61 protein-coding genes (2 of these 61 cut by a window edge) are annotated in these 57,671 nt (G+C 49.9%); 15 read left to right on the top strand and 46 right to left on the bottom strand.

Annotation, left to right across the window (positions count from 1 at the left end):
* Together BMW55_RS13870 and BMW55_RS13860 are read right to left on the bottom strand one after the other, a co-directional pair.
* Positions 1-973: the 5' portion of a protein-L-isoaspartate O-methyltransferase family protein gene (locus tag BMW55_RS13870; protein ID WP_170839941.1), read on the bottom strand. Its footprint begins 26 nt before the window's first position; 973 of the gene's 999 nt are visible here — the first part of the coding sequence; the start codon lies at positions 971-973; its stop codon lies off the left edge, out of view.
* A 483-nt stretch (positions 974-1,456) separates the two neighbouring features.
* Positions 1,457-1,693, bottom strand: coding sequence for a hypothetical protein (locus BMW55_RS13860; RefSeq protein ID WP_089970434.1), 237 nt, complete (start codon positions 1,691-1,693; stop codon positions 1,457-1,459).
* 411 nt (positions 1,694-2,104) lie between these two features.
* Between BMW55_RS13860 and BMW55_RS13850 the strand changes: the two genes are divergently transcribed.
* The 3 genes from BMW55_RS13850 (at position 2,105) to clpP (ending at position 4,406) form a co-directional block, all read left to right on the top strand.
* Complete coding sequence (locus tag BMW55_RS13850; protein ID WP_170839940.1) at positions 2,105-2,575, top strand: NUDIX domain-containing protein; 471 nt, start codon at positions 2,105-2,107, stop codon at positions 2,573-2,575.
* A 42-nt stretch (positions 2,576-2,617) separates the two neighbouring features.
* A complete protein-coding gene (locus BMW55_RS13845; RefSeq protein WP_089970423.1) occupies positions 2,618-3,430 on the top strand; it encodes a GntR family transcriptional regulator in 813 nt (270 codons plus the stop codon).
* 391 nt (positions 3,431-3,821) lie between these two features.
* The gene (clpP, locus tag BMW55_RS13840) at positions 3,822-4,406 is read left to right on the top strand and encodes an ATP-dependent Clp endopeptidase proteolytic subunit ClpP (RefSeq protein ID WP_089970419.1); all 585 of its coding nucleotides are present in this window, start codon (positions 3,822-3,824) and stop codon (positions 4,404-4,406) included.
* A 44-nt stretch (positions 4,407-4,450) separates the two neighbouring features.
* On the opposite strand, the gene BMW55_RS13835 is transcribed toward clpP, so the two are convergent.
* From BMW55_RS13835 to BMW55_RS13795, 9 genes are all read right to left on the bottom strand, one after another.
* On the bottom strand, positions 4,451-4,807 hold the full coding sequence (locus BMW55_RS13835) for a hypothetical protein (protein WP_089970416.1): 357 nt from the start codon (positions 4,805-4,807) through the stop codon (positions 4,451-4,453).
* A gap of 105 nt (positions 4,808-4,912) precedes the next feature.
* Entirely contained in the window at positions 4,913-5,593 is a 681-nt protein-coding gene (locus BMW55_RS13830; RefSeq protein ID WP_089970411.1) for a hypothetical protein, read from the bottom strand.
* A gap of 179 nt (positions 5,594-5,772) precedes the next feature.
* Positions 5,773-6,030 carry an HPr family phosphocarrier protein gene (locus BMW55_RS13825; RefSeq protein ID WP_089970408.1) on the bottom strand — a complete coding sequence of 86 codons (258 nt, stop codon included), beginning with the start codon at positions 6,028-6,030 and terminating at the stop codon, positions 5,773-5,775.
* A 73-nt stretch (positions 6,031-6,103) separates the two neighbouring features.
* Positions 6,104-7,042 (bottom strand): DNA-binding protein WhiA, encoded by a 939-nt coding sequence (gene whiA, locus BMW55_RS13820; protein ID WP_089970406.1) that lies wholly within the window; start codon positions 7,040-7,042, stop codon positions 6,104-6,106.
* A 14-nt stretch (positions 7,043-7,056) separates the two neighbouring features.
* Positions 7,057-8,061, bottom strand: a complete 1,005-nt coding sequence (locus tag BMW55_RS13815) for a gluconeogenesis factor YvcK family protein (RefSeq protein ID WP_280139784.1) — start codon at positions 8,059-8,061, stop codon at positions 7,057-7,059.
* 6 nt (positions 8,062-8,067) lie between these two features.
* On the bottom strand, positions 8,068-8,949 hold the full coding sequence (rapZ, locus tag BMW55_RS13810) for an RNase adapter RapZ (protein WP_089970403.1): 882 nt from the start codon (positions 8,947-8,949) through the stop codon (positions 8,068-8,070).
* Between the two features lie 30 nt (positions 8,950-8,979).
* The gene (locus BMW55_RS13805; RefSeq protein WP_089970401.1) at positions 8,980-9,936 is read right to left on the bottom strand and encodes an ROK family glucokinase; all 957 of its coding nucleotides are present in this window, start codon (positions 9,934-9,936) and stop codon (positions 8,980-8,982) included.
* Positions 9,937-10,202: 266 nt separating this feature from the next.
* A complete protein-coding gene (locus BMW55_RS13800) occupies positions 10,203-10,529 on the bottom strand; it encodes a thioredoxin family protein (RefSeq protein ID WP_089970398.1) in 327 nt (108 codons plus the stop codon).
* Positions 10,530-10,554: 25 nt separating this feature from the next.
* Positions 10,555-12,264 (bottom strand): tetratricopeptide repeat protein, encoded by a 1,710-nt coding sequence (locus BMW55_RS13795; protein ID WP_089970395.1) that lies wholly within the window; start codon positions 12,262-12,264, stop codon positions 10,555-10,557.
* A 551-nt stretch (positions 12,265-12,815) separates the two neighbouring features.
* Between BMW55_RS13795 and csaA the strand changes: the two genes are divergently transcribed.
* A complete protein-coding gene (gene csaA / locus BMW55_RS13790; protein WP_089970392.1) occupies positions 12,816-13,145 on the top strand; it encodes a chaperone CsaA in 330 nt (109 codons plus the stop codon).
* Between the two features lie 39 nt (positions 13,146-13,184).
* Here the strand turns inward: csaA and BMW55_RS13785 are convergent, their stop codons facing one another.
* The 15 genes from BMW55_RS13785 to BMW55_RS13705 form a co-directional block, all read right to left on the bottom strand.
* Positions 13,185-13,907, bottom strand: a complete 723-nt coding sequence (locus tag BMW55_RS13785; protein WP_089970389.1) for an amino acid ABC transporter ATP-binding protein — start codon at positions 13,905-13,907, stop codon at positions 13,185-13,187.
* Positions 13,904-14,569 carry an amino acid ABC transporter permease gene (locus tag BMW55_RS13780; protein WP_089970387.1) on the bottom strand — a complete coding sequence of 222 codons (666 nt, stop codon included), beginning with the start codon at positions 14,567-14,569 and terminating at the stop codon, positions 13,904-13,906. The genes BMW55_RS13785 and BMW55_RS13780 overlap by 4 nt, the downstream gene beginning before the upstream one ends.
* 50 nt (positions 14,570-14,619) lie before the next feature.
* On the bottom strand, positions 14,620-15,396 hold the full coding sequence (locus tag BMW55_RS13775; protein WP_425283866.1) for an ABC transporter substrate-binding protein: 777 nt from the start codon (positions 15,394-15,396) through the stop codon (positions 14,620-14,622).
* 183 nt (positions 15,397-15,579) lie between these two features.
* Positions 15,580-15,834: a cell wall-binding repeat-containing protein gene (locus BMW55_RS13770; RefSeq protein WP_089970381.1), complete on the bottom strand. Its 255-nt coding sequence runs from the start codon at positions 15,832-15,834 to the stop codon at positions 15,580-15,582.
* Between the two features lie 85 nt (positions 15,835-15,919).
* Complete coding sequence (locus BMW55_RS13765; RefSeq protein WP_089970378.1) at positions 15,920-16,111, bottom strand: ATP-binding protein; 192 nt, start codon at positions 16,109-16,111, stop codon at positions 15,920-15,922.
* Positions 16,086-16,391 (bottom strand): hypothetical protein, encoded by a 306-nt coding sequence (locus tag BMW55_RS13760; RefSeq protein ID WP_089970375.1) that lies wholly within the window; start codon positions 16,389-16,391, stop codon positions 16,086-16,088. The genes BMW55_RS13765 and BMW55_RS13760 overlap by 26 nt, the downstream gene beginning before the upstream one ends.
* Positions 16,392-16,781: 390 nt before the next feature.
* On the bottom strand, positions 16,782-17,405 hold the full coding sequence (gene hisIE / locus BMW55_RS13750) for a bifunctional phosphoribosyl-AMP cyclohydrolase/phosphoribosyl-ATP diphosphatase HisIE (RefSeq protein WP_244527565.1): 624 nt from the start codon (positions 17,403-17,405) through the stop codon (positions 16,782-16,784).
* On the bottom strand, positions 17,402-18,160 hold the full coding sequence (gene hisF / locus BMW55_RS13745) for an imidazole glycerol phosphate synthase subunit HisF (protein ID WP_089970369.1): 759 nt from the start codon (positions 18,158-18,160) through the stop codon (positions 17,402-17,404). The genes hisIE and hisF overlap by 4 nt, the downstream gene beginning before the upstream one ends.
* Positions 18,157-18,900, bottom strand: coding sequence for a 1-(5-phosphoribosyl)-5-[(5-phosphoribosylamino)methylideneamino]imidazole-4-carboxamide isomerase (hisA, locus tag BMW55_RS13740; RefSeq protein ID WP_089970366.1), 744 nt, complete (start codon positions 18,898-18,900; stop codon positions 18,157-18,159). The genes hisF and hisA overlap by 4 nt, the downstream gene beginning before the upstream one ends.
* 618 nt (positions 18,901-19,518) lie before the next feature.
* Positions 19,519-20,148 (bottom strand): imidazole glycerol phosphate synthase subunit HisH, encoded by a 630-nt coding sequence (gene hisH / locus BMW55_RS13730; protein WP_089970359.1) that lies wholly within the window; start codon positions 20,146-20,148, stop codon positions 19,519-19,521.
* On the bottom strand, positions 20,148-20,726 hold the full coding sequence (hisB, locus tag BMW55_RS13725) for an imidazoleglycerol-phosphate dehydratase HisB (protein ID WP_425283865.1): 579 nt from the start codon (positions 20,724-20,726) through the stop codon (positions 20,148-20,150). Before hisB ends, hisH begins: the two co-directional genes overlap by 1 nt.
* A 10-nt stretch (positions 20,727-20,736) precedes the next feature.
* Complete coding sequence (gene hisD / locus BMW55_RS13720; protein WP_170839939.1) at positions 20,737-22,029, bottom strand: histidinol dehydrogenase; 1,293 nt, start codon at positions 22,027-22,029, stop codon at positions 20,737-20,739.
* Positions 22,026-22,664 carry an ATP phosphoribosyltransferase gene (gene hisG, locus BMW55_RS13715; RefSeq protein WP_089970352.1) on the bottom strand — a complete coding sequence of 213 codons (639 nt, stop codon included), beginning with the start codon at positions 22,662-22,664 and terminating at the stop codon, positions 22,026-22,028. The genes hisD and hisG overlap by 4 nt, the downstream gene beginning before the upstream one ends.
* Complete coding sequence (gene hisZ / locus BMW55_RS13710) at positions 22,657-23,835, bottom strand: ATP phosphoribosyltransferase regulatory subunit (protein WP_089970349.1); 1,179 nt, start codon at positions 23,833-23,835, stop codon at positions 22,657-22,659. Before hisZ ends, hisG begins: the two co-directional genes overlap by 8 nt.
* A 78-nt stretch (positions 23,836-23,913) precedes the next feature.
* Entirely contained in the window at positions 23,914-24,492 is a 579-nt protein-coding gene (locus BMW55_RS13705; RefSeq protein ID WP_170839938.1) for a non-canonical purine NTP pyrophosphatase, read from the bottom strand.
* A 161-nt stretch (positions 24,493-24,653) separates the two neighbouring features.
* Between BMW55_RS13705 and BMW55_RS13700 the strand changes: the two genes are divergently transcribed.
* The 5 genes from BMW55_RS13700 to BMW55_RS13685 all read left to right on the top strand — a co-directional run bounded on the left by BMW55_RS13700 (position 24,654) and on the right by BMW55_RS13685 (position 28,176).
* Positions 24,654-25,139, top strand: a complete 486-nt coding sequence (locus BMW55_RS13700) for a tetratricopeptide repeat protein (RefSeq protein WP_089970342.1) — start codon at positions 24,654-24,656, stop codon at positions 25,137-25,139.
* 97 nt (positions 25,140-25,236) lie between these two features.
* Positions 25,237-25,383, top strand: a complete 147-nt coding sequence (locus tag BMW55_RS19475) for a hypothetical protein (protein ID WP_170839937.1) — start codon at positions 25,237-25,239, stop codon at positions 25,381-25,383.
* A gap of 180 nt (positions 25,384-25,563) precedes the next feature.
* The gene (locus BMW55_RS13695) at positions 25,564-26,649 is read left to right on the top strand and encodes a quinone-dependent dihydroorotate dehydrogenase (protein WP_089970508.1); all 1,086 of its coding nucleotides are present in this window, start codon (positions 25,564-25,566) and stop codon (positions 26,647-26,649) included.
* A 410-nt stretch (positions 26,650-27,059) separates the two neighbouring features.
* A complete protein-coding gene (locus BMW55_RS13690) occupies positions 27,060-27,467 on the top strand; it encodes a DoxX family protein (RefSeq protein WP_089970338.1) in 408 nt (135 codons plus the stop codon).
* A 376-nt stretch (positions 27,468-27,843) separates the two neighbouring features.
* Positions 27,844-28,176 (top strand): YolD-like family protein, encoded by a 333-nt coding sequence (locus BMW55_RS13685; protein WP_170839936.1) that lies wholly within the window; start codon positions 27,844-27,846, stop codon positions 28,174-28,176.
* A gap of 265 nt (positions 28,177-28,441) precedes the next feature.
* On the opposite strand, the gene BMW55_RS13680 is transcribed toward BMW55_RS13685, so the two are convergent.
* Positions 28,442-28,741 (bottom strand): hypothetical protein, encoded by a 300-nt coding sequence (locus BMW55_RS13680; protein WP_089970332.1) that lies wholly within the window; start codon positions 28,739-28,741, stop codon positions 28,442-28,444.
* 672 nt (positions 28,742-29,413) lie between these two features.
* Between BMW55_RS13680 and BMW55_RS13675 the strand changes: the two genes are divergently transcribed.
* Positions 29,414-29,872 (top strand): hypothetical protein, encoded by a 459-nt coding sequence (locus BMW55_RS13675; protein WP_089970328.1) that lies wholly within the window; start codon positions 29,414-29,416, stop codon positions 29,870-29,872.
* A 548-nt stretch (positions 29,873-30,420) separates the two neighbouring features.
* Here BMW55_RS13675 and BMW55_RS13665 read toward each other — a convergent pair.
* The 4 genes from BMW55_RS13665 to lgt all read right to left on the bottom strand — a co-directional run bounded on the left by BMW55_RS13665 (position 30,421) and on the right by lgt (position 36,662).
* Positions 30,421-33,939: an efflux RND transporter permease subunit gene (locus BMW55_RS13665; RefSeq protein ID WP_170839935.1), complete on the bottom strand. Its 3,519-nt coding sequence runs from the start codon at positions 33,937-33,939 to the stop codon at positions 30,421-30,423.
* Positions 33,940-34,561: 622 nt separating this feature from the next.
* Positions 34,562-35,050 carry an acyltransferase gene (locus BMW55_RS13660; protein WP_089970315.1) on the bottom strand — a complete coding sequence of 163 codons (489 nt, stop codon included), beginning with the start codon at positions 35,048-35,050 and terminating at the stop codon, positions 34,562-34,564.
* Complete coding sequence (ppaX, locus tag BMW55_RS13655) at positions 35,047-35,718, bottom strand: pyrophosphatase PpaX (protein ID WP_089970311.1); 672 nt, start codon at positions 35,716-35,718, stop codon at positions 35,047-35,049. The genes BMW55_RS13660 and ppaX overlap by 4 nt, the downstream gene beginning before the upstream one ends.
* Positions 35,719-35,729: 11 nt before the next feature.
* The gene (lgt, locus tag BMW55_RS13650) at positions 35,730-36,662 is read right to left on the bottom strand and encodes a prolipoprotein diacylglyceryl transferase (RefSeq protein ID WP_089970308.1); all 933 of its coding nucleotides are present in this window, start codon (positions 36,660-36,662) and stop codon (positions 35,730-35,732) included.
* Between the two features lie 216 nt (positions 36,663-36,878).
* Here lgt and BMW55_RS13645 point away from each other — a divergent pair, with 216 nt between their 5' ends.
* The gene (locus BMW55_RS13645) at positions 36,879-37,094 is read left to right on the top strand and encodes a hypothetical protein (RefSeq protein ID WP_089970305.1); all 216 of its coding nucleotides are present in this window, start codon (positions 36,879-36,881) and stop codon (positions 37,092-37,094) included.
* 40 nt (positions 37,095-37,134) lie between these two features.
* Here BMW55_RS13645 and hprK read toward each other — a convergent pair whose 3' ends face one another.
* The 3 genes from hprK to BMW55_RS13630 all read right to left on the bottom strand — a co-directional run bounded on the left by hprK (position 37,135) and on the right by BMW55_RS13630 (position 40,382).
* The gene (gene hprK, locus BMW55_RS13640) at positions 37,135-38,070 is read right to left on the bottom strand and encodes an HPr(Ser) kinase/phosphatase (RefSeq protein ID WP_089970301.1); all 936 of its coding nucleotides are present in this window, start codon (positions 38,068-38,070) and stop codon (positions 37,135-37,137) included.
* Between the two features lie 77 nt (positions 38,071-38,147).
* Positions 38,148-39,260, bottom strand: coding sequence for an ABC transporter ATP-binding protein (locus BMW55_RS13635; protein ID WP_089970298.1), 1,113 nt, complete (start codon positions 39,258-39,260; stop codon positions 38,148-38,150).
* A gap of 150 nt (positions 39,261-39,410) precedes the next feature.
* Entirely contained in the window at positions 39,411-40,382 is a 972-nt protein-coding gene (locus BMW55_RS13630; protein WP_089970296.1) for a PucR family transcriptional regulator, read from the bottom strand.
* 284 nt (positions 40,383-40,666) lie between these two features.
* Here BMW55_RS13630 and BMW55_RS13625 point away from each other — a divergent pair, with 284 nt between their 5' ends.
* Positions 40,667-41,287: a class D sortase gene (locus BMW55_RS13625; RefSeq protein ID WP_089970293.1), complete on the top strand. Its 621-nt coding sequence runs from the start codon at positions 40,667-40,669 to the stop codon at positions 41,285-41,287.
* A gap of 44 nt (positions 41,288-41,331) precedes the next feature.
* Here BMW55_RS13625 and BMW55_RS13620 read toward each other — a convergent pair whose 3' ends face one another.
* Positions 41,332-41,667 carry a phage holin family protein gene (locus tag BMW55_RS13620; protein WP_089970290.1) on the bottom strand — a complete coding sequence of 112 codons (336 nt, stop codon included), beginning with the start codon at positions 41,665-41,667 and terminating at the stop codon, positions 41,332-41,334.
* Between the two features lie 260 nt (positions 41,668-41,927).
* Here BMW55_RS13620 and gnd point away from each other — a divergent pair, with 260 nt between their 5' ends.
* Positions 41,928-42,824, top strand: coding sequence for a phosphogluconate dehydrogenase (NAD(+)-dependent, decarboxylating) (gnd, locus tag BMW55_RS13615; protein WP_089970286.1), 897 nt, complete (start codon positions 41,928-41,930; stop codon positions 42,822-42,824).
* A 193-nt stretch (positions 42,825-43,017) separates the two neighbouring features.
* On the opposite strand, the gene BMW55_RS13610 is transcribed toward gnd, so the two are convergent.
* From BMW55_RS13610 to BMW55_RS13560, 9 genes are all read right to left on the bottom strand, one after another.
* Positions 43,018-43,857 carry a TIGR03943 family putative permease subunit gene (locus tag BMW55_RS13610; protein WP_089970283.1) on the bottom strand — a complete coding sequence of 280 codons (840 nt, stop codon included), beginning with the start codon at positions 43,855-43,857 and terminating at the stop codon, positions 43,018-43,020.
* 17 nt (positions 43,858-43,874) lie between these two features.
* Positions 43,875-44,960: a permease gene (locus BMW55_RS13605; RefSeq protein WP_089970280.1), complete on the bottom strand. Its 1,086-nt coding sequence runs from the start codon at positions 44,958-44,960 to the stop codon at positions 43,875-43,877.
* Positions 44,961-46,297: 1,337 nt separating this feature from the next.
* On the bottom strand, positions 46,298-46,702 hold the full coding sequence (locus tag BMW55_RS13590; RefSeq protein WP_089970271.1) for a DUF302 domain-containing protein: 405 nt from the start codon (positions 46,700-46,702) through the stop codon (positions 46,298-46,300).
* 13 nt (positions 46,703-46,715) lie between these two features.
* On the bottom strand, positions 46,716-47,711 hold the full coding sequence (locus tag BMW55_RS13585; RefSeq protein WP_089970505.1) for an ABC transporter ATP-binding protein: 996 nt from the start codon (positions 47,709-47,711) through the stop codon (positions 46,716-46,718).
* An 11-nt stretch (positions 47,712-47,722) separates the two neighbouring features.
* A complete protein-coding gene (locus tag BMW55_RS13580; RefSeq protein WP_089970268.1) occupies positions 47,723-48,508 on the bottom strand; it encodes an ABC transporter permease in 786 nt (261 codons plus the stop codon).
* Between the two features lie 7 nt (positions 48,509-48,515).
* Positions 48,516-49,304, bottom strand: a complete 789-nt coding sequence (locus BMW55_RS13575; protein ID WP_089970265.1) for an ABC transporter permease — start codon at positions 49,302-49,304, stop codon at positions 48,516-48,518.
* A 240-nt stretch (positions 49,305-49,544) separates the two neighbouring features.
* The gene (locus BMW55_RS13570) at positions 49,545-50,384 is read right to left on the bottom strand and encodes a carbohydrate ABC transporter permease (protein ID WP_089970261.1); all 840 of its coding nucleotides are present in this window, start codon (positions 50,382-50,384) and stop codon (positions 49,545-49,547) included.
* 19 nt (positions 50,385-50,403) lie between these two features.
* Positions 50,404-51,327 carry a carbohydrate ABC transporter permease gene (locus BMW55_RS13565; RefSeq protein ID WP_089970258.1) on the bottom strand — a complete coding sequence of 308 codons (924 nt, stop codon included), beginning with the start codon at positions 51,325-51,327 and terminating at the stop codon, positions 50,404-50,406.
* Positions 51,328-51,394: 67 nt separating this feature from the next.
* Positions 51,395-52,768 (bottom strand): extracellular solute-binding protein, encoded by a 1,374-nt coding sequence (locus BMW55_RS13560; RefSeq protein WP_089970255.1) that lies wholly within the window; start codon positions 52,766-52,768, stop codon positions 51,395-51,397.
* Positions 52,769-52,998: 230 nt separating this feature from the next.
* Here BMW55_RS13560 and BMW55_RS13555 point away from each other — a divergent pair, with 230 nt between their 5' ends.
* The gene (locus tag BMW55_RS13555) at positions 52,999-54,093 is read left to right on the top strand and encodes an ankyrin repeat domain-containing protein (protein WP_170839933.1); all 1,095 of its coding nucleotides are present in this window, start codon (positions 52,999-53,001) and stop codon (positions 54,091-54,093) included.
* A 155-nt stretch (positions 54,094-54,248) separates the two neighbouring features.
* Positions 54,249-55,031, top strand: coding sequence for a multinuclear nonheme iron-dependent oxidase (locus BMW55_RS13550; RefSeq protein WP_089970249.1), 783 nt, complete (start codon positions 54,249-54,251; stop codon positions 55,029-55,031).
* A 160-nt stretch (positions 55,032-55,191) separates the two neighbouring features.
* On the opposite strand, the gene BMW55_RS13545 is transcribed toward BMW55_RS13550, so the two are convergent.
* Positions 55,192-55,380, bottom strand: coding sequence for an alpha/beta-type small acid-soluble spore protein (locus tag BMW55_RS13545; protein WP_089970246.1), 189 nt, complete (start codon positions 55,378-55,380; stop codon positions 55,192-55,194).
* Between the two features lie 124 nt (positions 55,381-55,504).
* On the bottom strand, positions 55,505-57,671 hold the 3' portion of the coding sequence (gene uvrA / locus BMW55_RS13540) for an excinuclease ABC subunit UvrA (protein WP_089970243.1). Its footprint extends 713 nt past the window's final position; the window shows 2,167 of its 2,880 coding nt (coding positions 714-2,880); its start codon lies beyond the right edge, outside the window; it ends in the stop codon at positions 55,505-55,507.

Here is a 57,671-nt window from a genome sequence, read left to right as displayed (position 1 = left end):
TGATTTGATTCCCTGCCATATAAGGCTGTAATTGCTCATAACTTGGCTTTCCAAGCCGTTTCCAGTCATCCCACCAATCACAAAGAACATCTTTATGTATCTTGTCAGTTACCACCCATTGCTTTGGTTGCCGTTCGGAAACTAAGGCAAATCCATCAGGACTGCTGTAGCCAACCCAATATCCGGAATCGGGATGAAATGCATAAGTAAAACCTTCCGGATTTTTGCCAAGAAGATAAGCACGTATCTCTTCTCCTTTTTCCTGAAAAGGAGATGTTTCACTCTGCATTGCATCAAACCTTTCCAACCATTCTTTGCCCTGGAATTGTTTCATCCAGATTGAACTCGCCCAAACAGGATCTTCCCCTTTGCCGATTAAATCCGCGTGTATTTGATACCCTGCAAATTTTTCTATGTCTTGTATCGGCTCCGATGACATCATGATATAACCTTCCCCTGACACCGATTCTCCTTTTAAAACACCATCAACTTTTCTCAGACTTACCGTAACAGTACATCGAGCGATTGGTAGAACTCGAAACGGAGTGACTAGAATCCCCCCATTACTCACTTGATCTTTCCAGGCATCAGGGATATGTTCAGGGGTCGCCCAAGCAATAATACGGTCATATGGTGCTTCAGACTCAAAGCCTTCCCGACCATCTTTTGTTTCAAAGCGAACATTCGTAATGTTTTTTTGCTTAAATAGCTCCCTTGCTCGCCTTGTCAGTTCAGGTTCAATGTCAAGCGATACAACAGTACCGCTTGAACCTGCTAAATACGAGAGAAGCGCCCCACTAAATCCTGAACCTGTACCAATCTCCAATACTCGACTCCCCTCTTTTACGTCCAACATTTCCAAACCACTTTTGATTGCATTGCTTGCTGTACTTTGAATGACAATACTGCCATCTTCCCTCAACACAAACTCATCACGATTTACATTTTGAAAAGCTTCATCAACTCGACTCATTCTCATACCCCCTACTCAATAGATGGAATTAATTCCTTACTATTAAATACATTCCTCTATTCGGACAGCTTGTAGAATAACATTTTAAAAAATCAGTCATTTTCAATAAATTGAGTATCAATCAACATTCGGTGGACCAACTCTTTTCCATCCCCCATCTTTCCAAATAGCTCCGATGGAATAGATATAAAGAAAGATATCCTTTTCAGAAGATTACGACCCCTTTTTCAATCAGTCTGCATATTAGCCCAGAGGCTCAAACCTTATCCATCAACAGAAGGATTCTCCATTTCTCAAAAAAACCCAACTGATCTAAATCCACTTCATGAACCCTTTTGCACTGCTCAAGAGTAAGGTTGTAGGTCTGAAGAAACTCGGTCAATCGTTTGGATGAGGATATTTCCGCTCTTCTCTGATGAAAAGTATCCAGAAGAATCAGTTTCCTTTTAGAAGAGTCATACCAAAATACAACAGGTCTCACGTTCATCTAACTCCTTCCCGATTGCTGATCGTTGGGAGCAAGTGCTTTCGATCTTCTCTTCCACCTTTCAAACCAGCATTAGAGGTGAATACATCGCACTTCAGTTCGAAAGTGTTAATGAGCTCTTTGACTATCTCTACGATCTTTTCGCGGGGATAACCGAGCTTAGCCAGCGTATAAACGACATAACTAACCGCTTGTCCCCCTGTTATGTATCTTCCTGTCTTTTCCTGCGACACATTACTCCCCCTTTCTCTTCTTTGTTAATCGAAACTTTTTCCGATGACGATCGTCTTCTGCCTCGTTCTTACGACTTGTACATCTGCCAGGCGGAATATAATTTGGTCTCCATTGACGGCCTTTAAAAATATAAATGAGTCGTTTGCAGTGTTTAAATTCGGTCCCCTTTTCTTGTTCTGTAGAGTGAAAGGTACAACCTCACAATAATCCTTTAATTTTTTTCGGGTTGACAACAGGTTCGTGACCTTCTCCGATCCACCCAATTCATTCACATCTTTCTGCTAATTTGTTGTTTTTGGTATATTCAATTTATCATTTGGTAGGTACCAATGTCAATACCAATGAAATAACCATCTGACTTATGGTAATATTGTGATAGATGACTGGTCACCACCAAAGGAGGTATGCTCTTGGCTAGAACAGATTATTACCATCAACCCGGTGCGCCTAAGCCGAATTCATTAGTTCCTGCCGCTTCCGCTGTCGTCACTGATTCGGAGGGCAGAATCCTATTGCATAAACGAAGCGATAATCATCTGTGGTCGCTGCCGGGTGGGGCCATGGAGTTGGGAGAGTCGATCGAAGAAACGATTATCCGGGAAGTTAAAGAAGAGACGGGATTTGATGTAGAAGTAATAAAATGTATCGGAATTTACACTGACCCTAATCATGTGATTGCATATTCGGACGGGGAAGTCCGGCAGCAATTCTCCATTTGCTTTTCATGCCGAATCGTGAGCGGAGAAATCGCAGTCAGTTCGGAATCGGTTCAAGTAAAGTTTTTCACGAAAGAAGAGTTGGAACAGTTGGATATGCATCCAGCCCAATGGATTCGAATCCAAGACTTCTATGCCAATAAGGAACGAGCGTTTATCCGATAGATTTTAAATGTATGGTGTTCCGTAAAAATGGGGTGGGAATGAATGACTTACAATTCCAAGATTGATCAAGTTGTGCAAATCATTCGGGAACAAATCGAACAAGGAATCTACAGCGTTGGACAACGCCTCCCCTCTGAACGGGATTTAGCGGAGGAACTTCAAATCAGTCGTTCTACGATTCGTGCTGCTCTACTCCGTCTTCAAGCAGAAAATTTAATCGATATTGTACCTCGTGGAGGTGCCTTTGTCCGTTCTTCCGCTCCGAAGATCGTCATGGGTGAATATCCAAATCTGCCGAAAAATAAAGGGCCCGAGCTGAAACAAGTGGGTTCTTTCATTCACATGATGCGTGAGCAAGGCAGAGAAGTATTGGTCCGATATCTCGAACCATCGAGTATCATACCCGCCGGGGAAGAAGTAGGGCGAAACCTAGGAGTTGACGCCAAGGAAAAAGTACTTCGACGGTTTCGTGTACAATTGGTGGATCGAGTTCCTTATCGGATTCTCGACACATATTTACTCGCCTCCTTGATGGGAGAACTCGTGGGACAAGAAGATCATAAAGTTCCACTCTTTAAATGGCTTTGGGAAAACAAAAAAATAAGAGCTTCCCGGGTTTTGGAACGCCTGAATTGCCGCATGCCAACTGCTGACGAAGCTGCGGTACTTCATATTGCAAGAAATCAGCCTGTAATGGAAATGCACCGTTGGATTTGGGGGCAATCGAAGAAAGAAGAGATTCTGTTTGAGTACAGCCGGATTGTCTGTAACGCTTCTTTACATGAGCTTCAGTACACATATAACATTGAAGAGGAAATCAGCAAATGGTTCGAGGGAGAGCAAAGTCGGAGGTGATCCGACTCCGATTTTCATGCCTGCCTTTTCAGATGGAATGTATCGATTTCTGCATCCCTTTGAAATCGTAAAACAGGTGTCGGTTATTCCGTTTTGGAGCCGTTATTTTTGCAGATCAACGGGAATAATTATGTTGATGGGTTCCAAACCGGCGATCTGATGAGGGACCACCGATGAGAGCCATACATATTCATGATCTCTTCCAGCCGTCAATGAACGGAGCGGCGAGGGAGGCTGTTTCTTTCACTCTGATCATTTGACCTTTTTTGACCTTTGTTGTATGATTACAATAAGTCAAGAGCCTGATCAGAAAGAATCGTTTGACACACAACACGAAAGAATGGACATAGAGAAAGGGGGAAGGGTGCGATCGCCCGTTGCACCCGCAAAGATGAACCTTGTACCAATTGTCGTCGAACAGACAAATCGCGGAGAACGTTCCTATGACATCTACTCCCGGTTGTTGAAGGACCGCATTATTCTCTTGGGAAGCCCGATTACCGATGAAGTTGCCAACCTGGTGGTGGCGCAGCTTCTCTTCCTGACGGCAGAAGATCCGGAAAAGGATATTCATCTGTATATCAACTCTCCGGGGGGTTCCATTACAGCCGGAATGGCCATCTTCGATACCATGCAGTTTGTGAAGCCTGATGTATCGACCATCTGTGTCGGTATGGCCGCCTCTATGGGCGCTTTCCTGCTTGCCGCCGGAGCAAAGGGAAAACGGTTCGCTCTGCCAAACAGCGAAGTGATGATTCACCAGCCGTTGGGTGGTGCACAAGGGCAGGCCAGCGACATTGAAATCCGGGCCAAACGCATTTTGCGCATGCGTGACCGCATCAACCGCATGCTCTCCGAATTTACCGGCCAACCCCTGGAAAAAATCGAACGGGATACCGACCGCGATCACTTTATGACCGCAGAAGATGCGCTCAAATACGGGCTGATTGATAAAATCATGGATCCCCGGAAATAAAAGCAAAAACCATCTGATCTCTGTTTGAGACCAGATGGTTTTGTTTATTCCAAAATGGTATCTTCCGGTTTGAGGACGCGGACTTGAAAGGGATTGACAGGAGCTTCCCGGCTCACCGCTTTTCGAACCTGTTCAGCGATGTGCGGATAATCCCTGGGATCGATTTGCCTTTTTGGAATCACGTACACCATGATATTCCGCCCGTTATATTTGATGACTACACTTTTGACGCCTGCGACATTCATGGCGGCGATTTTCATTTTGCTTTCCGGATAACCGACATAGCTGTAAGAATGGCTGTCATTGTCCAGCCCGGTTCTCGCTTCCGGTTTTTCAAAGCGCTGACAGGCGACTAGCTGGATGATTGCCAAGCCTAACACGACGAAAAGTTTCCAGTTCATCGCAACCCACCTCCGTGCCGTTAGTTTTAAACACGGACACGGATTTATGCATCTGAGAGGCTGGTAGATCCAGGCTTCTCCTTTTTCCCGGAAGCTCGCCGTCAGCTATTGGTTCAAAGGTTCGGTCGGGTGAAAATCCTCATGCTTCAGCTTCTGCTCTGTCACCACCAGGCTCCACATCAAAATCAGTTCAAAGGCGGAACCCAGACTCATGCTTTCAGAAGCCAAGGTCAGGACGCCCCCGGCCAGAGCCATCAGGACCCCAAAGATTAATATGGGCCATCTTAACCTTTTCCAAACAACGATCCCTGAAATCAACAGCGGAATCAATGTTAAAAAAGTGGAATATGAAAAATGGATGTTGGAATCAGCGGGGATATAGGCAAGAACCCCGTTTATTTCCGTCGGCTCCAGGTTAATCCACAGAATTTCGGAATAGACACCGACAACGGTCAGGGAAAAGGTATATAGATTATATACGATGCGAGTGCTTAAATACTCCGACCATTCCACATGGATGCGGCGCAAGATATCCAGAGCGACAAATACCAGTGTCGGGGTCAGCAAAACATGCAGCAGATAACGGAACATGCTCAGCACTTCCAGCACATCCCCAACCCCGATCCATCTTCCGACGGACAAGATCAAATTGTTGTAAATCAGACCCACGATGATGAACAATACCCACAACGATCCCCAGAATGAAGATTCATGAAAAAACCGTAAACTCCAGATAAAAAGAATCAGATATAAACAAGTAATAACGGGATACAGAAACGCGTCCATCTTATCCTCCACATCGGATTACCATTGTTTATAGCGTTCTTCCTTCATCTTATATAAAAATAAGGGCTTATGAACGGGCAAAATGTTACATGATTTGTACGTTTTCATGAGGATTGAGCGGGAACATGCACGGCAAAAAAAAGAGCCGATCAGATCAGGCTCTTCATCCAGTCATGTGATTATTCGGATTTGGTAACGATTTCTGCCAGTGCATGGACGGCTTCTTCCGCATCCGGGCCATCCGCCTGAAGCGTAATTTCGGTCCCTTTGGAAACAGCGAGACTCATAATTCCCATAATGCTTTTTGCGTTCACTTTCTTGTTATCTTTGAGAACGAAGATTTCAGAGGCAAATTTATTGGCTACTTGCACAAACAAGGCAGCCGGACGGGCATGCAAGCCGGTTTCCAGGCTGACAATCACTTTCTTTTCAATCATCGATATTCCCCCTTGATGGATGAAGATGGTTTTGTATGGAAACCCGGGTGATCCGGGGACCATTTTACGTTTTTTATTTTGCGGTACGCAGTTGTTTGGCTAATTCATCCAGCTTGCGCAAGCGGTGATTGATGGCGGATTTGCTTACTTTGCCGCTGGGGAGCAGCTGTCCCAGCTCCGCCAGGTTGACGTCCGGATATTTCAGTCTGGCTTCGGCCACTTCCCGCAAGCGGTCGGGTAATTGATTGAGCCCGATCTCCTGGTCAATCAGCCGGATATTTTCAATTTGCCGCATGGCTGCCTGAATGGTCTTATTCAGATTGGCTGTTTCGCAATTGACCAAACGATTGACCGAATTGCGCATATCCTTCATAATGCGGACATCCTCAAACCTGAGCAGGGATGGATGGGCTCCGATGATATTGAGAAATTCCCCGATTTTGTCTCCTTCTTTAATATAGACGACATATCCTTTTTTACGCTCAATCATCTTGGCATGCAAGTGAAACTCGTTCATCAACCGGCAAAGCGCCTCACTGTGATCGTGGTAAGTGGAAACAATTTCCAAATGATAAGAAGCGCTGTCCGGATTATTTACCGAACCGCCTGCCAAAAAAGCGCCCCGCAAATAAGCCCGCTTGCAACAGCTCTTTTTCAGAAGCCGAGGAGAAATGCCCATGACCCGCTCCCAAGTGCCCCGCTTGAGAATACATAAATCGTGAAGCACTTCTTCTGCCCGCGAGGCCAATCGAATCAGGTACACATTGTTCTTTTTCAGGCGCACCTTTTTGCGCACAAGTACCTCCGGCTGCGCCTGATACAGTTGTTTCAGCAGCGAAAACATGTATCGGGCAGTCGATGGATTTTCGGTCGTGATATCCAGCACAAATTGCTGCTGCCTGAGCTGTACGGTTCCATTCATCCGAACCAGGGCAGACAGCTCCGCCCGTTTGCAACAGGCTTCCGACTCCAACAGAGTCAATTCTTTTTTTGTCACAGAGGTAAAGGACATTCAGCATCCCTTCTTTATCCGCTCTGCCGCTGTTTCATCCGCTCACGGATCAGCCGGAGGATGTGCCGGCTGATTCTGTCCGCATTGTGTCTCAGCACCGACTGGTACAATAATAAATTATCCGCAAGCACCTGGCAGCCCAACTTATGGATCTTCTCGATATCCGGGACGACCATCCGCTGGTTTTTGACTGCGTACTGCTTTTGTATGGACAGCGGAGGAACTTCATTGTTGATGATGGCCACCTCAAACAGGCGTTCCCCCACATGATCGTAAATCGCTCGGATATGGTCGCTCGCGGTGAAGTTGTCTGTCTCACCGGGTTGGGTCATCACATTGCAGACGTAGACTTTACAAGCGCGGGAGGTACGAATCGATTCACTCATATCTTTCACTAACAGGTTAGGGAGAATACTTGTATAAAGGCTTCCCGGTCCGATAATAATTCCGTCCGCCTCTTCGATGGCACGGATCGCTTCGTCCAGCGGCTTGGGTTCGGGCGGATTCAGAAAGACACGGCGAATCCGCTTTCCGGTTTTGGGGATTTGCGATTCTCCTTTGACAATCGTTCCGTCCGACATCTCCGCCAGCAGATCGACATCCTGCTCACTCGCGGGCAATACTCTCCCTCGAACGGCCAGAACGCGGCTCATCTCTTTAATCGCCTGCGTAAAATCCCCCGTAATTTCCTTCATTGCGGCAATCATCAGGTTCCCCAGCGTATGGCCCGCCAGGCCCTCACCATTTTCAAAACGGTATTGCAACACGCTTTCAAGGAGCGGCTCTGTATCCGCAAGTGCAATCAAGACATTCCGGATGTCTCCCGGCGGCGGCATTTGCAGGTCATTGCGCAGCCGACCCGAACTCCCGCCGTCATCGGCAACCGTCACAATTGCCGTAATATCCACCGGCTGTTTTTTCAATCCCCGCAAAATCACAGACAGCCCCGTTCCTCCGCCTATACATACGATATTCGGACGCCCTGTTCCGCCCGGCTTATGATCGCGCTTGATCGACACCTTTGATTATCCGCCTTTCTCGATGTCTCTGTGCGTTACCCTGCAACGCTCTTGATCTTTAAATTTATGATACAGATATTCAGCAATGGCCACAGAACGGTGTTTCCCGCCTGTACAGCCGATGCCGACGACCAACTGCGTTTTTCCCTCTTTGCTGTATTGCGGAAATAAAAAGGAAAACAAATCGATCAGCTTATCCAAAAACTGCTTCGTCTCTGTCCACTTCATCACGTAATCCGACACATCCGGGTCTTTGCCCGTCTGCGGGCGGAGCGAATCCACATAGTGCGGATTCGGCAAAAATCTGACATCAAAAACGAGATCCGCATCGATCGGAACCCCGTGTTTAAACCCGAACGACATAAATGTGACCGCCATCCCGGACTGATCAAATTGGGAAAAACGGGTGACGATTTTCTCCTTTAACTCACTCGGCTTCAAATGGCTGGTATCAATAATCTGGTGCGCCCGCCCCTTGATTTCTTCCAGCAGACGCCTCTCCTGCACAATTCCGTCCAAAGGAGTCCCGTCCGGTGAAAGCGGGTGTCTCCGCCGGGTCTCTTTGTAACGGCGTACCAGAGTCTGATCATTGGAATCCAGAAACAGAATCTGGTAATGAATCCCATGCCACTTTTCCAGTTGGTCCAATGACTCAAAAAGAGAGGAAAAAAAGTCGCGTCCCCTTAAGTCAATCACCAGTGCTACCTTGCCGATCTTGCCTTTGGATTGCTCCAAGAGCTCCGCAAACTTCGGCAGCAAAAGGGGAGGGAGGTTATCAATGCAAAAAAAGCCCAAATCCTCGAGACTTTGTACTGCCACTGTTTTTCCGGCGCCGGACATTCCGGTGATGACGAGCAGTTTTACATCTTGTTCTTTGACCAAAGCCATCACCCCACCTATCATTAACTATATTATACCTTACTTTTCCCGGCGGGCGATAAGACCGGCAGCACCAATAAATCCTGCTCTGTTTCCCAGCTTTGCGGGGAGAATTTCCACACCCTCCTGAGCATTTTTTTGCGTCCGTTGACGATAAGCAGCTCTCAGCGGAACAAAGAGCGCGTCGCCTGCTTTAGAGACTCCGCCGCCGATAATAAAGCGGGCCGGATTCAACACGATGGACAGCATCGCCAAAGCGCGGGCCAGGGCTTGGACAGCTTGGCCGATCACCTCTTTGGCCACTTCGTCATTTTGGCTGGCCGCTTCAAACAAGTCACGTGTGGATAGTTGATGTTGCCCGGCTTTTTCTCGCAAAAGCGAAGAGCGTCCGGCAGCGATGGCTTCATTCGCCAGCCGGATCATTCCGGTCGCCGAAGAAATGGTTTCCAGACAACCCACTTGTCCGCAATTGCACGGATGCCCGTCCGGGTCCATCTGGATATGCCCGATCTCCCCGGCAAACCCGTTCATGCCATGAAGCAGACGTCCTCCCGCAATGACTCCGCCGCCCACACCGGTGCCCAGGGTAATGCAGACGACATCATTCACTCCGGCCCCTGCTCCGCACCAGGCTTCTCCCAATGCCGCCACATTTGCGTCATTATCGATGGCAACCGGGAGTCCCAGACCTGCTTGCAAACGATCACGGATCGGGACATCGGTCCAGCCCAGGTTGGTCAGATGTCGGGCGATTCCGTTTGGAATATCCAAAAATCCGGGCAAACCGACACCGACACCCCCGATCTGCTGCCAGGAGGTATGCGAGAGGTCGGCCAATTCCCTGGCATGCGCGATCATGCGGTTGATGACACCATCCGGTCCCTCTTCTTTCAGCGTAGGGTGTTCCTTCTCCAAAATCACTTGCCCGTTTTCGTCAACAATACCCATCTTCATGCTTGTACCGCCAAGGTCAATACCAATATATCTTTTTTCCATGCAAAGCAAAACTCCTTATCGGTCCAATGATGGAAGTAAGTTTTATTGAAAGAATAACATATGTCCATGAATTGCATGCGCTTACTTGATGATTAGAATATCATCTTTGCCGGCCGCGGACAATAAATTTTATGCACAAAAAAGACGCGGAACAAGTCCGCGCAAAAAGAAGCATCTATATTAAACATCAAAGGGGGCAGGTTCTTATCTATTATAGGAAAGAATGGTTAAGCCAGGCATGGTCTTTCTTTAATAAAATGTAAAGATTATTTTTGCACTTGGCTCATTTCGCTGAGGAACGTTTCGATCTGCTCTTTTGTTTTCGCATCCCGGCTGGGCAGGCGGCCTGCCTCCTGACCATTGCGAAAAACGATGAAGGTGGGGATTCCTTTTACATTGTACTCTTCGGCGATCGACCGGGCTTCGTCCACATCCAATTCACCAAACTCGAACTGCCCGGCAAATTTCTCAGCGATCGCCGGCATGTCGGGAGCTACCCGTTTGCAATCGACACACCAGTCAGCGCTGAACTCCACCACTTTATCTCCTTCACGGATAAACTCGGCGAAAGAGTTTTGATCCAGTTTTCGCATGATCAAGCCTCCTCAGGTTCGCTGGTTAAAGCTTTTTTTGAAGAACGGAGAGAAGTTCCCTCACAATGCGGGTAACCGTGGAAGGAGAAACCTGGTATTTTTCCGCGATATGGCTTTGTGTGACTTTGAGATTGTGATTTTTGGCCACCAGGTACTCCAGCGCAGCCGCCCAGGCTTCCGCTTTGCGAATCGAGGGAAAAGCAGACGCTGCTTTGAGAGCAAATTCCTTCCACAACATGACAGCTTCGTTTTGCTGGTGCAAAGAGTAGTCTTTCATCCCGTTCAAACAACATTCGAGTACCTGTTCCCATTTCCCGTCGTTCGATGGCGGAACAAGATCTGTCGGTTTGACGCCCGCTTCGATGATCTGTCCCTCGGTCCACACTTTGAACGGCGGTTTTGCCCCCAAGTCCCTCAGGATGATGAGCGCCGCTTTTTTGAGCTCGTCTTCTTCATCCTTGCGCAACAAAAACTGCCGCAGCAATTGTTCTACTTCGCTGTCCCTGATCCAACCCAGAACCTGTAAAACCTGAAACTTGGTGTGGCGGTCCCCGTTTTCCAGAGCCCAAAAAAATGAGGATCTGAGAAGCGGATTCATCTTGAGCTGCGCGAGGAGCCGGGAGTTGGAATCGAGCCCGCCCCCGCTGATGACCTGTTCTTCAAACGGCAGCTGGTAATGGTAACTGACTGTCGGAATCTCCGCCTCCGGTTGAGACAACCACGACTCAACCTGTTTCAGGTAAAACGGGGCCACATCCGATTCCGGATCAAGTGCGGCGGCTTTCTTCCAATATTTCCGGGCACGGGTTAACCGTCCCGTATTGCAGGCAGCAGCGGCCGCATAATGATACAGGCTTGGTTCCGGATGTTCTTCGACTTTGAGCAAACGGGAAAACAAATCAAAAGCCACTTCGTGCTCGCCCAAAATTCCCATCGTCGTCGCCAATTTATAAGCATGATCCCTGTGAAAGGGAATCAACTTTTTCAGTGTGTTCCTAATCTTTTTGCTGCGTTCCGCTTCACCCATGTGCTGGGATAAAACGGCCAGGTTGCACAATGCGTGGAGATTGGAGGGATCAGCCTCCAACACTTGCCCGATGCACTTCATCGCCTTCTCCATCCGGCCTGTATAATAGTAGGCCAACGCCAGATTATTGCGCGCAGCGAGGAAATCCGGATGGGTCTCGACCAGCTCTTCCAACAGTTCTGTCGCCTGGAGGAAACGGCCTTCTTCCAGATAGTGACGGGCTTCTTCATGCTTCTTTATATAAGCCGGCAATGCGGCGGGTACAGGCTCGCGAGGAGGACGCCCCAATTCATAGGCGACCATGTATAACATATCTTCCGCTTCTTCAGCGTACTCACCCTCCGGATCAAGGCTCAGATACTCCAGCAAATAATCCTCCGCCAATTCAAACTCACCCATATTGGCGCAGTTATTGGCCATATAAAAAAGGCATTCATGGAGTCCCGGGTCCACATCAGTGAGCACAGTCATCAGCACTTCATTTGATTCCTCATACCTGCCCAGCTCCGACAAAATACCGGCCAAATTACAGTGATTGACCGGATTGTCCGGTTCCTTTTCCATTGCCAGGCGAAAATATTTAACTGCTTTGTCGTAACGTTGACGATCGAGTGAACGGACTGCCCGCTCAAAAAAGAAGCCCGCATCCAACTGCAAACGCACGACTTTTTTGTTTTTGCTGCCGAGTCCGGCTTGTGTTCTTTTCATATCTTCCCTCCAACCAGCAAATTTGAAAGGTACAGCTGGTGGTGTGGTACTTGAGCAAGTATACCATATTTCCATCTAAATTACATACCTGTCCCAAAAGGGACCTGAGCATCGTCCCTTACAGCCGGTGAGACCTGCTTTTTCCCAATCGAAGTGTGCACTTCTTGACGGCAGTCAGTGAATCCATGTACGGAGATTTGGATACGGTATGTAAGGATCGCAGAAATCCGTTAAAACTATTTGTATTTTTCCCCATTATAACGCACAAGGCTTAAAAAGAACGGGTAGATTTTGTTAAACATTTCGCTGCCTGTTCGCTCCATCCCCTTTATCCACTTCGATCCCCTGTAAATCCAGATGCAATCCTATAATTTCAATTCCACTGAAGAGATTCTGGCCTTCGGGTTGTCTTGCTTATACTCCGTTTCTGTTCGATAAGAGGAAAAAAATCCATTTGGTTTAAACCTTAAAACAGGACAAAGTTTAAACAGTAGGACTTTTAAGTGTACAATAGGAACGATCCATGCTTTCATATGGAGGGATCTATTCGCATGGCAACCATCGATGATTTTCTCAAGCTGGATATTCGGGTCGGCACGGTCATTCATGCCGAAGAATTTCCGGAAGCACGAAAACCGGCAATCAAACTGGAGATCGATTTTGGCCCGCTGGGTGTCAAGCGTTCCAGTGCGCAAATTACCAAGCGATACACACCCCGGGATCTGGTGGGCCGTCAAGTGGTGGCCGTTGTCAATTTTCCACCCCGCCGCATCGCCGGATTTGATTCGGAAGTTTTGGTGCTTGGCGGAATCCCCGGCGAAGGGGACGTCGTGTTGCTCCGGCCGGATGAATCCGTTCCAAACGGTACATCGATCGCTTAAAACCAACAGCGGAAGGACAAAATCCCTTCCGCTGTTGGCCTACAACACTTTGCTCAAAAATGCTTTTGTCCTTTCTTCCTTCGGCGAATGAAATATCTGCCCGGGTTTTCCCGCCTCGATGATCCTCCCCTCGTCCATAAAGACGACCACATCGGCCACTTCCTGGGCGAAACCCATTTCATGGGTGACAACCACCATCGTCATTCCTTCTTGAGCCAGCTCTTTCATCACCGCCAGCACTTCTCCCACCAGCTCGGGGTCCAGTGCGGAAGTGGGTTCATCAAACAGCATCACTTTCGGCTGCATCGCCAGTGACCTGGCAATAGCGACCCGCTGTTTCTGCCCGCCGGATAAGGCGTGTGGATACACATGGGCTTTATCCGCCAATCCCACCTTTTCCAGCAGGCTCATGCCCATGGCTTCTGCTTTTTCCCGATCCGTTTTCTTCACATAGAGAGGTGCTTCGATGATGTTTTCCAGTACGCTCCGATGGGGAAACAGATGGAAATGTTGAAACACCATGCCCACTTGTTGGCGCACCTGGTTTAAATCGGTTTTGTCCGGATCAATCCGCTTCCCTTCGAGATAAATTTCGCCGCTGTCAGCCATTTCCAAAAAATTGAGACAGCGAAGCAACGTGCTCTTTCCCGAACCACTCGCTCCAATTATCACGACAACGTCGCCTTTTTGCACCTCGAGATCAATATCCTTGAGCACATGGAGGCTGCCGAATGATTTATTTAACTTCTCTGCGCGTATCAAGTTTTTGCACTCCTTTGTTCCACATCCAGTCTCGCTTCCAGCCGTGCGACTAAATAGGTGAAAATCAAAACCAGAACTAAATAGTACAATCCGTTGACGAAATAGGTTTCAAATTGCTGAAAGTTATCCGCCGCTGCACTGAGAGCCGCCGACCACAATTCCGTTCCCCCGATATAGGCGACGAGAGAAGAATCTTTTAAGCCGATGATAAACTGATTGCCAAGAGGCGGAATGGAACGCCGAAATGCCTGCGGCAAGATGATCCTGCGCATGGCCAGTCCGTAGGTCATCCCGAGGGACCGGGCTGCTTCCATCTGCCCTTTATCAATGGACTGAATCGCCCCCCGAAAGATTTCGGCAATATAGGCGGCGGCATGAATGCCGAGGGCGATGACACCTGCAGTAAAGGAATCCAACACGACCATTTCGGTCAATCCGAAATAAATGGTAAAAATCTGTACAATGAGCGGGGTGCCGCGAATCACGGTAATATAAATGTTGCTGATCCAATGGAGTATCCTGTTTCCGGAAATTTTGAAAAAGGCCAGAATCAGTCCCAGTCCCATCCCTAATACCAACGACCAAAAAGTGAGTTGAACGGTTTCCCAGGCAGCTTTTGAAAACCCCGCTAACGTAGTTTGAAAAATCTGAACGAAATCCATTTGGTTGAAGACTCACTCCTTCAGTTGAGACTCAGATGGATGAAACCCTTTCACTCACCTGTCAAAATATTCCGATCAAACCACTTGCGGCTGATCTTTTCATAGGTGCCGTCCTGAATGATTTGATCCAGAGCCTGATTCAATTTTTCCCTCAATTGCTCATTATCCGGGTGAACGGCGATGGCCATTTCATCCATCGTCAGCGGCTTTCCAATATCTCGAATCGGAAATTTCATATGCTTCATCGCGTACAGTCCTACCGCCTGGTCGGTGATCACCGCGTCAATGCGGCCGGTCGGCAAATCCTGAAGAGCGGTATTATCGCTGGTATATTCCACGATGTGAGGGGAATACTTTTTTGCCAAATCAATAAATGTGGTCGCTTTGACGACACCGATTTTCTTGCCTTTCAAATCTTCCGCTGTACGGATCGATGTATTGCCCGCCTTGACAAAAATCTGGGCACCGGAACGGTAATAAGGCTTGGTAAAGCCCACGGCTTTTTTCCGTTTTTCTGTAATTGCCATGCTGCCGATGATGGCATCATATTTTCTCGCCTGCAAACCGGCGATAATCGATTCCCAGGGGTTTGTGACCGGCTTTGGCTTAAGTCCCATTTCCTTGGCTAACGCTTTTCCGATCTCCACATCAAAACCGGATAAGGCTCCACCGTTCTGAGAATCGCGAAAGTTAAAGGGCTTATATAATCCGCTCATAGCAAAGGTCAACGTTCCTTCTTGCAAAGTCAGCCGGTTTTGTTGTGCTTGCGGTGTGCACGCCGCTATGAGGAGCAGAAGCAGCAAACAGACGGAACCGACAGATCTGATGACAAAGGTTCTTTCTTTACGAATCGGAAAAACCTCCCTGACTTTAAAAAGTAAGTGCGGAAGTTTTCCCCCGCACCTATTACCCCCATACCCTACTCCAATCAGCGATAAACATGAAGATGTTCAATTTAAATGTTCATTTGATCTCCTTCATTCGGACACAGAAAAAGCAGCTGGACAATCTCAGCTGCTTTTTCCGTCATCTTGCTTTTTATTGATCTGCCTGATTTGTGAAATCATCTGATCGGAAACAGCTCCCGGGCCTCCGACAACGACAATCTCATCAAAGAGGAAATTTTTCAGACTTTCGGCGATGGGTGCGGGAATGCTGTCCCTTTTCAGCAACAGGATGGGTTTCCCGGCTCCCGCATAGCTGCTTGCGGCCAGGGCGTTCCGGAAAATCGGTTCCGGTAACGATGAAGGCTTTGCCGGTCCCAATCCCCATCATCGACCGTGTTATATTTCAAAAAGATAAACAAATCATTTCCAAACCGCACACAAATGTTTCAAAATTGTAAACTTTTCAAGTATAGTACGGGAATGAGACCATAAAACAAGTTCCCAGTTCCTCCATATCCATTATGGTAATTTTTCCCCGCTGTTTTTCCACCAGCTCTTTAACCAGAGTCAGACCCAACCCCGTTCCTCCCGATCGCCGGGACCGATCCTTGTTCACCGTATAAAATGATTCAAAAATCTTGTCCCGAACCTCCATCCATCAGATCGACATAGGCTTTCATCACGGTTAAGGGGGTCTTAAATTCATGTCCGATACTTCCGATCAACCGTTTCTGTTTACGTTCAAGTTCTTTTAATGTATCCCACGCCTCGTTCAACTTTTCTTCTTTTTTCATCTGGGCGGGCCGCTCTTCCATCTGACCGCTCATCTCAAAGAGTTCATGACTCATCGCGCCCAGCTCATCCTTTCTTTTTAACGGGCAGAAGCTTCGATACTGCCCCAGTCGGATTTTTTTCACTGCTTCCTTTATTTTCAAAATCCTCCCGTCAATCCGCTAAAATACAGACATCCGAATAAACAGCTAACAGAAAAGATCACCATTCCGCTCTCAAAAAATTGCGTTCGCAGCGTGTCATACAAATCCATTCGCAGTTGAAGCGGGTATTTTTGCAAATCCCGCTCGACCCCGTAACAAACCCAAATCCATAACATACTCACTGCCAGCAGCAACAAACCAGCCAAAAAGATCACAGATTTAACCCAGATGACTGCAATTTAATCATTTTGATACAAATATCAAAAAATGATTAAAGGATGTAATGAAGAAGAAAAAAGACACCCCGTAGAAGAGGTGTCGCAAACCTGAAGAACCGAATCCGGTTTCATGCAAGCACAGGGACCGGGATCATCACCCAGTCTGTTTTCTTCATTTCCCGTGCCTGCTTTCCAATTCTCTCAGTACCTCGTCAAGCGGCAACTTTGCTTCCCGCAAGAGCACCAGCAGGTGATAGAAAAGATCGGCTGTTTCATAGCGAAGCTCATCTGCAGACCGGTTTTTGGCGGCGATGATCACTTCCGACGCTTCTTCCCCTACTTTTTTGAGGATCTTGTCCAATCCTTTTTCAAAAAGATAGGTGGTGTAAGCTCCTTCCGGGCGTTCCGCTTCCCGTGCCGCGATCAAAGACTCCAATCTGTTCAGGATCTCAAAGCGATGCCCCGCTTCCCATTCCACTCCTTCAAAACAGCTGTAACTTCCCTTATGGCAGGCGGGGCCGGCGGGAATCACCTGGACCAGAATGGCATCCGCATCACAATCGTAACTGAGCGAGACAACTTTTTGCGTATGGCCGGACGTTTCCCCTTTGTGCCAGAGAGCTTGGCGGGAACGGCTGTAAAACCAGGTTTCTTCCCTTGTGATGGTGAGCTCCAGCGATTCTTTGTTCATGTAGGCCAGTGTCAGCACTTCTTTGCTCACCGCATCCTGTACGATGGCCGGAACGAGTCCTTTTTCGTCATATTTAACTGAGGCCGGGTCAAACGTCAGTTTCAACGGATTTCGATCCCCCTCTCCCTCAGATAAGATTTTACTTTCCCGATCGAAACTTCCTGGAAATGGAAAATGGATGCAGCAAGAGCGGCGGCCGCCTTCGTTTGAGTAAATACATCCAAAAAGTGCCTTTCATGACCCGCTCCGCCGGAAGCGATGACCGGGACTTTTATTTCCTCGGAAATGGCTTGGGTGAGCGGAATATCATATCCGTCTTTGCGCCCGTCCTGATCCATGCTGGTCAGCAAAATCTCTCCGGCCCCCCGTTCGACGGCCTCTTTCGCCCACTCCACAGCCCGGAGTCCTGTTGCTTTTCGTCCGCCGTGTGTGTAGACAAACCAATCTTCCCGCTCTGAATCATAACGGGCATCGATCGCGACCACGATGCACTGGCTGCCAAAGCGGCGGGCCCCCGCTTCGATCAGTTCGGGGTTCAGGATGGCGGACGTGTTAATGGACACCTTATCCGCCCCGGCGCGCAGAATGTGAAACATGTCTTCCACTGAGCCGATTCCTCCCCCTACGGTAAAGGGGATGCTCAACTCTCCCGCGGCTCTCTCCACCACATCGAGCATGGTTTTTCTACCTTCATGAGAGGCGGAGATGTCGAGAAAGACCAGCTCATCGGCTCGTTCACGGTCATAAAGGGCCGCCAGTTCCACCGGATCGCCCGCATCGCGCAAGTTCACAAAGGAAACCCCTTTCACCACCCGTCCATCCTTTACATCGAGGCAGGGGATAATCCGTTTGGTAATCACTTGCCTTGCACCTCCGCAGCTGCTTTTAAGGCTTGCGGGAGTTGGACGGCTCCCGTATAAAGTGCTTTGCCGATAATTGCCCCGGCAACTCCTTCCCCCTGTACTTGAGCCAGCCGGCGAATATCTTCCAGGGACCGCACGCCGCCAGAAGCGATGACTGATTTTCCGCACGCCTGGGCCAGTGCCCGCACCGCCTCTACATTTACGCCTGACAACATTCCATCTCTGGATATATCTGTAAAAATAAATGTTTCCGCACCGTAGCTGACCATTTCCCGGGCCAATTCTTCCACACGAACCTCGGACAGGTCCAGCCAGCCGTGTGTGGCCACTTTGCCGTCGCGGGCGTCCAATCCGATGGCAATCTGTTTTCCGTACTGTGACAAGGCCTCCCGCACAAACTCGGGATGGTCGATTGCCGCGGAGCCGATGACGACCCGGCTTACTCCGATTCCCAGCAGTTTTTTTAGACGCTCCAGATCGCGGACTCCCCCGCCCACTTGCACCGGGACCGAACTGGCCTGTACCAGTTTTTCAATCACCGGCAAATTGACCATTTCCCCGGACCGGGCTGCATCCAAATCGACCAGATGCAGCCACTCGGCACCGGCTTCGATCCAGCGCTCTGCCATCTCGAGAGGGTCTTCCGCGTAGACGGTTTCCCGCTCGTAGTCGCCTTGCGTGAGCCGGACACATTTTCCGCCGCGGATATCGATGGCGGGATACAAGACAAACTCCATGGTTCTCTCACCTTTTTTCTATCCTTAAAGTAAATGATGCTCCTTTTGTAACATGGGGTTGTGAAAATGTGTTTCTATGTTTGTGCTTCCGGGGCGGTCGGCCGTTTTGGTCTCCGTGCTCTTGAGGCCGGCAAGGAGGTAAAACCGGCCGCTCCGGCCCTTTCACTACGTGCGCGGGTAAAACTCGCTGTCGCTCAAACACGTGACCCGCTTCCCCCTCCGCTGGGTACGGCGTCAAAGGCACTTCGTCCAATCACGGTTTCCCTGCACGATTTTGCAGCTCATCTCTTGATTGTATCAACCAGTCAGAATGTTTTCTGTGCAAAATAGACACGAATGAGCGGAGCGCACTTTGATCAGGGTTGCGACAAGCTGTCATGGACCGTTTATCAATCTTGATAAGACAAAACCAGCGGAGAAATCTTTTTTGCGACGAGTGACTCTGCCACCGCATCGGAACGGAGTCGCAAAAAAGATTTCGGAGCGGCCCTTCAAACAGACCCACCCTCATCCACGGTTTGTGTTCAATCGTCATGATCGTTTTCCGTAAAAGCGTATGGTGTAGTATGAGCGTTTCCGGGGATCATGCTTCGGACCGGCCTTCAACCAGATCCACCCTCATCCACGGACGGTCACTTTCTTCCTTTCCTGTGTCATCCGGGCAAACCGGTCGAGCAGCTGTAAGCCCAGTTCCCCGCTTTTCTCCGGATGGAATTGCATGCCGGCGATGCTGCCACGCGCCACAATGGCGGTCACGGTCTGGTAATAATCGGTGGTGGCGATCACGTCTTCATCATTGGCCGCTTGCACATGAAATGAATGGACAAAATAGACATGTCCTTCCGATAGTCCTCTGAATAAAGGATGAGGGTGTTTAAAGGTCAGCCAGTTCCAGCCCATGTGCGGAATGTTGTAATCCCCTTCAAAACGGATCACATGTCCCGGAAGCAGGTTGAGTCCCTGGTGATAACCGTATTCGTCACTGCTCGTAAATAAAAGTTGCATACCAAGGCAAATGCCCAGAAGCGGCTTTCCGTTCAGCGCCTCATCTTTGATAAGCGACACCAACCCCCTTGTTTCCAGCTCCCTCATCGCATCCCCAAAAGCACCTACTCCCGGCAAAATCATCCCCTCTGACTGACGGATCACTTCCGGATCGGAGGTAATCACACAAGGATGGTTCATTCTTTCCAGAGCCTTGCTCACACTGTGCAAATTGCCCATCCCGTAATCGATGACGGCGATCATTACAATACCCCCTTTGAGGAAGGAATCCCCTGCACGCGGGGATCGATTTGCGTCGCTTCATCCAGCGCCCGCCCCAACGCTTTGAACAAGGCCTCAATCATATGGTGGGTATTACGCCCGTAGTGCAAAATCACATGCACATTCATCCGCGCTTCCAGTGCCAGCTTCCAGAAAAATTCATGAACCAGCTCAGTCGCAAACGTGCCCACCTGGGCACCGGGGAAGTCCGCGCGAAATTCCAGGTGCGGGCGGTTGGAAAGGTCGACCACCACCTGTCCCAACGTCTCATCCATCGGGACAAATGCGTTCCCGTATCTGCGGATTCCCCGTTTATCCCCCAGGGCCTGGTGAAGGGCCTGACCCAGGCAGATGGCAATATCTTCCACTGTATGGTGATCATCCACCAGGGTGTCTCCTTTCGCTTTGACTTGCAAATCAAATTGGCCGTGCTTGGCAAATAAGTCGAGCATGTGTTCCAGAAACGGAACACCGGTGTTCAAATCCGTTCTTCCGGTTCCGTCAACCGTCAGTTTCAGCGAAATATCCGTTTCCAATGTCGTGCGTTTCACTGATCCCACGCGTACAAGATCAGCCAAGTTCTTCACCTTCTTCCTTTTGTTCCAGGCGGATTTTGACCGATGCGGCATGCGCTCCGAGTCCTTCCGCGTCTGCCAGGGCCATCACTTTTTCCGCATCTCGGAAAAGCGCTTCCCGGCTGTAAGAGATCACGCTTGTCTTTTTCATAAAATGATCCACATTCAGGGGCGAGAAGAAACGGGCTGTACCATTGGTAGGCAGAACATGGTTGGGACCGGCAAAATAATCGCCGACCGGCTCCGGGCTGTAGGGGCCGAGGAAAACCGCCCCTGCATGCTTGACATTCGCAAGCCAGTTCCAGGGTTCCTGAACCAACAGCTCCAGATGCTCCGGCGCCAGCTGGTTGGCCACCTCAAATGCTTCCGGCAGATCTTTCGTGATACAGATGGCTCCATGATTCCTGAGCGATGCTTCCGCAATCTCCTTTCGTTCCAACCGCTTGCATTGCCGGTCCAGTTCTTCCGCCACCCGGCTTGCCAGTTTCGGGGACGGGGTGATCAGGACGGCAGAAGCCATTGGGTCATGTTCCGCTTGCGAAAGCAAGTCTGCTGCCACAAAGGCCGGATTGGCCGTTTCATCTGCGATCACCACGATCTCGCTCGGCCCGGCAATGCTGTCGATATCCACCAGCCCGTAGACGGCTTGTTTGGCAAGCGCTACGAAGATATTGCCGGGTCCGACGATTTTGTCCACGGCGGGAACCGACTCCGTCCCGTAGGCGAGAGCTGCGATGGCCTGGGCACCCCCGACTTTATAGATCTTTTTCACCCCGGCGATTTTTGCCGCCACCAGCGTGGGAGCGTAGACCGTCCCATCTTCCCGGGGAGGGGTGACCATGACAATCTCTTTGACTCCGGCAACCCGGGCGGGGATGACGTTCATCAACACGGACGATGGATAGGCGGCCCGGCCCCCCGGTACATAAACGCCCACCTTTTCCAGCGGGAGAACGAGTTGTCCCAAGATGGTTCCGTCTTCGGCCGTTTCCATCCAGGAAGTCCGCTTCTGCTTTTCATGATAACGGCGGATGCGTTCGGCCGCTTCCCGCAATGCCTGGACAAATCCATCATCCACTTGCTCCAGCGCTTGATCGATTTCTTGCGGCTTGACCTCGAGCGAATCCAGCTTGGCGCCGTCAAACCGTTCCGTCAATCGAAACAGAGCCCGATCCCCTTCCTCTTTCACCTGCCCGAGAATCCTCCGTACAATCCTCCGCTGCTCTTCTGTTCCGTTATCGACTTCCCGCTTGATTTGAAAATTTGCCGGGTCAACGATCCGGATCATACCACTACCCCTCTCTGCACCACTTTTGCCAGACGGTCGCACACCGAATGGATGAGTTCGTTTTTTAACCGGTAACTGGCCCGGTTTGCGATTAAACGGGAAGTGACCGTCGTGATCTGTTCCAGTTCCACCAGTCCGTTCTCCCGCAGCGTTTTGCCGGTCGAAACAATATCGACGATCCGGTCGGCCAATCCGATCAATGGCGCCAACTCGATGGAACCGTTCAGATGAATCACTTCCACTTGCTGTCCCTGTTCTTTAAAATAACGTTCCGCGATCCCCGGATATTTCGTCGCCACCCGCGGATGCAAAGGAGGACTCCAATCAGGCATTCCCGCGACAGCGATCCGGCAAGGGCTGATTTTCAGATCCAGGAGCTCGTACACATCTCTGGAGACTTCCAGCAGCACATCTTTCCCGACCACTCCCAGATCAGCCACTCCGTATTCAACATATGTGGGAACATCCATGGGTTTGGCAAGAAAAAAGGAGAGATTCGCACCCGGCAGTGAAACGATCAACTTGCGGGAATCGGCATCTAAATCGGGAGGGGCAGGCAGGCCGGCTTTGCGCCAAAGGGCCAATGCCTCTTCAAAGATGCGCCCTTTCGGCATGGCGATCGTTAAATCAGACATCCTGCACACCTCCTTCACCGATGATCAGCAACCGATCATAAATCCCCGCATACCGGGCAGTTTTTTTTCCGGACGTCAGTCTGTGCGTCACGACGATCCGCCCTTCCTGTCTCATCCGGCGAGCCTGTTCAATCGCTTGTTTTTTGGCCGACGGATGGTAAAACAAGCCCACTTTTTCAGGCTCGTTCGCAGTGACGGGACATGCTTCCATCAAACGGTCGGTTTTTAAAGCGAAACCGGTGGCAGCCAGGGGCCGGTCAAAGGAGTCGTACAAACGGTCGTACCTGCCGCCGCTGAGCAAGGGGAATCCTTGTCCGGCGGCATACCCTTCAAAATAAACCCCTGTGTAATAACCAAGGCTACCCACCAGACTGGGATCGAACGAAACATAGGAAGCCAGTCCGTGATCTTCCAAATGGCTCCAAACTTCTTCCAAATAACGAACCGCATCCAGAACGACCGGAGAGCCGGAGCGGGAAGCAAGACCGGATAAATGACGGCGGTTCTGAATCAAACGGGGCAGAGAGAGCAGCTCTTCTTTGGCCGCTTCCCCGATATTTAGATGCTGTACCCGTTCGCGAAAGCCCACCACATCCCGTCTTCCGAGATCTTCTTTCAGACGGATCCGCACATCTTCATCGTCTACCCGCTCACGTATCAACCCATCCAATAATCCCACATGGCCCACCGTCAGCTGAAACTGCCGGATTTCACAGGCTTGGAGCGCTTCGATGGCCAGCGCGATCACTTCTGCATCCGCTTCCGCACCGGATTCGCCGATCAGTTCGACGCCGGACTGATAAAACTCCGCATTGCGTCCCGCTTCATTCTCCTGTGCCCGAAACACGCTTGCATGGTAAAACAGGCGGAGCGGCAAAGGTTCGTGCTTCAGGACCGAAGAAACCAACCGGGCGATCGGCGCTGTCTGGTCCGGGCGCAACACCAGCATGTTCCCTTCCCGGTCTATGCATTTGAACATTTTCTGCTCCGGAATCGCGCTCGCATTTCCCACGGTATCGTAATACTCCAACGTTGGCGTGCATACTTCCTGATAACCCCACAGTTCAAACCGGGTTTGCACCCGATGTTCGATCATTCGCTTTTTCGACGCCAGCGGGGGTGGAAAGTCGCGAAATCCCGTTGGTTTTTCAAAGGTGTGCGGTTTTGTCATCCGTTTCACTCCTCGCCGCACTTTAGTTTGCTAATATACTAAAGCATCCGTTGCTTCCTAGTATAACACGGGGATTCCCTATTGGCTATCCTTGGCGGATACCATTCTCATCCATTCAGCCATTTTCTCCAGGGCTTTGCGGCGGTATGAATAGCGGAGACGATCTTCTACAGGCATTTCGTTTAAAGCTCTGTGTTCTCCTTCCGGCACAAAGATGGGATCAAAAGGAAAGCCCGGTTCCGGTCTGATTTTCTCCGATATCGATTCGATGATCCGGCCCCTGGTTACTCCCGAAAACGTCCGGATCTGCCCATCCCAGCAAACGGCCACGGTTCCTTCAAACCAGGCTTCGCGGGATTCCCCTGCCAACAGTTTCGCCACCCCCCGGTAGCCGATCCGATGAAATACCCGTTTCGTCAATACTCCGGGAAATTGCGGATAGGCGGCAAAATAAATCCCGGCATCATCCACCATCACCCGAGTCATCCCCCGTTCCATCACCTGCTTCAGTTTAATCCGTGCCACTTCCTCCATCGTGCCGGCATCCGGCTCGGACAACTCCACAGGCACCGGGACGACTTCGATTCCGAGCGGCCCCAAGATCCGGCCAGCCTCCCACAGCTTGCCTTCATTCTGTGTAGCAAAAAATATCTTCAACTCTCTTCCCTCCAACCACTGAAATCTATGCACAAGTGATCGTAATCAAATGCGGAAATTTGCTGTAAAGGAAAATTGCATGGATTTCTCGAAATATGTTCTCTGGTTTCATGTTTATAAATAATAATCTACTACTTTTTTCAGTGAAATAGGAGGGTTCTATGAATCCGGATCTGAAACGGGCAAGCCTGCTCAGGAAACAAGGTCAATATGAGTCTGCCCGAGAACTTCTGCTCCAACTCATTCGGACATCTCCGGATGATCCGGCTCTTTGGTTGGAATGCGCTTTTACGCATGACGCGATGGGCCTTGAAAAGGAAGCCGTTCCCTATTATGAAAAAGCCATCCGCCTGGGGCTTCCGGAACCCTTGCTGGCAGAAGCCTACCTGGGATTGGGCAGTACCTACCGCTGTTTGGGAGAATACGATAAGTCCCTGCGCACACTGGAGGAAGGATGCAGAAAATTCCCCGATGACCGCGCCCTTCAAACCTTTCTGGCGATGACTTGCTATAATCTGGGCGAGCATGCCCGCAGTATGGAGATCATGCTGACGCAGTTGGCGGAAACAACCAATGACACAAATCTGTCAAAATATCGGCGAGCCCTTCTGTTTTATGCGGATAAATTGGATCAGATCTTCCGGTAAACGGGCGCTCCTTCTCCGAACACGGACAAAAAAACGAAGCCTCTTGCGAATAAAAAAATAAAAGGACCGTTCGGAGCGAAAGGGGAGGACGTACAACATGCAACATCTCGGAACCATCTTTCTCATTGCGGGAGTCGTCCTCGAACTTGTGGGAATCTATCTCGTTTATCGGGGAAAAAGCTCTTCCTTGGAACCCATTATTTTAGGGCTCCTGTGCTTTCTGGTTGGCTTCCTGGCATGGTAGGAGCCACTCGCCATACTATAAAGAGACCAAAAAAACTTAACCGCAGACCGGTTAAGTTTTTTGCATATACAGGAAAAATCTCTGCCTGAAACAGAACAAATGTGGTATCCTACAGAACGAAGAGTTTTTGCCCGGAACCTGACCAAACGCGAAGAATGACCGGAAAGGAAGCTACTGATGATCTACTCGTCGCTCCGCAAACTATTATTTCAAATGAATCCCGAAACGGCACACGACTGGACCATCCGCAGTTTGAAGATGATGCAGGCAGCTCCCGTTCTCAGAAAGATGTACCACCAGGTGATGTCCGTATACGATCCCCGGCTGGCCACCACATGTTGGGGACTCACCTTCCCAAACCCTGTGGGATTGGCGGCAGGCTTTGATAAACACGCCAATGTCTATCCTGCCCTGGCCGCGCTCGGCTTCGGCTTTGTGGAAGTGGGGACCTTAACCCCGCGCCCTCAACCGGGGAATCCCGCCCCCCGTCTGTTTCGGCTGCCTGAGGATCAAGGGTTGATCAACCGCATGGGTTTTAATAACCACGGGGTGGAAGAAGCGAGACAATCCTTTGAACACCTGCCGCGCCCGCACATCCCGATCGGGATCAACCTGGGAAAGAATAAGGATACCCCAAACGAACGGGCATCCGATGATTACCTCACCGGCTTGGAAACTCTCTATCCATACGGCGATTACTTTGTCATCAACATCAGTTCCCCGAATACCAAAGGCTTGCGGGACTTGCAGCATGTGGATGCGCTCAGGGAACTCACCTCCGCCGTTTTGACCAAGCGGAACGAGCTGGCGGACAGGACGGGCCGTCATCGCCCCGTCCTGCTTAAAATCGCTCCCGATTTATCGCCGGAAGAGCTGTCAGAGATTGTCCATACCGCTCTTCACCTGGGGATGGACGGAATTATCGCCACCAATACGACTCTATCCCGGGAAGGGCTGAAATCCCCGCACAAAGGGGAAGCCGGGGGACTGAGCGGAAAACCTCTCACCCACCGTTCGACTGAACTCATTCGCCACATCTATTCCATCACCCAGGGTCAAGTTCCGATCATCGGTGTGGGAGGCATTTTCACCGGAACAGACGCCTATGAAAAAATCCGGGCCGGCGCCAATCTGATTCAAGTTTATACGGGTATGATCTACCGGGGTCCTTCGATTGCGAAGCGGATCAATGAAGAATTACTCCAACTGCTGGAACGGGACAACTTCTCCTCGATTCAGGATGCTGTCGGCCTGGATCAGAAATAAGCTGAGCCATTCATCAGGCTCGGCTTAATTTATTTCAGCACCATTCTGCTTTCCGTCACCGCTTCGTGCCCTAGAGCGCGGGTTGACAGTAGCATACTTTATTATTCGGAAGAAGATCTCTACCAGCTATTCCGGAAGCTTGATACAAATGGACCGGGATATTCAGAATCTGACCCTCCCTTTCCCCCCATCGAATGCATCGGATTTGCTTCATTGCGCTTTTTCGATCATTACAAGATTTAGAAGGAAAAGTATCCTTGCGTAAAATGGAAAAATTTTTTGAATATTCCTTGACAGGTATATTCCCGTTTTGGTATATTGAAAAGGAAAGAAAAACACCATCCGCGAAAAAAGCAAACGGATCATGCGCGGTTATTCGATCAAACGAAGAGAGGAAGTGACGTACTGATATGAAAAAAACAAAAATATTCTACTGGGTCTTTACAGGTCCGTTGGCAGCATTCATGCTGCTCAGCTCTATTCCCGATCTAATGTCTTCTCCGGATGCCGTTGCTGTATTTAACCATTTGGGTTATCCTGCCTATCTCCTTCCCTTTCTTGGAGTTGCTAAATTATTAGGAGTAGTGGCGATCCTTGTGCCCGGTTTTCCGAGAATTAAGGAGTGGGCTTATGCCGGCTTTGTATTTGATTTAACGGGTGCTATGTATTCAAGTATATCTGTGGGCGACCCTGCCAGCGGATGGCTGATTTTTTTGATTGGATACATTTTGATCGCCGGTTCCTATGTCTTCCATCATAAAAAACTAAAAGCCGCTGCCCCCAGTAGTCAGAATAGCTTAACTTTAGATCAGCACTAACAGGACAACATGGGCTCCCCGATCCGCACACAGGGAGCTCAAAACGAGCAAGGAAGCACACTCTATGGTGACGGGATTTGCAGGAGCCTCGGGCCAGCTTGAGGATTACCTGGCCAGGGCGTCATTTTAAAATGAGTTTCCCGTTCATGTGACTGAGCCGCTATACGGCTCTTTTTCCATTTATAAGGCATACAACGGCAAAATTACCCTTCAGGAAACGTTGGTATGATTTATATTCACATTTGATCTGCCTAAATGAATATATTTTGCGAACCAAACTCACCTGTCCGGAAAAACGTTCGTATTTTTTCGCCTTTTCCCTCTTGAAATACGAACATATATTCGTATATCATTATGGACAAGGAAGGTGATCGATGTGAATATACTTGACTTCTACAAATGGATCGAGGAAAACCGATTTGTCCTCCCTGTCCGGCACGAGAAGCAGCCGAAATCCGGACACAAACAAAAAAAGTACCAGCCTCCGGTCATCGATGAAGATCAGCTCGAGTACATGAGCTTTATTCTTGAAGAAGCATTCGACATGAAAAAACCGGTGTTGGTTACATATGCCGGGAGATACTCCCCGTTGCAATTTTACGGACGAATCAGCAAAATCAATCCTTATGAGGGCTGGTTTGTCATCGTCAACGGGGAGATTCGCAAGAAGATTCCGTATACGAAATTGATGGATGTCGATTGGTTTTAGATTCGTTTTTCCCATCCTTCGGGATGGGTGGTTTATTTGGCGAGGTGAAAATGGAGGGCCCTTTTGACAGACTAACGGCCGTGAGTTGTTCATCTCATCCATGCATGAAAACCATGCGAGCGATACCAAGCTCAAACAAACTCCGTCAGATCGATTCCGGAACAAAAGCAGCGAGAGGAGCGGGTCACGCAACAGGTGGTTTTAGCTCAAGCACAGTAAATTTTCAAACAAAAGAAAAGGACGGGATGGGTTTCCTGTCCTCACGCTAATCGGCTATTCCTTTGATTCTCATAATCGCAATGGTTCTTGCCTGGTATTCTAACGCCTCGAAGGAATCAGACTCTTTCCACTTCCGCTTTTCCATGCATTCCAGGCAAATAGGGAGCTCATCCCCGTCCATTTTGACCAAGCGGACATTTTTGCGGTGCCTAAACTCCAGGCAGCAAGAACAAAAGGCCGAGAGACTCGTCAGACTTGGATGAGGGCCCTTCAAGATCATATCTCTCAACTCTTCTTCAATCTTAATAGCCAATTGACGAATCAGCTCTTCCTTATTTCTGGACATCTGCATCCCTCTTCCGCTCTTCTCGTTTCTCTTTTCTCGACCCTCAACGATTTCAAAACATTATGTAATTTTTCTGAAAAAATAAATAAAAATTCGCGAGCTCATATCCGTCAAAAAGCAGCAGCCCGGTGGGGGATTCAGATTGAAACCTGTGGAGTTGGAGCCAGATGTTTTAACATTGACTCATCATAAGTGACACTTCTTCCACTTTACCGTTTTCTATTGTTTGATATTCTTCTTGTGGTAGATTATAACACCTTAAATTATCCAAATCAATGACTAGTAAAAAAATTGTATAATATCATTATTATTTTTAATAGATAGACCTCCCTTTCCTTCAGCCTGATCTACTGCTCACGAATGACTGTTGCTGAGAACTTTCCGTTTGAAAAACCAATTCCGCATACTCCTTTCATATCCATCTCTACGCCAAAGCCGTTGCATATCGTGCGCTGAACCGGTCCCTATCAGTGAGGGGGTGTGGAGAAAACGTGAAGATTGAAATGGTGAAAGAACAAAAAAAGCAATTGATCCCTCCTGTAGAGGAGGGAATTTTTAATATAAATGTAATATATCTACTATAGGCTAACGAATAAACAGGATGATGAAACCACGAAGAAGAAGGGTGTACTCCCTTGAGATCATGTGTTGTGCATGGAGGAGGATACCGGAATGAAACAAACGGTTGATCGGTTGTATGAATATTTAAAAACCAAAACCAATCATAACAAGAAAATGGTTCTTGAAGAGATGAAAAAGATTACGGAAGAAGTTTCTATAGAATCCGGGCTTGCTCTACTGGCTATCATCGAACGTTATGAGGAGTACAAGGATGGATTGTCTGACATCCTTGACCGGTTTAAACAAGAAAGGAGAAAGTCAGAGTTTCAAAACGCCGATCAGAAAGGAATTTGTGAGCAAAGCACTTTGTATGCTGTTGTGGTCAAAGACGGAATCCGAAAGGAGATTAGTGCAGTGTATGAGGATAAAGGGTTCGCAAACAAAGTGGTAGAGCTGGCAAGATCCCTTGAAAAACGTGTTCAGTTTTCAGTAGAACCTATTGTACAGGTCAAGGTTTTGGATGAGGAAGCGTTTCTTAATCATGTGAAACAAACCATACTTAAAAAGTAAGCAAGCCCCTGGAAAGAGGGGCATCTTTTATATTTATGATAAATGGAGATAAAGATGATGTGGTGATCGCAGTGAATGAGATTTCAGATGAGTTGTGGGAAGAAATATGGTCGAATCTCAATAATTCAGGAGAAAGCCGGCTCTTGCGTAACGGACCATCGAAAAAATTTCATCTCAGCATACAGACGACTTTCGCTGAAAGACATGCTCAATCCCCGTAATGGCTTGATTCATATCACAACAGTAAACAAAATCTTGGACGTCGCTTTCGATCTTTGAGCCATTCAGTTGAACCCACAATTTGATGACGCCGACCATAAAAGGATGTTCACTGCTTCGTTGTATCTTTTCTTCTTCGATGACCGGAATTCCTGGGATCCGGGTACCACCATCACCGGTTCAATCTTGTCAAAGCACTCGCTTGATTTCTCGTAAGTCTTTTTAAACTTGCCGATCTTCTCAATAAAAGACTTCGATGCGGGGACGATGACGATCCGTTTATGAAAGAAAAAACGAGTTCCCCCCCTTTTGGAGGAACCCGTTTTTTTCTACACCTTCACTTCCGCTTTTGGTCTGCCGATGATGCGCTCCTGAACCCGGGTGAGCAGAAGGTACACAATCGGCACGATGAACAGGGTGAGCAAGGTGGAGGAAGCAAGACCGCCGATCACCACCACCGCCAAACCTTGTGAAATCAATGTCCCTTCGCCATATCCCAAGGCGAGCGGCAGGAGGGCGAAGATCGTCGCCAGGGCTGTCATCAGGATCGGACGAAGACGGGTGCCGGCCGCTTCCAGCAAAGCTTCGCGAATGGCCAGGCCACGCCTTCTCTGCTGTCCGACACGGTCGATCAACACAATGGCGTTGGTGACAACAATCCCAATCAGCATCAAAAATCCGATCATCGAAGAAACACTGATGGGCTGGCCGGAAATCAAGAGCCCGAGCAAGCCGCCGATGAGAGCAAACGGCAAGGAGAAGAGAATTGTAAATGGAGCCGTCGCTTCCCCAAAAGCGATGATCATCACAATGTAGACGGCGGCTACAGCCACAACCATCGCAACCCCCAGTTGGGCAAAGCTTTTATTCATTTCTTCGGTATCGCCGCCCAAAGTCACCTTGATCCCTTTCGGAAAGGACATCCCGTCGATGATTTGTTGCACATCCCGTGAAACGGCACCGGTATCCTTGATCGTGACATTTCCTGAAACGACGGCATATTGTTGTCCGTTCTCTTTCTGGATGGTGACCGGTCCTTTCTCTTTGTTAATGGCGGCGATTTCACCCAGCTTGATCAGCTTTCCTGTCGAAGAGAGGATTTGTACATTTTTCAGTTCTTCAACTGAATTTACTCCCTCTTTTTCCAGTCCCAGCTTCACATCCTGGGTTTGCGTTCCTTTTTCGATTTCCATCACTTTGTCCGCTTCCAGCAGACCGCGGACGGAGAAAGCCACCTGCTGGGCAACCAGGCCTTCTTTTGCCGCTTTGGCGGGGTCTACATGAATGGTCACCAACTCTTTTTCTTCACTCAGATTATGGCTGACATTGACGAGCCCATGGACCTGTTTCATCTTCTCCGCCAGCTGATCGGCCGTCCGGCGAATCTCATCGAGGTTATTCCCTTTCACGCCCACTTGAATCTTGCTGGAAGGAGGACCGACGCTTTTTACCTCTTCCACCATGATCTCCCCTTCTTTTTGCAAGGGCTTCAGCTCATGGCGAATCTCCTCCAGCCATTGATCCATATCCGCCGAAGGTGCAAGGCTGACAAACATGGAGGCGCGGTTGGCACTGCCGATGCTTCCATCGTTGTTCAGCTGTCCGCGCAAGTTGCCGACAGAAGATGAAATGACCTGTACTTCTTTGTGCCGTCTGATTTTCTCTTCGATTTTCCGGACCATTTGATCCGTTTTGCTGATATGCGTTCCCGAAGGCATCTTCAGGCTCACTTGAACCGCTTTATCCTTGTCCGACGGGATAAAACTCGTTCCCACCAGCGGGATCATCGCCAAACTTGCCAGCAGCAGGACGATGGAAACAGTGATGACCCAACCTTTATGGTCCAAAGACCAGGCCAGCGCTTTTTTGTATACTTCCGCCGTCCGGCTCCTTGTCCGGTCTAAACGCAGCTTTTTCCCGCGCAGCAGCATGATTTTCGCCAGTACCGGCACAATGGTAACAGCCACAGCCAGCGAGCAGAGAAGGGCAATGGCGACCGTGAGGGCAAACGGGAAGAAAACTTTGCCCACGATGCCGTTTACGAAACCCAGCGGTACAAATACCGCCACTGTGGTCATGGTGGATGAAGTAATGGCTGAGGCGACTTCCTTGGTGGCCAGCTGGATCAGATTCACATCTCTGTCCGGATTTTTCATCATGTGGCGGTAAATATTTTCAATCACCACAATACTGTCATCGACCACCCGGCCGATGGCCACCGCCAAACCACCCAAAGTCATGATATTCAAGCTGATGTCCGCCTGTTTGATCAAAATCAGTGTCGCGAGGACCGACACGGGAATGGAGACGACCGAGATCAGCGTCATCCGGAAATTGCGCAGGAAAATTAAAATCACAATCGCCGCAAAAAGTGCTCCCAGGAGGCCTTCCCGGATCATGGAGTGAATCGAAGCCTTTACCCCGCGCGACTGATCAAAGAGCAGAGCGATTTTTACATCCGGGTTGTTTTTCTTCAGTTCAGCGATCTTTTCATTGATCTGATCAGCCACTTCCACGATGTTGGCATCCGGGTCCTTCACGATATCCACATTGACCGACGGTTTTCCGTCCGTCCGTGTGATCATGGTGTTTCCGTCTGCCGACTCGGTGACGGAAGCGATCTCCTCCAGTCGGATCGTTTTGATTTCCGCTTCTTTTACACCCGGCTTGGCCGTTTTCCCCGAGGGAACTTTCGCTGCCCCGCCAGCTCCTTCCCTTTCTTTCCCACCTGATTGAGGTTTGGGCATTTGGGACCGGAGCTGCTCTAACCGATCATTCATTACTTTTAAGATGGCTTGATTGCGGGCGATATTCGCTTGTAAATCCTTGACTCTTTTTTGGAGTGATTCGTCATCGGGATTCTCCCGCAATTGAGCTGAAGCTTCGTTCAAAGCAAGCTGGTCCCCGATGATCTGCGCTTGCAGATGCTGGGCTTGTTGCAAGATTTGGACTTGGGCCTGAAGCAAGCCCACTCCCTGACCCATTTGGCCCAATCCCTTGCTTAAGCCCCCAACCGCTTGCCCGAGTCCTCCAACCGCCTGGCCCAATCCTTGCATACCTTGTCCAATCTGCTCAAACGCATCCTGAAAACCGGCAGCAGGGTTGGCGGGAATCGTTAACTCGTAGTTTTTCAATTGCTCAATATTGGTGATTTTCTGTTCGATGCGTACCGGCAAGTCAATCTGATTCATGTTCAGGTCCCCGAGGGGAAGGGAGAGATTGGCGCTTTGCAGAGCCTGTTGGACCTGCTGGGGGCTCAGGTTATACTTTTTCAGCTGTTCCGGTTTTAACCGAATGTAGACCTGCTTATTTCCCTCGCCTTTGACCTGGACTTCGCCCACGCCATCCACCGATTCAAAAGACGCTTTGGCCACATCATGAACCCAGCGCTCCAGTTCGGCCGGCTTTTTCGTGTCACTGGTAAAGGACAGGTTCATGACGGGATAGGTATTAAAACCGAAACGGTTAAAGGTGGTTTTTAGTACTTCTTCCGGCAACTCCAGGCGGTCAATCGAATCCCTCATTTCCTGCTGGGCTTTATCCAGATCGGCATCAAAATCAAATTCCACCACAACCACCGAAGTGCTGTCAGCGGAAACTGAGGTGACTTTTTTCGCCCCTTTGATCCCGGAGAGTGCTTTTTCGATCGGTTGAGTCACCTTTTTATCAATATCTTCCGGGGATGCCCCGGGGTACGGAGTCAATGCCACAATCACAGGGAAGTTGATGTCGGGCATTGCCTCCATCTTCAATTGGGCGGAAGTATAAACTCCCCCCATGGAAACGAGCAGCACCAGAATCACGATGGCAGCGATGTTTTTAAGCGAGAAGCGGGTCAGCCAGTTCAAGCCGTTTCCTCCTTTGAATTCATCTGTAGTGGACGTTCGGGGCTTCCGCTGGGAACGGCCTCCAAAGGCACTTCGTCCAATCACGGCCTCCCTGCACGATGTTGCGTTTGATTTTAGGTTGTATCAAGTCCGGCCGTTTTCTGAGCAAGATCGACACGAATGAGCGGAGCGGGCTATCACCCACGATTGTGTCACCCTGCACAGGGACCGTTCTTTATCAACCTTGATAAGACAGAACCAGCGGAGAAATCTTTTTTGCGACGAGTGACTCTGCCACTGCATCGGAACGGAGTCGGAAAAAAGATTTCGGAGCGTCCTTAAACAGATCCACTTTCATTCCCCAGTTTGCTTTCAGTATTCATGCGCGTTTTCTCTGAAGTATGTTTGTTCCCCCGTTTTCCCTGCAGCCGTGTCTTTGGATAAGATGACCAGTCAGTTTATTGGCGATCTCCTTGACCTTGGCCAAAGCTAAAAAAAGTGTTTCCAAATAAAGCAATCCCGAGACTTAATGACCACCATCATCTTACAGAACGGTATCATTTAGCGTCAATTTCAGTTTCATGAATTTTTTGTGAGAAAAAAATAACTGCTGTTGTTACAGCAGTTTCAGCACCGAAAGCGGTCATGTTTCAAGGGTCCGAATAAGCCGGATGGGATTTCCGGCCGCAAATGTATACGGCGGAACATCTTTGGTAACGACGGATCCTGCCCCGATCACCGCATGGTCGCCAATTGTGACACCGGGGAGAATGGTGGTATTCGCACCGATCATCACATGATCCCCGATATGAACATCGCCCAAGCGGTATTCGTTGATCAAGTATTCATGTGTAAGAATCGTCGTGTTATATCCGATAATGGTGTTTTTGCCGATGTGAATACGCTCGGGATACAGGATATCCATCATCACCATAAATGCCACGGCGGTCTGCTCCCCCACATCCATGCCCAAAAATGTCCGGTACAGCCAATTCTTCACCGGCAACAACGGGGTATACCGGGCCAACAGAATGACGAGCGTATTTTTAAATACCTTCCGGAAAGAAACCGTCCGGTAAAGCTGCCACAGCGAGTTGCTCCCGTAAACGGGAAAGCGCTCTGTCTTCCTCATGGCGCTTCCCCTTGCGGCCTTTGAACCGCAGCCGAGACTCCCTGCACCTCCAGCAGGTCCCGCATATCGTTCAGAAAATAATCAGGGTTATATTCCTTCAACTCTTCCGCATGAAGGCTCCAGGCAACCGCAGCAGAAGCCACACCGGCTTTTTGGGCAGCCAACAGATCATAACGGCTGTCTCCGACCATCAGTGTCTGACCGGGGGAAACTGCCAGCCGGTCCATGGCCAGAAAGATCATGTCTGGTTCCGGTTTTGCCTTTTCGGCATCTCCAATACAGATCACCGTTTCCATGAAACGGTCCAAGCCGAACCGCCGGAGACCCATTTCCACCACTTTCCGCCTTTTGTTGGAGACGACTCCCATTTTCACCCCGGCCGTGTGCATTTGTTGCAGCACTTCCCTCACATAGGGAAATTCTTTCACAAATTGATCGTGATGGGTTTCATTGTGGATATGGTATGTCTTCACCATTTCATTTGCCCGGTCGGGATCAAATCGCCTCATCTGGTCGACAAGAGGTTCCCCCATACAGGCCAGGACATCCGCTTCGGTGTATTTCCCGGGGCAATGAGTGTTCAGGGTATGCATGAAGGAAGCTAAAATGAGCTCATTGGTATTGATCAATGTTCCGTCCAGATCAAATAAAACACAAGGAAATTTCACCCATCTCACTCCTAAGCTTCGCTCATTTGAACTTTTTGCTGATCCCGCAATTCGACGTTATTGTATTTCTCCTTGGCTCTGCCCGTCGCACGGCGCCAGATGATCATCAGGACGGCAAACAGGACGAGAAGCAGACTCACCAGCTGGGCGATGCGGATATTTCCGTCTTCCATCGAGCCGGGTTCAAAGAGAAGGGTCATCGGAGACCAGAATGCGTTCAGCAGCTGAGCCAGCCAAGCGGGTCCCTCAAAGGTCAGGCTATCGGTACGCAAGCCTTCAATATAGAAACGTCCCATCGAATACCAGATGAGATAGCTGAAAAAGATCTCCCCGCGGCGCGGATGGACCAGATACCGGAGAACCAGGAGCAGCGCAAATCCAACCAGATTCCACAGGGATTCGTACAAAAAAGTCGGATGGTAATAGGTTCCCTGGATGTTCATCTGGTCAATGATCCAGTCCGGCAGATGCAAGCCTTCAAGGAAGGAACGGCTCACCGGTCCGCCATGCGCCTCCTGGTTCATAAAGTTGCCCCACCGGCCAATGGCTTGACCCAAAATGATGCTGGGAGCCACAATATCGGCCAATACGAGAAAGCGCAACTGGTGTTTCCTGACAAAGAAGTAACCGGCGGCGAACGCCCCGATCAACCCGCCGTGAATCGCCAGCCCGCCTTTCCATACCGCGAGGATATCCTCCGGATGGAGGGAATAATGTTCCCATTCAAACGCGACGTAATAGAGACGCGCCCCCACAATCGCAGCAGGAATCACCCAAATCATCATATCGAGCAGCAATTCGCTGTTGAAGCCCAAACGATCCGCCTCCCGAACCGCCAGCCATAAGCCGATCAGCGCAGCGCTCCCCAGGATGATCCCGTACCAGTGTACTTGGAGAGGCCCGAGCGAAAAAGCAACCGGATCAATCACCGAGAGTGTTAGCATGAGTCGTGCTCCCTTCTTCAAATAAATCCTGACTGAAAAGGGTTCTTTGGTCAAAGTGCAATTCGTACCTATTGTAACGCAAAACATTCAAGAAGCAAAATAAGCCGACATCCACCTTCCTCCTGCCGTTCAAAGCAAATTTCAGGCGAAAGAAAAAATGGACATGAAAAGTCCCAATCATTTAAAATAATAGACAAAAACCCGGAGGGATTTATATTGATTAACATAGATTCCTACACAAACAAAAGCATCCCCCCCACATATGATTGTGTGGAATGCGGGCAACAAGACTGTGTGACCGTCAGACAAAACAGGGGATTCTGCCGCACTCCCGGCTGTCTACACAACGATCCGATCCAATTTATCTATTATCCGCATTGGAAAAAGCCGAAAACAAGCCTTGCCGGACGGGAAATCTGGTGGTATAAATGACAAAACCTCTCCATCAACGTAAATGTGGAGAGGTTTTGTTTCAATCGAGATCGTCACCTTCTTCAATGGTTTCCCCCAGCTTTTGCACAAACTGTTGGGCGGCATTATAACCCATTCGTTTTACGCGGAAATTCATCGCTGCCACCTCGATGATCACCGCCAGGTTCCGGCCGGGCTGCACCGGAACGGTCAACTGTGTCAACTCCGTATCGATAATGCGAATCCTTTCTTCATCCAATCCCAGACGGTCATATTGCCTCTGCTCCTGCCAGGCTTCCAAGCGCACCACCAACGAAATCCTTTTCTTGTCCCGAACCGCTCCCGCTCCAAATAAAGTCATCACATTGATAATGCCCAGTCCGCGTATCTCCAGCAGATAGCGGATCAGGTCCGGAGCTTGACCAACCAGACTCCCCTCTTCGGTCTGAAAGATTTCAACCGCATCGTCAGCGACCAGCCGGTGACCCCGCTTAACCAGCTCCAGTGCGGTTTCGCTTTTTCCGATTCCGCTCGCACCCATGATCAATACACCAATTCCGTACACATCCACGAGCACCCCATGGATCGTCGTGCTAGGAGCCAGCACCTTCTCCAAATAATTGGTTAATTTGCTGCCAAATTTGGTGGTGGCGAGCGGTGTGCGTAAAATCGGCACCCCTTTCGCTTCGGCCGCGTTCACCAATTCCGGCGGGACGTCAAAATTTCGCGTGACTATAAAGCAAGGAATATCAGGATGACACAGCTTCTCCAGCCGTTCCTCTCTTTCTTCCTGGCTTAAGCCCTGAATAAAGGAGAGTTCTGTTTTTCCCAGGAGTTGCAACCGCTCGACCGGATGAAACGTAAAAAAGCCAGCCAGTTCCAATCCCGGCCGGTAGAGATCAGCCACGACAATTTCCCGGTCCAATTGGTCCCAGCCGCAAATCACCTCGAGATCAAACTTCTGAAGCATATCTTTTACAGTTACTTTCTTCCCCATCCGTGATTCTCCTTAAGAAAATTCCCCTAATAAGAGGGCGACTGGAAAAACCAGTCGCCAACATATTCTTATAGGCATTAGAATACCGTTAATTCGGTTTCTTTGTCAAAGATATGGGCTTTATTCATATCCAAAGCCAGTTTCGCTTGGCTGCCGGGAGTATAAAGCGTTCGTGCGCTTACTCTTGCGGTCAGCCATTTATCGCCAAATCCGCTCAGGTAGAGATACATTTCGGAACCCATATTTTCGGCCACTTCTACTTTGGCCTCAAAAGAGCTTTCCGGTGAAGCTTCAATAAAGGCCAATTCATCGTGAATCGCTTCCGGACGGATTCCGAACACCACTTCTTTGCCGATGTAATTTTTCTCGCGCAGCACGTGAGCACGGCCGGCAGGAATTTTTACTTTTACATTGGTGCTTACGAAGTAGACTTCCCCGCCCTCTTCGATCAGGGAACCTTCGACAAAGTTCATCGCCGGGGAGCCGATGAAACCGGCTACGAACATATTGGCCGGGTGGTTATAAATGTCCGTTGGGGTATCCACTTGCTGGATTACCCCGTCTTTCATCACCACGATGCGATCTCCCATGGTCATCGCTTCCGTCTGGTCGTGGGTGACGTAGATGACGGTGGTTTCCAGGCGCTGATGCAATTTGCTGATTTCCGTACGCATTTGTACACGCAATTTGGCATCCAAGTTGGAAAGAGGCTCATCCATCAGGAATACTTGCGGTTCACGCACAATGGCACGGCCCAGTGCCACCCGCTGGCGTTGACCCCCGGACAGCTGTTTCGGCTTGCGGTCCAGGAGATGCTCGATATCAAGAATTTTAGCGGCTTCACGCACGCGCTTTTCGATCTCATCTTTTTTGAACTTGCGCAATTTCAATCCAAAGGCCATGTTTTGGTAAACCGTCATGTGGGGATAGAGAGCATAGCTTTGGAATACCATGGCAATGTCACGATCTTTCGGAGCCACATCATTGACCAGGCGGTCTCCGATGTACAGTTCCCCTTCACTGATCTCCTCAAGACCGGCGATCATCCGCAGAGTAGTCGATTTCCCGCAACCCGATGGTCCGACCAATACCAAAAATTCTTTATCTTCAATATCTAAATGAAAGTCTTTTACAGCTTCAAAACCGTTGCTGTAACGTTTGTAGATATGGTTCAGCCTTACTTGAGCCATCGCTTCCCAACCTCCCGGTTTCCTGTTGTGTTCAAGTCTATTGTAGCGAAGGGTCTAAACGCTTTAACATGTTCAAATCATACAAAATTGAAAGCGTTTTTTTGCGCAGATTGTACAGAATGCTTCGGCTGTGAAAGCAGGGATGCCAAATCAATCCGCGTCGAGAATCATGGTCAGAAGCAAGGCGATTTTAGCCAGAACGGCGTCTTCAAACTGGCGCAAATCCAGCCCGGTTTCCTGCTTCAACCGTTCTAACCGGTACAAGAGAGTATTGCGGTGGATAAACAACTGGCGGGCGGTCTCGCTGACGTTCAAGTTCAGCCGGAAAAACATCTCCATTGTTTTTCTCATTTCTTCATCCTGGAACATCTCAGGAGACGGAAACCGGGAAAGAAATCTTTCCGCCGCCTCCTCGTCCAAATTCTCCAATAACTGCTCCAATCCCAGGTTCCAAGCGGCATGAACGGTACGGCCGGGATGAAAAGTTTTGGCCAGCTGATAGCTGTTCAATAAATGAAACCACATGCTGCGGATTTCTTCCGGGGAAGAGATCGGCCTGTGAACCAGAATCATGGCTTTTTTCCCGATCTCATTTTGAATCGCTTCCGCCAAGCCCTCAGCCGCTTGCAAGAGCGAATCGAGAGTCTCCCATGACTCATCATCTTCTCCGGACAAACCGGCCTGCGGGGCCAAAATCAACCATTCCTGATGGTTGATCGCTGCCAGCCACGCCTGTTGCCGGTCAAAATACCCCTCCAACAGCGCTTCCGCTTCTTCCCCTGCCGTTTCATCCAGCTCGGTTTCAAAAATGACCAAAAATGGAACGCGTTTGTTCCAATCCAGTCCGGACAGCTCAGGAGGCAAAACGGCTGCCTCGTTTTCTCTCACCGCTTTCAGCCAACTGACGAGTGTAGTCTTTTCCTCTCGCCAGGTGTTCAGAAAGAGTTGCACAAGTGCCTGTTCTCTGGGATTCAGCGGTGTTGCAAAGGTAAATCTCTGTTTGGTGAAAGGAAGGACAAACACTTGTTGGACGGCAGAAGAAGGAGAATGAAAGAGGATTTTCGTATTCAGGGCTTTTTCCAATTCGCTGATCATCTTTGCTTCTGCTTGGTTCAGCTTCATGATCACTCCTCCACTCAACTGCTCTTAGCACGATTATACCAATCCGTCCAGAAATGGACCCGCTAATTCCCGGCTAATCTTGGGACACAAAATGGAAGCGCCGTTCGAATAAATGAATGGATCAAACCCGCAAAGCAGACCGGTTAAGCCGTCTCCATTTAACCACTCTTAATGAAGATTGCTGCAAAAAAAGGAAAAACTGCCACTCTGGGCAAATTATAAAACATGGTATTTCCGAACGTTCGAATATACGATGCAAACCAGATCTTAAGGAGTGATTTCTCATGATCCGAATACTGGCCTGGCTGCTCATCGCCTCAGGGGGTGTGGTTCTTGGTTTTAATGCGTACCAGTGGTGGGGTCAAATCAATATTGCCATTGACGATCCTAAACTGGCCATGGCCATTTCGGATGATTGGACAGACCGCTCCGAGGAACCCGCTCTTTCCAAAGTGACGGTCCCCGGGACAAAAAAGGGGCCCGAACCCGTCTCCGGCCAGCGAATCGGTGAATTGGCCATTCCCCGCCTGGGAGCCATTTTGCCCATTGTCCAAGGAACGGACGATGAGGCCTTGAAAAAAGGAGTGGGCCTTTATCAGGGTTACGGCACCGTGAAACCCGACCATACCGGGCATGTTGTCCTCTCCGGCCACCGGGACACGGTTTTCCGCAAAGTCGGGGAACTGAAGAAAGGGGACCGGCTGTATGTCAATTACAACGGGTACATTTATACTTATCAGATACGCAAAACCTGGATTACCGATGCCGAGGACCGTACCGTGATCGTCCCGATCAATCGCCCCGTGCTCTCACTGACTACCTGCTATCCATTTGATTATCTCGGATCCGCCCCGGACCGTTACATCATCCGGGCAGAGCTGATCGAAATCAAGAAAAACGCATAAAGCAAAAGGGTGGGCTTCCAAGGCTCACCCTTTTGCCTTTTGCTCTAATCCATGATCGCATTCATGATCCAGGAAACAACAGTCAACAACAAAGCACCCAGAAATGCGGGGATAAAACCATTCACGTCAAAGCCGTCAATGAGTGAGCCCGTCAACCAGAAGAGCAGGGCATTGATGACCAATGTGAATAAGCCCAAGGTGAGAATATTGATCGGCAATGTGAGTAAAAGAAGCAGCGGGCGAATCACCAAATTGATGATCCCCAAGATCAACGCGGCAAAGAAAGCGGCGGAAAACCCGGATACAAAAATCCCCGGAATCCAATGTGCGGCCAACAGCACAGCCAAGGTATTGACCACCAGTCTGATCAACCAGCTCATACAGAGTTCCCTCCTCTGTTATATATTTACCCTTTTTCTGTATAAGTTCTACACCTCTCTTCCCGATGGGTTTGACCCCTCCTTTTGCATCTTCTCCCTTTCATTTGCGCAAGCTTTTAATGATTGAACAGCGCAGAAGCGATTGATTTTTGCGAAAAAGAGATTCGCTCTTATGGTTTGGTCCATATTATGTTACTCTCTTCTATAGTGACTTTTGGGGTACATAAGGGTACAACGAGACCGATAAGGAGGAAACCTGATTGAAACTGGGAATGATCGGACTGGGTAAAATGGGTTTTAACCTGGTTCTCAACTTGCTCGATCACCAGCATGAAGTCGTCGCTTATGACGTGATTCCCGAACCGGCTCAAAAACTGGCGCAACAGGGAGCGATTCCGGCTGATTCCATCGAAGATCTGGTGAACAAGCTGCCGGCTCCCCGTGTGGTATGGATGATGGTTCCCGCCGGAGAAATTGTCGACCAAGTGTTGGAACAATTGATTCCCCATCTGCGTGAAGGAGACATCGTCATCGACGGCGGAAACTCCAACTACAAAGACACGCTTGCCCGTGCCGCCAAATTGGAAGCGAAGGGCCTCTATTTCATGGATGTGGGGACATCCGGAGGGATTTCCGGAGCCCGGCACGGCGGTTGCTTTATGATCGGCGGCAATCCGGAAGCGTTCCAAATCATTGAACCGGTCTTTAAAGACATCTCGGTGGAAAACGGTTATCTTTACGCGGGTGAAGTGGGCAGCGGACATTTTCTCAAAATGGTTCACAACGGCATCGAGTACGGAATGATGCAGGCGATCGGCGAAGGTTTTGAAGTGCTGGAAAAGAGCCCGTTCAATTTCAATTATGAAGAGGTGGCCCGCGTTTGGGCCAACGGGTCCGTCATTCGCGGCTGGCTGATGGACCTCACGCAGAACGCTTTTTCCAAAGATCCCAAACTGGAGGGAATCGCCGGGGTGATGCACGCTTCCGGGGAAGGGCAATGGACCGTGGAGACGGCCCTGGAGTTAAAAGCTTGTGCCCCGGTTATCGCCATGTCACTCTTTATGCGCTACCGCTCTCTCGAAGAAGATACCTTCCACGGCAAGGTGGTAGCCGCGCTCCGCAACGAGTTTGGCGGCCATGCGGTTGTGAAAAAGTAAAACACTCAAAAGCAGTTCCCGTGGGCAAGGGAACTGCTTTTTTGTACCTTTGTTTCAATATATGAATCTCCCGGCTTAACACCGCGCATTTGATGCCGGAATCGGGAGTGAGGTTAGATAGGAGCTGATTCCTCTACACCGGCAGTAAAAAGCTCAGTTAATCGCCGAACCAGAGAACGATGGAACTGTCTGGTTAAAAATATATATAAGGATCTTTCGGCGGAGAAACCGGCTTATAAGAGTCCAGTTTGATCACCGGCATCTCGTATCCTTCGTACATCACCGTTTGAATTGTTCCCGTCACTTCAATCCACTGGTTTGATTTCACTTGCCCGGCATGGGAACCGGTGGTCACCATTCCGATTACCGTGGCGTCCGCCGTACAACAGGTGACGGTAAAACGGCCGGTGACAAACTCATTCTTTTTCAATGTCTCATCCCGGTAGACAAACCCCTTCAAACGAATCTTTTTCCCTTCAAACTCTTTAGGATACATATTGATGGTGTTAAAGTAATCGGCATAATTTTTTTCGGTGAACGTGATCACCGGTTCTGCTTTGATCTTCGGAACCAGTTCTTTATACGGGTTATCGATCTCGACGATCTCCGGTTCTGTTCCATCTGAAGGCTGCGCTTGCTCCGGTGAGGGGGAATCGTTGGGATTACTCCCCTTTTGACTGGCGGCTGATTGTTTTGGGGAGAGCTTTTGCTGCTTCGCCAGCGCCTGGGCATTCATATAGCTGACTCCCTTATTGGCGGCAATGCTCGCATCCAGTGCTTTCGGCGGCGACACCATAAAGAACAACAGCGGCAACAGAATGACCAGATATCCCCAGGCACCGATGCGGTGGATCTCTCCTCTTTTCAGGTTCCAAAGCTGGACCAGACCGAGCACGATCAATAACAAAATACTGACAGCGATCAGCCCCTTAAAGCGGGGATGCACAACCAGAGTGATTTCCCCTGATACCAAAAGGCTGAGCAACATCACGGCGATGCCGAAGCAGATTCCGACTCTGAGCAGTGCTCTCATTCCCGTCTCTCCTTTCCCTAAAACAACAGAAACACGGACAACAGCGTGAGAATCGTGGTTCCGCCGAAGAAAAACAAGATGACGGGCAGGCGGAAACTGCCAAGCATCATCAGCAGGTTTTTCAGATCCATCATCGGGCCGTAAATCAAAAAGCCCAGCAGCGGCACGGTACCCATCGCCGAACGGAAGGAAGCGGCTAAAAATGCGTCAGCGTTCGAGCAGATCGATAAGCAAAATGCCAGTCCCATCATCATGAGCAATGCGAGCCCTTCCTGTTCGGAGAAGCTCTTGATGGCGGATAAACCGACAAAGGTTTGAAATCCGGCGGCGATCAGTGCCCCCAACACAAAATATTTTCCCATGTTGATAAACTCAAAGACAGCATGGTGTAAAGCATGCATCCACTTGCCCCCTTCGGCATGGGCATGATGGTCACAGCGATCCTCCGGATGGTGAACATGCCTTTCTTCTGCATGGGATTCATGACCGCAGCTTCCCTGTTCATGGGTGCAGGCCGTCTGTTTCTCCTCTTTTAACACCGGGACACGGCGAAAGAACAGATAGAATAAAAAGCCCATCAACGCCGCAATTCCCGCTCCGGTCAACGTGCGGGCAAAAACCATGTCCCAACTGTCGCCGAACGCGAAGTAGGTGGACAGGATGGTAATCGGATTCACAATGGGCACAGCCAGCAAAAAGGTAAACGCGACATATGGCGGAAGTCCCTTTTGCACCAGACGGCGGGCGACCGGGACAATCCCGCACTCGCAAACAGGAAGCAACAGCCCCAAACATGTGGCCATGGGAATCGACAAAAGGGGGTTTTTCGGTGTCCATCGCCAAATGGTCTCCTCTTTCACATACACATGAATCAGACAGGACAGAAATACACCGAATAAGATAAACGGCAGCCCTTCGATAAAGATGCTGAGAAAGATAGTTGACATATTTTGCCATTTGGGCCCCAAGTCCACGCTCCCGCTCCGGATCAACTCACTTAAGGAAAACAGCAAACCGTAGCCGGAAGTAAGCAGATACAAAAAAGCTCCCAATACGAGGATTCCCGTAATCTCCACATAAAAATTTCGTATGAACCGGATCATCTTGTTCCTCCGCAAAAAATTTGGACAGCTTGTTCCTTTTTGATTAACATATGTAGGCAAATCGGTTTCATTCCTATTTTTAAGGACATTTCTATTTTACTTTCATCCCATTCCTCCGTCAAACCAAACGGCCGTGACTCCATGTCACATCTCGATAAACAGCATTCTTTCACAGAAAACGATCATGACGACTGAACACAAACCTGGATGAGGGTGGGTCTGTTTGAAGAGCCGCTCCGAAATCTTTTTTGCGACTTCGTTCCCTTGTCGATCTTGTACAGTAAACAATCTCACTAGCTGATACAACCTAAAGACCAAACGCAACATCGTGCAGGGAGGCCGTGATTGGACGAAGTGCCTTTGAGGCCGTCCCCAGCGGAGGCCCCGAACGGAGGGAGGAAGCGGATCACCTGTTTGAGCGGCAGCGAGTTTGATCCGCGCCCGTAGCGAGAGGGCCGGAGCGGCCAGTTTTACCTCCTTGCCGGCCTCAAGAGCACGGAGACCAACACGGCCGACCGCCCAACACAACCACAGAAACACCCTTCAACAGCATACTTTCACGGAAAACATGCCCGTCTGCTTGGCGACAACCCAGAGATGAGTCACTCTGTTTTTAATCCCGCTCCGAAATCTTTTTGGCGACTCCGTTCCGATGCGGTGGCAGAGTCCCTCCACCGGAAGACCCGCTCATCCTTGTCGTTTCTTGTACAGTAAACAATCTCACCAGCTGATACAACCTAAAGACCAAACGCAACATCGTGCAGGGAGGCCGTGATTGGACGAAGTGCCTTTGAGGCCGTCCCCAGCGGAGGCCCCGAGCGGAGGGAGGAAGCGGATCACCTGTTTGAGCGACAGCGAGTTTGATCCGCGCCCGTAGCGAGAGGGCCGGAGCGGCCAGTTTTACCTCCTTGCCGGCCTCAAGAGCACGGAGACCAACACGGCCGACCGCCCAACACAACCACAGAAACACCCTTCAACAGCATACTTTCACGGAAAACATGCCCGTCTGCTTGGCGCACAACCCAGAGATGAGTCACTCTGTTTTTAATCCCGCTCCGAAATCTTTTTGGCAACTCCGTTCCGATGCGGTGGCAGAGTCACTCGTCGCCAAAAAGATATCTCCGCTGGCTCTCCCCCTTATCACGATTGCAAAGAAAAGGATTCATGACAGCTTGATACACCCTTGGTATGAAAGCCCCATTCGAAATTTGTTATCCATCTCCGCTCCATCGCGTCAATAACTTTCCAATAAAAAAGAGGGGTGAAACCCCTCAGGCTGGCAATCCAATAGAAATATTGTGCGACTCCACCAAAAGCATGGATCTTTCCGATGATGTTCAAACGACTTGTTGTTGCTCGATTTCGTTTAACACGGAAATGAGCTGTTCCTCCAACCGGCTCGCCAAATCTCTCAGAACCGGGTCCTCCAAATGGGAGAAAGCAGATGTGGGGCGGAGAATGCCCACTTGGGTTTTGCCGGTTTCCCGGTCGCTGAAAACAACCATTTTACACGGCAAAAAGAAACCGCTCCACTGATTTTGGACCAGCATTTTTTTGGTGAGATCCGGATGTGAGACTTCGAGAATCCAGTAATCCTGGTCCAGACGAATTCCCTGTTCAAACAGCTTCGTCGTTACATCGTATTTCCAGAGGAGTTGCAACTTCATGTCAGCCAGTTTCCGTTCCAGACTTTTTACAGCCCCTTCCACTGTGTGGCCGGTCTCGACCAGATAAGAAAACATGGGAAGCCCTCCTTCAAACAGTTTTTAAGAGACCATCCGACTCCGACTGATAGATCCGCCGGATGATCTCCTCCATCTCCGGTTCTGCCATTTGAATATCCAGCAATTCCCCCCATTCCCCGACTGCGGCCAGGAGGGAAGGGACGGATGTTTTGTGACGGTCGTACAAAATGGTTGCCTCATCGCCCTGAACCGTCACTTTTTCGCTTAAATCAAGTGGTTTCACGCGGGGCCGATCCTTAAACTTCACACGGATCATGCTGGGAAGCCCGATCATTTTTTGCAATTCCCCAAGCGTCCCGTCCATGATCATTTTACCATGATTGATCACCATCACACGATCACATAAATATTCAATATCGTCCATGTCATGAGTGGTGAGCAAAATCGTCTTCTTCTGCTTTTCATTCAGTTCTTTCAAAATCTCCCTCATCCGTTTTTTGGCGACCACATCGAGTCCGATGGTGGGTTCATCCAGAAAGAGAATCCGGGGATCGTGGATCAGGGCCGCCGCCAAGTCAGCCCGCATGCGCTGCCCCAACGATAATTTGCGCACCGGTGTTTCCAGAAACTCCCCAATCCCCAGCAAATGGTCATACCGGTCCAGAAATTGCCGGTACGACCGTTGATCCACTTTATACATCTGGCGCAGGATGTCATAGGAATCCCGGAGCGGGAGATCCCACCACAATTGGGTCCGCTGCCCGAACACGATGCCAAACTGCCTCGCCAGTTTTTTGCGCTCTTCCTGCGGGCTGTACCCCATCACCGTGATCGTTCCGCTCGTCGGGTGCAAAATTCCCGACAGCATTTTAATGGTCGTCGATTTTCCCGCACCGTTGGGCCCGAGATACCCGACACACTCCCCTTCTCCAATCTGAAAAGTAAGATCCCGCACCGCCACTTTGCGTTCATATTCTCTGGAAAACAAAGAAAGAACCGCTCCAAAACGGCTTTTTTTCGTCTTGTATATTTTAAACTCTTTTCTCAGCTCTTTGACGACGATCACATTCAATACTGTCAACTCCCCGTGCTATGGTAAAACCGGATGCCGAACTGCCAAAACTTAAGCGAAACAAGGAAAAAGATCACGGCGAACACAGGTGAGATCCATAAGTAAATGTGTTCCCCCCCTTTGCCCAGCAAATAGGTGGCCGGAAGGTAATTCATAAATCCCACCGGAAGAACAGTGAAGAAAACGGCTTTTAACCACCCCGGGTAAATGCTGATCGGATAGTTGGCCGCATTGAACGGGGCATACAGGGTAAACGCTTGGAAGTCTTTGATACGCTGGGTCCAGAAAGCGAGGGTTGCCGTCATCAATCCCAAGGCAAAAGAAATGAGGCATCCGGAGAGAATCGCGATCGGAATATAAAATGCGAGCAGCATCAACGAGGAGAAATCAAGCGACAGGCCGCGGCATGAAATCAAGAGAATCAGCAGGCCTTGTGTCAGCCCTCCCAGGCGGCTGAAATCCACATTCCGGGTGATCAGCAGGGTCAAGGGCGAAACGGGACGAATCAGCAGACTGTCAAATTCTCCGTCAATCATGTATTTTTCAAAATTGTGTATCTCAGGGGCCAACAGTCGGTAGATGGAGACAGAAGCGGATGAGATGCCATATAAAACGCCGATTTCATGGATTCGCCAGCCCATGATGTCGTCAAAGCGAAGCAGAATCGCCGCCAGCAGGATATATTCGGTCACCATGATCAGGGCGTTCGCCACCGCGGAGAGCAGGAAATTGATTTTGTATTGCATGCGGGCCCGGATACTGGCGGATAGCAAGATCCAGTACATCTTCATCTTCCCGCTACCCTCCTTGAATCTCCAGCCGCCTGCGTGCCAGCCTGGTGAGCCAGCCGCCGATCCCGGTCAGAACTGCCGCCCAGGCCAGCTGAATCCCAATCATCGCAACCGGCACGGAAGGACTTTTTTCCAGATAGATGACCACCGGATAGTAAATCATGCAGGCAAAGGGTAAGTAGGGGGTGATTTGGCCCAGTATTCTGGGAAGGAGGTCGACCGGAACCAGCTGTCCGCCCAACCCGAACAACAAAGTCATATAGGTAAGGTGCGCCCAGGTGACTTCCGTCGTCCAACAGGCGGAAATGCCGATCAGATATTGAAAGTTCAAACCGATCCAGACTGCCAACAAGATGGAGAGCAGAGTCCAGAGGTAAGTCTCCCAGCGGTCCGGGAAATAAAAACCCACGGTGACGGCAAAAACAAGACCGATCGGGAAGCTGCGATACAGGAAGTTATAGGCGATTCTTCCGATTTCCTGGCTGATGACCACGGAAAAATAAGCGGCGGGCCTTGCCATTTCGATGCTGATGGCCCCCGTCCTGACACTGTTTTGCACATTCAAACCCGGAGTCAAAAATGCGACCACCCATAAGAGGCATTGGGAAAATGCCATGTAATGAACCATATCAGGGATATCATAGGGGGTGGCATGCTCTTTACCCGTCAGGACACCTGTCCAGATGGCGATATAAATAAAACCGAAGATGAGACTGCCCAAATTGTTGATCAAGTGGGCAATCCTGTACTGCAGCTGAAGAAGATAGCTTTTTTTGATCAATACCCAGTAAATCACTCCATCCCTCCCGTTCCATCATTTGGCGAAAATTAATTATACTATAATGATTCCAATTTTAACATCCACTTTTAACCACTCAGGATGTAAGTGATTTCTTTATCAGAGATGAACGATTTGCCGGGCACAGAGCTGCGCGACAATGACTCGGGCCTGTCGCCGGATCGGAATGGCGACAGGCCCTGCCGGGCAGCGATGTTTGTTCCCTTTTGCCCCCGTTCATGAAAGGAGCCTTGTGCTTCATCCTTTTGCGGCTCCGTGGAAGTTAAATCCTTCCGACATATAACGCTGCCCCAGCATGTAGAGGAGTACGGCCGGCATGGTATAGAGAAAGGAAAAGGCGGCCAGCTTTCCGTATTCAACCAAACCGTAGGAACCGAAAAACTGATAGATACTGACCGATGCAGGCAACTTTTCCGGAGATTGAATCAGGATAAAAGGAACGAAGAAATTCCCCCAGCTTCCGGCAAAAGTAAAGATGCCTACAGTGAAGATTCCGGGCAGCATCAACGGGGCGACGATCACGCGAAACGCCTTCCAGATCGAACAGCCGTCTACCCACGCGGCTTCCTCCAGTTCCAACGGCACGGAATCCATAAAATTTTTCATCATCCAGATGGCATACGGCAGGGAAGCAGACGTCAGGAAGACCATGGTCCCGATAAAGGAATCCTGTAAATTCAAATAAACAAACAGCTGATAGACAGGAACCATCACCGCCGTAATCGGCAGACAGGTGGCGAACAGGATCAAATACATGAAGGGGGATTTATAGCGCAATTGATAACGCGACAACGGATAAGCCGCTAATCCGGCGACGATCACCACGAGAACCGATTGCCCCAACGAAAGCAGGATTCCGTTGAGAAAGGCTCTCTGGTTATCGGGGCTCGTCACAATCTCTTTAAAATTGTTCAGGGTGATTTGTTCCGGAAGTTTTAAAGCCAGATTTGCGTTGGCGTCCAGGGAAGCAAATACCATCCACAACAACGGGACGACAAAGGCAACGCCAATCAGGCTTAATACGAGGTACGGCAGTGCTTTCCCCGTCATCTGGGTTTTGAACCGGATCTTGTTCATGGCCTGTTCCCCTTTCGTCCTAAATTTTGACTTTCAGCAAGCGAATATAGACCATGCTGACGATCATGCCGATCAACAGCAGGATCAATGAAATGGCCGTTCCATAGCCCAATTGGAAACTCACAAAGGCTTGATGATACATAAAGACCGGCAGGGTTTCGGTTTGAACGCCCGGCCCGCCTCCAGTCAGAGCGAAAATGAGCGTAAACAAGCCGAGGGTTTGCAAACTGATCAGGACCATATTGGTCACAACGGAGCCTTTAATCATGGGCAGGGTAATTCTCCATAAGCGCTGCCATGCACTCGCCCCGTCGATCATGGCCGCTTCTTCCACTTCCTTCGGCACCCCTCCCAGAGCGGCTTGGTAAACCAGCATGGAGAAGGCCGTTCCATGCCAAATGTTGGCGATCACAACCGAAGTCATGGGATATTCGTATAACCATTTGACCGGCTCCATTCCCACGGTTCCCAGCAATGTATTCAAGGTCCCGCTGTCACTGAAGAAAGCGAAGAAAATAAAGGCGACGACAATTTCCGGGGTCACCCAGCCTGTCAAAACGAGTGCCCCGATCATCCGCCGGAACGTTCTTGACCGGTTATTCATCAGCAAAGCGAGAATGAGTCCGAGCGCCTGCTGGCCGATCAAAGCCGAAAACACCAGGAAAACAAGGGTATTGACAATGCTGGTCATAAAATTCGGATCCGAAAAAATCGCGGAGAAGTTGGCCATCCCTACAAATTCCAGTTGCTGGGAGGCTTCGCCGGTCAAAGACATATTCGTAAAAGCAAAATAGAAAGTGAGTAGGATGGGGCCGAAAAAGAACACCAGCAGCAAAACCCAGGCGGGCAGCAAAAACAACACGGCACGCAGATGGTCTCTTGTCTGTGAGCTTGTCCTTTTCCTTCCCGCAAGAGGAGCCTCCCCTATTTTTGCCGTCTCCATGACATCCCCTCCTTTTTGCAGGAATGGCCGATGCCCTCAGGTATCGACCATTCCCTTTGATGCTTCTTTATTTTTCGACCGTTTTGTCCGCCCCGACCATGCGTTTGACATTTTGCGCGAATTGATCCATCGCTTTTTCAGGAGTTAATGTGCCGATGGCAACCGCTTCCACTGCCGCTTGTATTTGTGTGGAGACGGACGGATACTGGGAGTTTCCGGGTCTGTAGTGGGTGAACTCCAGGAAGGAAGTAGCCTGTTTAAATACCGTTCCCGGAGCATTCATATATTCCGGGTCTTCAGCCACGTCTTTCCTGGGTGTCAGGTCCCCTTGCGTCAACGAATACTGCTTTTGGTGTTCTTTGTTTGTAGCGATCTTAATAAATTCCATTCCCAGGTCTTTTTCCTTGGACTTCGCTCCGATGGAGAGCGCCCATCCGCCAGACATACTGGTATGACCGGGGGCTTCCCCATGCTGGGTCGGCATCGGGGCGAACTGGTACACCTTGGTCCCCTCTTTCCACGGAGCAGGACCTGTTTCTTTCCAGGCAGCCGGAACCCAGTTTCCATTCAGCACAATCCCGACTTTTTCCTGTGGCATCATCTGATTCGCTACAATATCCCCGGCCTGTCCCGTCAGCACCTGAGACAGTTCGGGCCCGAGTCCGCTCTTGAAAATCTGATCGATAAACTTCAGGGAGTCAAGGAATCCGGGGCTTTTCACCACCCATTTTCCATTCTCATACAGGCGGTCCTTTGTTCCGTACAACAGCATCTCAAACGTTTGCATGGTGGTCGCTTCTCCTGTTGCTTTCCCAACGTTGGCCCAGAACGGAGTTACCCCGGGCACCTTCTGCTTGATGGCCCGGGCGGCCGCCAAGACATCCTCCCATGTTTTCGGTTGCCACGGAACCGGCAAGCCCGCTTTTTTGAAAATGTTTGTATTATAATATAATCCGCGCGTATCCGTACTGTAAGGAACCCCGTAGATCTTGCCGTCTTCGGCCTTCATCCCCCGCTGGACGGGTTCGAAAAACTGATTCCATTCATCCCAACCGGACACATACCGGTCCAGGGGTTCCAGGTAGCCGGCCGCCGCGTCAGAGCTGATCATAAAGGTGTCCTCTGTCACCACTTCCGGTGCTGTAGCCGGGGACTTCATCGTCAGCGCCATCTTGGCGAAGAAATCGGCTTCGGATGCCTGAATGGGTACCAATTTGACCTTCACTCCGGGATGGGCTTTTTCAAATTCGGCCGCGCTTGATTTCAACCAATTTTCCAGCCCTTTATTTCCCGAGCCAAATTTCCGGTAAGCCACCTTAATCACTTTCCCGGAAGATGCATCACCGCCGGCTGCATCCTGGCTGCTGCAAGCACTCAGACTGAACGCCAACACACCTGAAAGGACAACAGCAAGACTTTTCTTCCAAATTGACACTGTCATGCCCCCTTGATCCTGTCCTATATTATTAAACTGAATTTAATAAGTATTGATTTTATTATGACATAGTATTGTAATCGTTTTCAATAATGAAATTAGATAAAAAAATCCGTCTTTTCTTTCACGCTTTTGTTCTTTATCCTAAACAGAAGGATTTTCCATCTTGGACGAAGTAATTTATTGCCTTGGGGATCAAAACTCTAATCTGAACGAAAATGGGAGGATATAAGAAGTTGTGGATTGGAATCACGATCATCCTGCTCGCCCTGGCCGGGATGCTTTTTCTCTTTTTCAAATATAATTTGGGCAAGGTATCTTTTTTTCTCGTATATTTGGGGAGTGGAATCCTGGTGGCGGTCGGAATCGCGATCGCAGATGCTGAGAGTAATCCACTCTCAGCCCTTCCCTCAAAAGAAATCATCCTGACGAAACAAGAACAGGAATTATATCAGGCGGTAGTGGGCAATGACCGGGCCAGAGTTGAACAGCTTTTGGCGAAGGGAGTGAGTCCCGATAAGCCCGGCAAAGAAGGAACCCCGCTTGAATATGCCGCTTTAACAGGCCGGCTGGAGATGGTGAACATTCTCTTGAAAGCCGGGGCCAAAGTCGACTCGGAACCGGCCAGAAACGTGAGCCCGTTGATGTTTGCATCAGTAAAGGGGCATCATGAAGTGGTGAAACTCTTGCTCGCCAAAGGGGCCAATCCGGATAAAAAGAGTATATCCGGACGCACATCCTTGTGGTTTGCAGCAGTCAACGGTCATGATGATGTGGTCCGCACTTTGCTTCAGGCCGAAGCAGACGTCGATGCGGCCGATTTCAAAGGATTTACTCCATTAATGGCGGCAGCCGCGTCCGGTCGTCATTCGACGATTCAAATCTTGTTGCAGGCAGGAGCTGACCTTCACGCCAAAGATAACTACGGCGAGACGGCTCTCGTCAAAGCCGCCGAACATAATCAAACCGGCATCATGCGATTGTTGATCTCAAAGGGGGCCGATGTCAACAGCAAAAACCGCTATGGAGAAACTCCGCTCATGGCCGCAGCGGCTGCCGGAAAAGTGGAAGCCATTCGATTGCTGGTCCAAGCAGGAGCCGAGCTCAATCATAAAAATAAAAACGGCTTGACCTCCCTCATGATCGCCGTTGTGGCCAATCAGCCGAAAGCGGTACAAGCATTGGTCGATGCGAAGGCGGATGTTCATATCAAGGACTGGGTTGGCGGCGATACAGCGCTCGATCTCGCCGATGAGTATGGCTTTTCACAAATCAAGCGAATCCTGATCCAAGCAGGAGTCAGCGAATCCCGGACAAGGGAGGATTATTAAACCTGGCAGGGATTGTTCACTTTCCCTGCCGGCTGCTTGTTTCGTTTGGCCCGTTTTCTCAGCTTTGCCAATTTCAAATAAAGAATGAACATGAACTCCTCCTTTTTGGGGTATTAAGACTATACTAAATTCTCCCTTCCTAATAGGAGGTTCATATGCCGCACTTGGCCTGTAATTATTCTCCGCAGCTGGTTTCATTGCTCGAGCAGCAACTTGCTCACGTTGATTGGATTAAGCTGAGCCGGTGGGATGTTTTTTGGGAGGAGTTCAAAGTGGCCAGACCCCTCCGGCCCATTCTGTTGCATTGTCTGCCCCATGCGGGAAGGCCTTCTTTTGAGGACACAGAGTGGGATGGGCTGAATGAAGCGCTGCACGCGTGCGGGTCACCCCATATCGCTTTGCATCTGATGTCTCTCCCGGCTGATTGGGAGACGCCCCCTTCGTCCGATGAAGTGATTATCGAGAGAATGATTGCCGGAGTGAAACTGTGGAAGGAAAAAATGACGGTCGAATTATTGGTTGAAAATGTGCCCTTTTACGGATTCCGGGGAACATGGCGCTGTGCCACCGATCCGGAAGTGATCCAGGAAGTTTGCCGCCAATGCGGGGTGGGGTTATTGCTGGACTTGGCTCATCTCCGTGTCGCGGCATGGCATCGCAAAGAAGATCCCATTTCTTATCTGCGGAAGATGCCGCTGGAAGCGGTAAAAGAAATCCACGTATCCGGCCCCGCCCGGGATGCGGTCGAAGGACTTCGCGACGGGCATTTGGAAATGGAGGAAGAGGACTACGATTTGCTCATCAAAGCACTGGAGATAACCAGGCCGTCTTTTGTTACTCTTGAATACGGCGGTACAGGCCCACACATGGAGTGGCGCAGTGACGCAGATGTGCTAAGACGGCAATTAATTCGTTTGCGTCAAATCGTCCAAGGCTGAAGCGGAAAAATTGACCCGTCTTTAGCATGGATTTCATCGAGGTAAGCCAGCGAAAAATGCTTGGAGTGATCGGTTCATCAGCCCTTAGGCAGGGCTGCTTTTTTTTTGCCATGATCACAGCACGTGAAAAGAAAACGGGGGGAATGTTTCCCCCCATCTGTTAACGACGGCTCATCATTTGTGAGGCCATCGCCACAAGGCGTTTCGTCATTTCCCCACCAACAGCTCCATTCGCACGGGCAGTTGTGTCCGGGCCAAGATCGACGTCAAACTCACGGGCAATCTCGTTCTTCATCTGATCAAGCGCCTCTGCTGCACCAGGTACAACGAGTTTGTTTCTTCTTGGCATCCTCATCAACTCCTTGGGATTTGTTGCAGGTGGAAACGCCTTGCCCTCTTAGTTTTACCACTGTTTTCGGTCTTAACCACAACAAAAAAGGGAGGCCCATGCTAAGAGCCTTCCTTGATCCGTTTCATGTCGCTTGTGCGATCTTCTTTTCCGGGTGTGCCATCTCTTTTTTCGTTCGTGCCCGGTCTCTTTTTAAGATCGGGGCCAAAAACTGACCCGTATACGATCCTTTCGTCGCGGCCACTTCTTCGGGAGTCCCGGTGGCGACAATCGTTCCGCCGCCGCTTCCTCCCTCGGGCCCCAGGTCGATAATATAATCAGCTGTTTTGATAACGTCGAGGTTATGCTCGATCACCAGTACCGTATCCCCGTTTTCCACCAGTCGCTGCAGCACTTTGAGCAGGCGGGCAATATCGTCGATGTGAAGACCTGTAGTCGGCTCATCCAGAATGTACAACGTGCGTCCGGTGCTTCGTTTATACAGCTCGGAAGCCAGTTTGACCCGTTGGGCCTCCCCGCCGGACATAGTGGTCGCCGGCTGGCCCAGTTTCATGTAGCCGAGGCCCACATCGTACAACGTTTGCAATTTCCGTTTGATGCGCGGGATGTTTTGGAAGAACTCCAATGCTTCTTCAACGGTCATCTCCAGCACATCGGAGACGTTTTTGCCTTTGTATTTAATTTCCAGCGTGTCGCGATTGTATCGTTTTCCTTTGCACTCTTCACAAGGAACATAAACATCCGGCAGGAAATGCATCTCAATCTTGATGATGCCGTCCCCCCGGCAGGCTTCGCAACGCCCGCCTTTCACGTTGAAGCTGAACCGGCCTTTTTGGTAACCGCGTACTTTGGCTTCCTGGGTGGAGGCAAACACTTCCCGGATGTCGTCAAAAACTCCCGTATAAGTAGCCGGATTGCTCCGGGGTGTCCGCCCGATCGGCGATTGGTCGATGCTGATGATTTTATCCAGATGTTCCGTGCCGGCGATTTTCTCGTGATTGCCGGGGATGGTTTTCGCCTTGTTCAATTCTCTGGCGAGTGCTTTTAAGATAATCTCATTCACGAGCGTGCTTTTTCCCGAGCCGGAAACGCCCGTTACACAGGTAAACACGCCGAGCGGAACGCGCACATCAATCTTGCGCAGATTGTTTTCGCTCGCTCCGTATACTTCCAGCCACTTCCCGTTGGGTTTTCTGCGCTCCGCCGGTATGGGGATAAATTTGCGCCCGCTCAAATACTGCCCGGTCAGCGAATTTTCATCGTTCATCACTTCCTGCGGTGTCCCGGCCGCCACCACCCGTCCGCCATGTGCACCGGCGCCCGGTCCGATGTCGATGATGTAATCACAGGCCAACATCGTGTCTTCATCGTGCTCCACCACGATCAGGGTATTTCCCAGATCACGCATTTTTTTCAGCGTGGCGATCAGCCGGTTGTTGTCCCGTTGATGAAGCCCGATACTGGGTTCGTCCAAGATGTACAAAACGCCCATCAAGCTGGAACCGATCTGGGTCGCCAGGCGGATGCGCTGGGCTTCCCCGCCGGAAAGCGTCCCTGCGGCCCGATGCAAAGTCAGATAGTCCAAGCCCACATTGACGAGGAATCCGAGCCGGCTTTTGATCTCCTTCAACACCTGTCGCGCAATCTGCATTTCTTTGTCCGAAAGGGTAAGTTCTTCAAAGAATTGAAGGGCCTCCCCAATGGACAGACGGGTGACGTAGTCGATGTTTTTGCCGCCCACCCGCACATGGAGCACTTCTTGTTTCAGGCGGGCCCCTTTACAGGTTGGGCACTCTTTGGTGCTCATATAGGCTTCCAGCTGTTCACGAATCAACTCCGAAGTGGTTTCCCGATAACGCCGGTTCAAGCTGTGGACAACCCCTTCAAAGAGAGCCTGGGTTTCCCGGGTGAGGCCCATATCGTTGGTATAACGGAACGGGAAACGCTCTTTGGAGCCGAACAGGATGAGGTTCTGTTCTTTTTTCGACAACTCTTCAAAGGGTTTGTTTATATCGATGCCGAAGTGGGAACATACGGCCTCCAACAGTTGAGGATAGTAATTGCTGGTCGATGACGCCCATGGTTCAATCGCCCCTTGAGCCAGCGAGAGCCCGGGGTTGGGAATGACCAGCTGAGGGTCGATCTCCATGCGGCTTCCCAGCCCGTCGCAGCTTGGACAGGCCCCAAACGGGCTGTTAAACGAGAACATCCGGGGAGAGAGCTCGTCGATGCTGAAACCGCACTGAGGGCATGCCAAGTTTTGGCTGAACAGCAGTTCTTCGCCGTCAATC

This window comes from Lihuaxuella thermophila (assembly GCF_900110165.1).
In the GTDB taxonomy this organism is placed as follows: Bacteria; Bacillota; Bacilli; order Thermoactinomycetales; family Thermoactinomycetaceae; genus Lihuaxuella; species Lihuaxuella thermophila.
The sequence above is the reverse complement of the archived record's forward strand: the minus strand, read 5'-3'. Positions and strand labels throughout refer to the sequence as shown.

Bases quoted from the DNA above. Each gene is read 5' to 3' on its own strand.
- hisD (WP_170839939.1), bottom strand. From the start codon at position 22,029: ATGATCCGGATCGTTGACCCGGCAAATTTTCAAATCAAGCGGGAAGTC.
- BMW55_RS13565 (WP_089970258.1), bottom strand. From the start codon at position 51,327: ATGGAGACGGCAAAAATAGGGGAGGCTCCTCTTGCGGGAAGGAAAAGG.
- BMW55_RS13590 (WP_089970271.1), bottom strand. From the start codon at position 46,702: ATGTTTTCTTATCTGGTCGAGACCGGCCACACAGTGGAAGGGGCTGTA.
- BMW55_RS13700 (WP_089970342.1), top strand. From the start codon at position 24,654: ATGAATCCGGATCTGAAACGGGCAAGCCTGCTCAGGAAACAAGGTCAA.
- BMW55_RS13620 (WP_089970290.1), bottom strand. From the start codon at position 41,667: ATGAGCTGGTTGATCAGACTGGTGGTCAATACCTTGGCTGTGCTGTTG.
- BMW55_RS13805 (WP_089970401.1), bottom strand. From the start codon at position 9,936: ATGGAAAAAAGATATATTGGTATTGACCTTGGCGGTACAAGCATGAAG.
- hisH (WP_089970359.1), bottom strand. From the start codon at position 20,148: ATGATCGCCGTCATCGATTACGGGATGGGCAATTTGCACAGTGTGAGC.
- clpP (WP_089970419.1), top strand. From the start codon at position 3,822: ATGAACCTTGTACCAATTGTCGTCGAACAGACAAATCGCGGAGAACGT.
- BMW55_RS13625 (WP_089970293.1), top strand. From the start codon at position 40,667: ATGATCCGAATACTGGCCTGGCTGCTCATCGCCTCAGGGGGTGTGGTT.
- BMW55_RS13550 (WP_089970249.1), top strand. From the start codon at position 54,249: ATGCCGCACTTGGCCTGTAATTATTCTCCGCAGCTGGTTTCATTGCTC.
- BMW55_RS13630 (WP_089970296.1), bottom strand. From the start codon at position 40,382: ATGAAGCTGAACCAAGCAGAAGCAAAGATGATCAGCGAATTGGAAAAA.
- BMW55_RS19475 (WP_170839937.1), top strand. From the start codon at position 25,237: ATGCAACATCTCGGAACCATCTTTCTCATTGCGGGAGTCGTCCTCGAA.
- BMW55_RS13690 (WP_089970338.1), top strand. From the start codon at position 27,060: ATGAAAAAAACAAAAATATTCTACTGGGTCTTTACAGGTCCGTTGGCA.
- BMW55_RS13680 (WP_089970332.1), bottom strand. From the start codon at position 28,741: ATGTCCAGAAATAAGGAAGAGCTGATTCGTCAATTGGCTATTAAGATT.
- hisG (WP_089970352.1), bottom strand. From the start codon at position 22,664: ATGTCTGATTTAACGATCGCCATGCCGAAAGGGCGCATCTTTGAAGAG.
- lgt (WP_089970308.1), bottom strand. From the start codon at position 36,662: ATGCTAACACTCTCGGTGATTGATCCGGTTGCTTTTTCGCTCGGGCCT.
- BMW55_RS13570 (WP_089970261.1), bottom strand. From the start codon at position 50,384: ATGAACAAGATCCGGTTCAAAACCCAGATGACGGGGAAAGCACTGCCG.
- whiA (WP_089970406.1), bottom strand. From the start codon at position 7,042: ATGTCCTTTACCTCTGTGACAAAAAAAGAATTGACTCTGTTGGAGTCG.
- hisZ (WP_089970349.1), bottom strand. From the start codon at position 23,835: ATGACAAAACCGCACACCTTTGAAAAACCAACGGGATTTCGCGACTTT.
- BMW55_RS13845 (WP_089970423.1), top strand. From the start codon at position 2,618: ATGACTTACAATTCCAAGATTGATCAAGTTGTGCAAATCATTCGGGAA.
- BMW55_RS13780 (WP_089970387.1), bottom strand. From the start codon at position 14,569: ATGGATTTCGTTCAGATTTTTCAAACTACGTTAGCGGGGTTTTCAAAA.
- BMW55_RS13825 (WP_089970408.1), bottom strand. From the start codon at position 6,030: ATGATTGAAAAGAAAGTGATTGTCAGCCTGGAAACCGGCTTGCATGCC.
- hprK (WP_089970301.1), bottom strand. From the start codon at position 38,070: ATGGGGAAGAAAGTAACTGTAAAAGATATGCTTCAGAAGTTTGATCTC.
- BMW55_RS13610 (WP_089970283.1), bottom strand. From the start codon at position 43,857: ATGAGAGCACTGCTCAGAGTCGGAATCTGCTTCGGCATCGCCGTGATG.
- BMW55_RS13835 (WP_089970416.1), bottom strand. From the start codon at position 4,807: ATGAACTGGAAACTTTTCGTCGTGTTAGGCTTGGCAATCATCCAGCTA.
- BMW55_RS13660 (WP_089970315.1), bottom strand. From the start codon at position 35,050: ATGAGGAAGACAGAGCGCTTTCCCGTTTACGGGAGCAACTCGCTGTGG.
- BMW55_RS13560 (WP_089970255.1), bottom strand. From the start codon at position 52,768: ATGACAGTGTCAATTTGGAAGAAAAGTCTTGCTGTTGTCCTTTCAGGT.
- BMW55_RS13675 (WP_089970328.1), top strand. From the start codon at position 29,414: ATGAAACAAACGGTTGATCGGTTGTATGAATATTTAAAAACCAAAACC.
- hisA (WP_089970366.1), bottom strand. From the start codon at position 18,900: ATGGAGTTTGTCTTGTATCCCGCCATCGATATCCGCGGCGGAAAATGT.
- BMW55_RS13635 (WP_089970298.1), bottom strand. From the start codon at position 39,260: ATGGCTCAAGTAAGGCTGAACCATATCTACAAACGTTACAGCAACGGT.
- BMW55_RS13580 (WP_089970268.1), bottom strand. From the start codon at position 48,508: ATGAAGATGTACTGGATCTTGCTATCCGCCAGTATCCGGGCCCGCATG.
- BMW55_RS13830 (WP_089970411.1), bottom strand. From the start codon at position 5,593: ATGGACGCGTTTCTGTATCCCGTTATTACTTGTTTATATCTGATTCTT.
- csaA (WP_089970392.1), top strand. From the start codon at position 12,816: ATGGCAACCATCGATGATTTTCTCAAGCTGGATATTCGGGTCGGCACG.
- BMW55_RS13605 (WP_089970280.1), bottom strand. From the start codon at position 44,960: ATGATCCGGTTCATACGAAATTTTTATGTGGAGATTACGGGAATCCTC.
- BMW55_RS13765 (WP_089970378.1), bottom strand. From the start codon at position 16,111: ATGGAGGTTCGGGACAAGATTTTTGAATCATTTTATACGGTGAACAAG.
- BMW55_RS13800 (WP_089970398.1), bottom strand. From the start codon at position 10,529: ATGCGAAAACTGGATCAAAACTCTTTCGCCGAGTTTATCCGTGAAGGA.
- BMW55_RS13545 (WP_089970246.1), bottom strand. From the start codon at position 55,380: ATGCCAAGAAGAAACAAACTCGTTGTACCTGGTGCAGCAGAGGCGCTT.
- BMW55_RS13795 (WP_089970395.1), bottom strand. From the start codon at position 12,264: ATGAAAAGAACACAAGCCGGACTCGGCAGCAAAAACAAAAAAGTCGTG.
- rapZ (WP_089970403.1), bottom strand. From the start codon at position 8,949: ATGGCTTTGGTCAAAGAACAAGATGTAAAACTGCTCGTCATCACCGGA.